This window comes from Burkholderia sp. PAMC 26561 (genome assembly GCF_001557535.2).
Taxonomy (GTDB): Bacteria; Pseudomonadota; Gammaproteobacteria; order Burkholderiales; family Burkholderiaceae; genus Caballeronia.
In genome coordinates this window covers 230,686-288,356 of record NZ_CP014308.1, presented here as the reverse complement: position 1 = coordinate 288,356, position 57,671 = coordinate 230,686, and the positions used below count along the sequence as shown (strand labels likewise).

48 protein-coding genes and 4 pseudogenes (2 of these 52 only partly in view) are annotated in these 57,671 nt (G+C 56.0%); 23 read left to right on the top strand and 29 right to left on the bottom strand.

Features of this window, described 5'->3' with window-relative positions:
- The 7 genes and pseudogenes from AXG89_RS24240 to AXG89_RS24215 form a co-directional block, all read left to right on the top strand.
- Positions 1–461, top strand: partial view of a DMT family transporter gene (locus AXG89_RS24240; RefSeq protein ID WP_236873547.1) — the 3' end only. The gene continues 628 nt to the left of window position 1, outside the view; only the last 461 of its 1,089 coding nucleotides appear in the window; its start codon lies beyond the left edge, outside the window; it ends in the stop codon at positions 459–461.
- A 658-nt stretch (positions 462–1,119) separates the two neighbouring features.
- Positions 1,120–1,347, top strand: a pseudogene (locus tag AXG89_RS24235) (hypothetical protein); the annotation flags it as partial.
- A 133-nt stretch (positions 1,348–1,480) separates the two neighbouring features.
- Positions 1,481–1,584, top strand: a pseudogene (gene tnpB / locus AXG89_RS43195) (IS66 family insertion sequence element accessory protein TnpB); the annotation flags it as partial.
- A gap of 521 nt (positions 1,585–2,105) precedes the next feature.
- Entirely contained in the window at positions 2,106–2,921 is an 816-nt protein-coding gene (locus tag AXG89_RS24230; protein ID WP_062173313.1) for a TlpA family protein disulfide reductase, read from the top strand.
- A 165-nt stretch (positions 2,922–3,086) separates the two neighbouring features.
- Positions 3,087–3,509, top strand: coding sequence for a DUF302 domain-containing protein (locus AXG89_RS24225; protein WP_062174075.1), 423 nt, complete (start codon positions 3,087–3,089; stop codon positions 3,507–3,509).
- 99 nt (positions 3,510–3,608) lie between these two features.
- The gene (locus AXG89_RS44770) at positions 3,609–3,899 is read left to right on the top strand and encodes a DUF4148 domain-containing protein (protein WP_082771591.1); all 291 of its coding nucleotides are present in this window, start codon (positions 3,609–3,611) and stop codon (positions 3,897–3,899) included.
- A gap of 125 nt (positions 3,900–4,024) precedes the next feature.
- Positions 4,025–4,669: a hypothetical protein gene (locus AXG89_RS24215; protein ID WP_062173311.1), complete on the top strand. Its 645-nt coding sequence runs from the start codon at positions 4,025–4,027 to the stop codon at positions 4,667–4,669.
- A 235-nt stretch (positions 4,670–4,904) separates the two neighbouring features.
- On the opposite strand, the gene AXG89_RS43190 is transcribed toward AXG89_RS24215, so the two are convergent.
- The 11 genes from AXG89_RS43190 to AXG89_RS24170 form a co-directional block, all read right to left on the bottom strand.
- Positions 4,905–5,258 carry a hypothetical protein gene (locus AXG89_RS43190; RefSeq protein ID WP_069638436.1) on the bottom strand — a complete coding sequence of 118 codons (354 nt, stop codon included), beginning with the start codon at positions 5,256–5,258 and terminating at the stop codon, positions 4,905–4,907.
- A complete protein-coding gene (locus AXG89_RS43185; RefSeq protein ID WP_236873546.1) occupies positions 5,255–5,428 on the bottom strand; it encodes a hypothetical protein in 174 nt (57 codons plus the stop codon). The genes AXG89_RS43190 and AXG89_RS43185 overlap by 4 nt, the downstream gene beginning before the upstream one ends.
- 15 nt (positions 5,429–5,443) lie before the next feature.
- Positions 5,444–5,602 carry an FAD-dependent oxidoreductase gene (locus AXG89_RS44055; protein ID WP_250645752.1) on the bottom strand — a complete coding sequence of 53 codons (159 nt, stop codon included), beginning with the start codon at positions 5,600–5,602 and terminating at the stop codon, positions 5,444–5,446.
- Positions 5,526–6,110 (bottom strand): FAD-dependent oxidoreductase, encoded by a 585-nt coding sequence (locus AXG89_RS44050; RefSeq protein WP_250645753.1) that lies wholly within the window; start codon positions 6,108–6,110, stop codon positions 5,526–5,528. The genes AXG89_RS44055 and AXG89_RS44050 overlap by 77 nt, the downstream gene beginning before the upstream one ends.
- Before the next feature lie 540 nt (positions 6,111–6,650).
- Positions 6,651–7,079: an ester cyclase gene (locus AXG89_RS24205; protein WP_062173309.1), complete on the bottom strand. Its 429-nt coding sequence runs from the start codon at positions 7,077–7,079 to the stop codon at positions 6,651–6,653.
- A 49-nt stretch (positions 7,080–7,128) separates the two neighbouring features.
- The gene (gene poxB, locus AXG89_RS24200) at positions 7,129–8,859 is read right to left on the bottom strand and encodes a ubiquinone-dependent pyruvate dehydrogenase (RefSeq protein WP_442861756.1); all 1,731 of its coding nucleotides are present in this window, start codon (positions 8,857–8,859) and stop codon (positions 7,129–7,131) included.
- Between the two features lie 2 nt (positions 8,860–8,861).
- Positions 8,862–10,193, bottom strand: coding sequence for an acetyl-CoA hydrolase/transferase family protein (locus AXG89_RS24195; protein WP_062173305.1), 1,332 nt, complete (start codon positions 10,191–10,193; stop codon positions 8,862–8,864).
- 50 nt (positions 10,194–10,243) lie between these two features.
- Entirely contained in the window at positions 10,244–10,771 is a 528-nt protein-coding gene (gene ripB, locus AXG89_RS24190; protein WP_062173303.1) for a (R)-specific enoyl-CoA hydratase RipB/Ich, read from the bottom strand.
- A gap of 28 nt (positions 10,772–10,799) precedes the next feature.
- Positions 10,800–11,633 carry an aldolase/citrate lyase family protein gene (locus AXG89_RS24185; protein WP_062174074.1) on the bottom strand — a complete coding sequence of 278 codons (834 nt, stop codon included), beginning with the start codon at positions 11,631–11,633 and terminating at the stop codon, positions 10,800–10,802.
- Positions 11,634–11,754: 121 nt separating this feature from the next.
- The gene (locus tag AXG89_RS24180; protein ID WP_062173301.1) at positions 11,755–12,684 is read right to left on the bottom strand and encodes a LysR substrate-binding domain-containing protein; all 930 of its coding nucleotides are present in this window, start codon (positions 12,682–12,684) and stop codon (positions 11,755–11,757) included.
- 349 nt (positions 12,685–13,033) lie between these two features.
- Positions 13,034–13,954, bottom strand: a complete 921-nt coding sequence (locus AXG89_RS24170; RefSeq protein WP_062173297.1) for a LysR family transcriptional regulator — start codon at positions 13,952–13,954, stop codon at positions 13,034–13,036.
- Between the two features lie 198 nt (positions 13,955–14,152).
- On the opposite strand from AXG89_RS24170, the gene AXG89_RS24165 reads away from it, so the two are divergent.
- Together AXG89_RS24165 and AXG89_RS24160 are read left to right on the top strand one after the other, a co-directional pair.
- Complete coding sequence (locus tag AXG89_RS24165; RefSeq protein WP_062173295.1) at positions 14,153–15,325, top strand: CaiB/BaiF CoA transferase family protein; 1,173 nt, start codon at positions 14,153–14,155, stop codon at positions 15,323–15,325.
- A gap of 424 nt (positions 15,326–15,749) precedes the next feature.
- Complete coding sequence (locus tag AXG89_RS24160; protein WP_236873543.1) at positions 15,750–17,117, top strand: MFS transporter; 1,368 nt, start codon at positions 15,750–15,752, stop codon at positions 17,115–17,117.
- Between the two features lie 520 nt (positions 17,118–17,637).
- Here the strand turns inward: AXG89_RS24160 and AXG89_RS24155 are convergent.
- The 7 genes from AXG89_RS24155 to AXG89_RS24130 form a co-directional block, all read right to left on the bottom strand.
- Entirely contained in the window at positions 17,638–18,678 is a 1,041-nt protein-coding gene (locus tag AXG89_RS24155) for an alpha/beta fold hydrolase (RefSeq protein WP_062173291.1), read from the bottom strand.
- 255 nt (positions 18,679–18,933) lie between these two features.
- On the bottom strand, positions 18,934–20,049 hold the full coding sequence (locus AXG89_RS24150; protein WP_062173289.1) for an NADH:flavin oxidoreductase: 1,116 nt from the start codon (positions 20,047–20,049) through the stop codon (positions 18,934–18,936).
- Between the two features lie 228 nt (positions 20,050–20,277).
- Positions 20,278–21,321, bottom strand: a complete 1,044-nt coding sequence (locus AXG89_RS24145; RefSeq protein WP_062173287.1) for an AraC family transcriptional regulator — start codon at positions 21,319–21,321, stop codon at positions 20,278–20,280.
- Complete coding sequence (locus AXG89_RS24140; protein WP_062173285.1) at positions 21,322–22,209, bottom strand: oxidoreductase; 888 nt, start codon at positions 22,207–22,209, stop codon at positions 21,322–21,324.
- Positions 22,210–22,415: 206 nt separating this feature from the next.
- Entirely contained in the window at positions 22,416–22,793 is a 378-nt protein-coding gene (locus AXG89_RS44375; protein WP_335671986.1) for a hypothetical protein, read from the bottom strand.
- Positions 22,790–23,434 carry a hypothetical protein gene (locus AXG89_RS44370; protein ID WP_335671985.1) on the bottom strand — a complete coding sequence of 215 codons (645 nt, stop codon included), beginning with the start codon at positions 23,432–23,434 and terminating at the stop codon, positions 22,790–22,792. The genes AXG89_RS44375 and AXG89_RS44370 overlap by 4 nt, the downstream gene beginning before the upstream one ends.
- 544 nt (positions 23,435–23,978) lie before the next feature.
- On the bottom strand, positions 23,979–24,779 hold the full coding sequence (locus AXG89_RS24130; protein WP_236873542.1) for a class I SAM-dependent methyltransferase: 801 nt from the start codon (positions 24,777–24,779) through the stop codon (positions 23,979–23,981).
- Between the two features lie 607 nt (positions 24,780–25,386).
- On the opposite strand from AXG89_RS24130, the gene AXG89_RS24125 reads away from it, so the two are divergent.
- From AXG89_RS24125 to AXG89_RS24115, 3 genes are all read left to right on the top strand, one after another.
- The gene (locus tag AXG89_RS24125; RefSeq protein WP_062173283.1) at positions 25,387–26,838 is read left to right on the top strand and encodes a catalase; all 1,452 of its coding nucleotides are present in this window, start codon (positions 25,387–25,389) and stop codon (positions 26,836–26,838) included.
- Positions 26,839–26,947: 109 nt separating this feature from the next.
- Positions 26,948–27,736 (top strand): SDR family NAD(P)-dependent oxidoreductase, encoded by a 789-nt coding sequence (locus AXG89_RS24120; RefSeq protein WP_205583093.1) that lies wholly within the window; start codon positions 26,948–26,950, stop codon positions 27,734–27,736.
- A 323-nt stretch (positions 27,737–28,059) separates the two neighbouring features.
- Positions 28,060–28,893: an oxidoreductase gene (locus tag AXG89_RS24115; RefSeq protein WP_062173279.1), complete on the top strand. Its 834-nt coding sequence runs from the start codon at positions 28,060–28,062 to the stop codon at positions 28,891–28,893.
- A gap of 156 nt (positions 28,894–29,049) precedes the next feature.
- On the opposite strand, the gene AXG89_RS24110 is transcribed toward AXG89_RS24115, so the two are convergent.
- Complete coding sequence (locus AXG89_RS24110) at positions 29,050–29,448, bottom strand: winged helix-turn-helix transcriptional regulator (protein WP_062173277.1); 399 nt, start codon at positions 29,446–29,448, stop codon at positions 29,050–29,052.
- A 98-nt stretch (positions 29,449–29,546) separates the two neighbouring features.
- Here AXG89_RS24110 and AXG89_RS24105 point away from each other — a divergent pair, with 98 nt between their 5' ends.
- From AXG89_RS24105 to AXG89_RS24095, 4 genes are all read left to right on the top strand, one after another.
- Positions 29,547–30,917: an amidohydrolase family protein gene (locus AXG89_RS24105; protein ID WP_062173275.1), complete on the top strand. Its 1,371-nt coding sequence runs from the start codon at positions 29,547–29,549 to the stop codon at positions 30,915–30,917.
- Between the two features lie 46 nt (positions 30,918–30,963).
- Complete coding sequence (locus tag AXG89_RS44185) at positions 30,964–31,092, top strand: hypothetical protein (RefSeq protein ID WP_257792713.1); 129 nt, start codon at positions 30,964–30,966, stop codon at positions 31,090–31,092.
- 412 nt (positions 31,093–31,504) lie between these two features.
- The gene (locus AXG89_RS24100; protein WP_062173273.1) at positions 31,505–32,143 is read left to right on the top strand and encodes an NAD(P)H-dependent oxidoreductase; all 639 of its coding nucleotides are present in this window, start codon (positions 31,505–31,507) and stop codon (positions 32,141–32,143) included.
- Between the two features lie 529 nt (positions 32,144–32,672).
- Positions 32,673–33,395, top strand: coding sequence for a chorismate mutase (locus AXG89_RS24095; RefSeq protein WP_062173271.1), 723 nt, complete (start codon positions 32,673–32,675; stop codon positions 33,393–33,395).
- Between the two features lie 666 nt (positions 33,396–34,061).
- Here the strand turns inward: AXG89_RS24095 and AXG89_RS24090 are convergent.
- The 4 genes from AXG89_RS24090 to AXG89_RS24075 form a co-directional block, all read right to left on the bottom strand.
- Positions 34,062–35,084 carry a quinone oxidoreductase family protein gene (locus tag AXG89_RS24090; protein ID WP_335671984.1) on the bottom strand — a complete coding sequence of 341 codons (1,023 nt, stop codon included), beginning with the start codon at positions 35,082–35,084 and terminating at the stop codon, positions 34,062–34,064.
- Between the two features lie 81 nt (positions 35,085–35,165).
- A complete protein-coding gene (locus tag AXG89_RS24085) occupies positions 35,166–35,768 on the bottom strand; it encodes a TetR/AcrR family transcriptional regulator (protein WP_062173268.1) in 603 nt (200 codons plus the stop codon).
- A 1,095-nt stretch (positions 35,769–36,863) separates the two neighbouring features.
- On the bottom strand, positions 36,864–38,552 hold the full coding sequence (locus tag AXG89_RS24080; protein WP_062173266.1) for a hypothetical protein: 1,689 nt from the start codon (positions 38,550–38,552) through the stop codon (positions 36,864–36,866).
- A gap of 1,038 nt (positions 38,553–39,590) precedes the next feature.
- Entirely contained in the window at positions 39,591–40,487 is an 897-nt protein-coding gene (locus tag AXG89_RS24075) for a LysR family transcriptional regulator (RefSeq protein WP_062173263.1), read from the bottom strand.
- A gap of 185 nt (positions 40,488–40,672) precedes the next feature.
- Here AXG89_RS24075 and AXG89_RS42315 point away from each other — a divergent pair, with 185 nt between their 5' ends.
- Entirely contained in the window at positions 40,673–41,068 is a 396-nt protein-coding gene (locus AXG89_RS42315; protein ID WP_062173261.1) for a hypothetical protein, read from the top strand.
- A 261-nt stretch (positions 41,069–41,329) separates the two neighbouring features.
- On the opposite strand, the pseudogene AXG89_RS24065 reads toward AXG89_RS42315, so the two are convergent.
- A pseudogene (locus AXG89_RS24065) lies at positions 41,330–41,626 on the bottom strand (carboxymuconolactone decarboxylase family protein).
- A 1,068-nt stretch (positions 41,627–42,694) separates the two neighbouring features.
- Between AXG89_RS24065 and AXG89_RS24060 the strand changes: the two are divergent.
- Together AXG89_RS24060 and AXG89_RS24055 are read left to right on the top strand one after the other, a co-directional pair.
- Positions 42,695–44,332: an alkaline phosphatase family protein gene (locus AXG89_RS24060; RefSeq protein WP_062173259.1), complete on the top strand. Its 1,638-nt coding sequence runs from the start codon at positions 42,695–42,697 to the stop codon at positions 44,330–44,332.
- 81 nt (positions 44,333–44,413) lie between these two features.
- Positions 44,414–46,099 carry a hypothetical protein gene (locus tag AXG89_RS24055; protein ID WP_062173256.1) on the top strand — a complete coding sequence of 562 codons (1,686 nt, stop codon included), beginning with the start codon at positions 44,414–44,416 and terminating at the stop codon, positions 46,097–46,099.
- 566 nt (positions 46,100–46,665) lie between these two features.
- Here AXG89_RS24055 and AXG89_RS24050 read toward each other — a convergent pair.
- From AXG89_RS24050 to AXG89_RS24035, 4 genes are all read right to left on the bottom strand, one after another.
- Positions 46,666–46,932 carry a DUF4148 domain-containing protein gene (locus AXG89_RS24050; protein WP_069638434.1) on the bottom strand — a complete coding sequence of 89 codons (267 nt, stop codon included), beginning with the start codon at positions 46,930–46,932 and terminating at the stop codon, positions 46,666–46,668.
- Between the two features lie 152 nt (positions 46,933–47,084).
- On the bottom strand, positions 47,085–48,515 hold the full coding sequence (locus AXG89_RS24045) for a heavy metal sensor histidine kinase (RefSeq protein ID WP_062173252.1): 1,431 nt from the start codon (positions 48,513–48,515) through the stop codon (positions 47,085–47,087).
- Positions 48,515–49,192 carry a heavy metal response regulator transcription factor gene (locus AXG89_RS24040; protein WP_062174070.1) on the bottom strand — a complete coding sequence of 226 codons (678 nt, stop codon included), beginning with the start codon at positions 49,190–49,192 and terminating at the stop codon, positions 48,515–48,517. The genes AXG89_RS24045 and AXG89_RS24040 overlap by 1 nt, the downstream gene beginning before the upstream one ends.
- Before the next feature lie 130 nt (positions 49,193–49,322).
- Positions 49,323–49,610 (bottom strand): DUF4148 domain-containing protein, encoded by a 288-nt coding sequence (locus tag AXG89_RS24035; RefSeq protein ID WP_062174068.1) that lies wholly within the window; start codon positions 49,608–49,610, stop codon positions 49,323–49,325.
- Positions 49,611–49,873: 263 nt separating this feature from the next.
- On the opposite strand from AXG89_RS24035, the gene AXG89_RS24030 reads away from it, so the two are divergent.
- The 4 genes and pseudogenes from AXG89_RS24030 to AXG89_RS44765 form a co-directional block, all read left to right on the top strand.
- Positions 49,874–53,083: an efflux RND transporter permease subunit gene (locus AXG89_RS24030; RefSeq protein WP_062173250.1), complete on the top strand. Its 3,210-nt coding sequence runs from the start codon at positions 49,874–49,876 to the stop codon at positions 53,081–53,083.
- A gap of 44 nt (positions 53,084–53,127) precedes the next feature.
- Entirely contained in the window at positions 53,128–54,318 is a 1,191-nt protein-coding gene (locus tag AXG89_RS24025) for an efflux RND transporter periplasmic adaptor subunit (protein WP_062173247.1), read from the top strand.
- Between the two features lie 11 nt (positions 54,319–54,329).
- Entirely contained in the window at positions 54,330–55,757 is a 1,428-nt protein-coding gene (locus AXG89_RS24020; RefSeq protein WP_062173245.1) for an efflux transporter outer membrane subunit, read from the top strand.
- A gap of 1 nt (position 55,758) precedes the next feature.
- A pseudogene (locus AXG89_RS44765) lies at positions 55,759–57,008 on the top strand (alkaline phosphatase family protein); the annotation flags it as partial.
- Between the two features lie 69 nt (positions 57,009–57,077).
- Here the strand turns inward: AXG89_RS44765 and AXG89_RS24010 are convergent.
- Positions 57,078–57,671, bottom strand: partial view of a sensor histidine kinase gene (locus tag AXG89_RS24010; RefSeq protein WP_062173240.1) — the 3' end only. It continues 810 nt past the right edge of the window; 594 of the gene's 1,404 nt are visible here — the last part of the coding sequence; its start codon lies beyond the right edge, outside the window; the stop codon is at positions 57,078–57,080.

Sequence of the window (57,671 nt, the reverse complement as noted above, 5' to 3'; positions counted from 1 at the left end):
ATATCGTCGCCGCAATAACTGCTGTAATCGGCATGACAGCTGGAACCATCATTCAGCGTGGGAGACTATCCAGTGACGGGGTACGCGTATCCGGAAGCATCCAAAATGTCGGCGGAGCAATGGTTGCTCTAGTTGGGATGTTTTTTGGTTCGTTTGGTCGATGGGATAACTTGCCCATTGTTTGGTTTAGTTTAATATGGTCTGTCGTAGGACTTTCGGTCGGCGCTGTATTGCTGCTGATTTGGATGGTTCGATCTCAAGGAGCCGCCAAGATGAGTACGTTGTTGCTGGCGGTACCTGCACTCGCCGCGGCCGAGGCTTGGTTCATATTCGGGGAAAAATTAACATTTGTTCAGATCATCGGTTTCGTTCTGGCCGTATCAGGCGTTGTCGTTGCTCGTGGAAAAGCCAAAGCCCTCCCGCAGCAACGAGTCCAAGTAAAAAAATTGGGCAACGCCTAAAAAGAAATTCTTAAGCAACACAAGCGAGGCACCAGCGATTCCCGAGGGTTGCTGGTCTTGGCGCTGTGGCTGACGGCACCTCTTGTGCACTTTGAGCGCCTCGTCCAGTGGCGCGGTCTAACAGCCAGGCGTTGAATGAATTAATCCTTGGAAGCAGCAAAGAATACTCATCGTTTTGGCGTGGCTGTTTTGGTGGCGGTTGCTATGGATACCAACATCAGGGGTAAACCTCCACCGACGACAGGACAATGACTTATGCTATTTTTGCGACTTCCTTGCAGTTCCAAACGCCGCGCGTACATCGCAGCTGTGCTAATCGTCTATTGGATGACCTTAGCTATGACCGCACAGGCTGAAATTTTGGCATAGCGTCCTCGCTCCATGCTTCGCTTTCAAAGCAAATACGACATACAGAAAACAGTGTCGCGGTTCAAGGTAGCCCGAGCCTCGCACGGAGTAACGCTATTCGCGGATGTTGATCAGGACTCCGCCGCGACGAACGTCGGATCGTTGTTGAGATCACGGCGGCTTGTTATGTTCTGGAGCCCGAAGGCTGGCATTAAGCGAGTGTGCAGCACCGTCTGTTCATAGCGACGCGGCATCTGCATGCTCCATGTGAGCGCACCGCGTCCGCCGCCGCGGCTTAAGGAACTACACACAAGAATTCCGGGAGATGGTGCTGGCGCAAGCTAACGACCCGGAACTTTCGATCGCTGATGTTGCTAAGGAACACGGTCTGAACAAGAACATGGTCGCGAGTGGTGACGCCAACGTTCGCCTGCGCCACCGAAGACGCGGTCGCCTGCGCCAGAATCATTTCTCCATTTCTCCCGCGCAGATCACGCCGTCGTTAACGCAGCACCCAACCATCAAGGTGGAGCGCTAAGCGGTTCGGGTCCGCTCGAAGACACTCCTGATTTCGACGTGCTGCGCGTCGCGTTGGCTTACTTGTGTGATGCGTCAATGACGCTGGTACCACCAACTGGACACGTGTGTGGCTGGTCGCGGGCGTCACCGACATGCGTGCGGGCTTCAACAGCCTCGCAGCGATGGTGCAAAGTGTTCTCGACGTGATCGGTTCAGTGGTCACCCGTTCGTCTTCCGCTTTTCCGGCAAGCGCGGGATACTCGTGACATAGTGAATCCTTTAATTAGAAGCCCACAACTTGAGCGGGTCTCTGCTTCCTGTCGAGCCTTGAAGCGAGGCGGCCGCCGTTCCTTAATGGCACGTACACTTTCCCTGACGGCTTCCGAATCGAGCGCGGCAACCGCTCAAGGCACTTGTAGCTCGCTCCAGATGGATGGTATTCCAAAGCACGATGGCTGCGGTCAGCAGATTGAGATCGCTGGCTCAGGGTCGCAAGCATCGGCAAGCGGACCCTGACTAACCGCTACATCAGCAAACCATCGCGAGCGCATCCCCATTGGAACACTCGACCTCGCAGCAACATCTTAGCAATGCTAAAACGTCAAGTCTCGCAAGGCTGGACGGCAATCGACAAGGCATCTTGAGACGATTGCGCATACCAATGCGACGATGCGGCATAAGCACGGCAATCCGTCCGTCGTACACTTTCGGCTTCGCACGGGCACTTATTGGCGTCTGCGCAGGCTCCTCAATCCATCATCTAACGGGCAGTACCAAATGAACTTTGGCTTTTTTACGCTACCCGTACCACCACTAATTTTGTTTTTTAGCGTCGTGATTTCTTTATTTGCTGGACGGTTTCTTGGAAGGGGCCGTGCCCACGTGGACAATGCCCTGTTCACCAGCGTCTTCATCGGATTGGTGGTCGCGCGGGCGTCGTTCGCCCTGCGCTACCTTCCCGCCTATAAAGAAGATCTACTCAAGATCCTCGACCTCCGCGATCGCGGATCCGATCCGATCCCGGGCCTGATCGCCGGGGCGTGCGTTGTGTCCTGGTTCCTTTTGCGCCGCCGTGCGGTGCGCATGCCGTTGTCAGCGGCAGTCGTAACCGGCGCTCTAGTCTGGAGCACCGCTACGGTAGCAATGGATTTTTCAAGGCTGCCCGAGAACATTCCGGCTGTCTCGCTTGTCGACGTCGACGGCTCTATTCGCCCACTAACCATAGGCGACGGCAAACCGACGATTGTGAATCTATGGGCAACGTGGTGCCGGCCTTGTCAGGCGGAGCTGCCAGTTCTGGCCGACGCGCAGGCGAGCAATTCGGGGCTCGACATCGTGTTCGTCAATCAGGGCGAAAAGCCCGAGGCAGTAACCGATTACCTCACGTCTCACAATATTCATATCTGCAACGCGCTGCTCGATCCCGGACTTGGAGTTGCAAGGGCGGTGTCGGCGAACGCCTATCCCACTACGCTTTTTTATGACGCGAAAGGCCGATTGTTATCGGTGCATCTGGGTCAGTTTTCGCGCGCGACGTTCACAGAGGCTGTTGAGCGGTTCTATCCTGGGATTGCAGCAAAGAGGGCTCAGTAACTTTAGGCGACGTTACAAAGCGCCGCTTGCTGCACGGACCAATAAGACGACGGAACCTTCGCTTAGGACGGGACAATGACTGATCACATCACGCGACTTTCTCGCAGTTACACACGGCGTGCATACTGCGGGGCTCTTTTTGTAGCTTTCTGTATGACATCTGCCATGACCGCACATGCTGGAACCGCTGGCGAACACCCGTCCTCCGTGCTTACCTTACAAAGCAAATACGACTTTCAGACGACCGTGTCGCGGCTCAAGGCTGCCCTAGCATCGCGAGGCGTAACGCTTTTCGCCGATATCGATCAAAGCGCCGCCGCGACCGGCGCCGGAATGTCGCTAAGACCTACGCGGGTTTTCCTTTTCGGAAACCCGAAGGCCGGAACGCCAGTCATGGCGGCTAATCCGCATGCTGCATTGGAACTGCCGTTGAAGGCGGTGGTCTGGGAAGACGCCGAACATGGCGTGCACGTGGATTATCAGGATGTCACTATCGCACTCGGCCGCGACTATACGATCGATCCGCAAGTGTATGCGGCCTTAAAGCAAACTCCGGCGTTGCTGCGTACGGTTGTCGGACAAGACTGACTGCATGTAATGAACGAAGGCCAAGGGTTGAATGAGACGCAGAGCATTAAGACGAGATGATCTCGCCTAATCCAGGGCTATATGCCGCCCGTATAGTGGATTCACTCTTTCGACCATTCACCTATTTCACGCCCACAGGTACGAGCGGAACTAATCGCGGCCGAAATGGCAGGACTCTCTCCGCTCAGCGATGTGCACTATCCTGATTCCAGGGCCAACACAGTGGCTAATGCCGCGACGAAAGAAAACTTGGATAGGCCGCCAAGCGTGGCTCATGAAACGGATTATGGCAAAAGCACGGGAAGCACATCCGAGTCGGGATCGAACAAGACCCGTTCATGTGACAATTCTCATCTATCTCCTGCGATCGAAGATTATCGCGGTGGTTAAGCGAACGGTCTCGCCAGGCCGATCGCTGTGCCATGCAGTTGGCTTTATTGCAAACGGTCCGGGTCAAGTGATACGGTGCGGGTCGCGAATAACATTGAAGCTACGTTACGGAAAGAGAACAATCCATGCAGTGTCTGAAAGGCGTTTTGATCGCCCTGAGCTTTCTTGGCATGACCACCGGCACACATGCGCAGTCGACAACGGAGCTTCCGTTTGAGACGCACGCAGCGTTTTTTTCTGCTGAGGTCGGCTTGCCGGTTGCGATCGATCCGCAAGTATTCGTTATCGACAACGACGCAGCGGCTGCGGTCGGCGCTCAAGGAATTTTCCATATCGTCGGACTTAGGAATGCGCGAGTGTCGGATTCGCCGGTGCTACCCGTTTACTCCGCTATCCGCAAACCCTTGCATATGAACTTGGGGCAGTGGCTTGGTGCGAGAGGAGCCGCAAGACTCACGCCGCTTTCAGATGGTCGCGAAACGGTGGCGGTACAGCTAGCGGGACTGGTGCCGGGCCCGCGCTATAGTTTGTTTGAAAATCATTTCGATCAACAGCCGATCGGTTTCAGCCCACTCGATGGCACCGGTATAAAGAACACGTTTAAGGCCGATTCCAGCGGTGCGGCTAGGGTGACGGTCACTGCTCCTAAAGTACTTACGCACGAGAATGCCATTCTGATTGTCTATCACTCGGATGGACTTGCGCATGGGAAACTGCGCGGCAGGATCGGCCGGGACGCGCATCATCAGTTGATCGCGCGCGTGCCTTGATTGCAGCGAACAAGATCTCGGACCCAATACCTTCTTCGCGTCTCAGGGGCGAGGGAATGTGCGCGACCGAACCAGTTCCCTCGAGCCTTCGAAGCCAAATCCCGAGTGGGCGAAGGAAACTCGCTTAGCTTTTAACGATTGGCTTTTCGGCAGCGATGAATGCTGTTTCGTAGTTTACATATTCCGTCTCGCTCACAATCCCATTGCCGTCCACGTCCATCGACGTCATGATCGTTTACGAAATTGCGCTGTCAGCATTTTTTAGGGCGCCGACGATGCCGTTCATAAACTGGTCATGCGACAAGAGACCGTCCGTGTTTGCACCAAGAGCTTGAAAAAGTTGATCTGCTTGAACTATCGTCTCACCAAATTGCTGTGCGACAGATTCAAAACTTGCTTTCATTATGAAGCCATCCGGTTTTCCGTCAGGGCCAAGCGTCGGATGCGAGATGATCGCGTCGCGTACGGCGGTGTACGGCAGTTTGCCCAGCATTGCCATTTGAACCGTCGTTACAATCTCGCCGGCTTGCGAACCTGCTATCGTAAAGCCGAAAATTTGATCTGAGTCCGCCGCTATGATCGCCTTCATGAACCCGTGCGTATCGCCTTCGTTGGCGCGCGCGGAATGCCCGCCACCGGCAATTTGACAACACGCACCGCCATGCCCAGGCTCGCGGCATCAGTTTCGTTGGGGCCGATCCGGCCAAGTTTCGGTTCCACGAACAGCGCGTAGGGGATGACGCGGCTGCGGGTCGTCACTGTGCCACCGGAGAGCTACGACTTTAGCACGCGGTAGTCATCGAACGACGCTTGAGTGAACATCGGTGTGCCAGCGACTTCGCCAATTGCCCACGTATTATCTGCTGACGTCGAGAGTCGCTCGTCCACGTTCACGAAGCCACGCGCCTCGAGTTCGACACCTGCCGCGTCCATCCCAATGCGCTGCGTGCGCGAAATGCGGCCCGTCGCAAAGAATCTCGGTACCACTGACACGAGTGCCATCGGCAAGGTCAACATTGACAATTGCCCCGAGCGGCCGCTGACGCGTCATTTGCACGGATACTCGCACATCGATGCCTTCCTCGCGAAACGCCGCTTCGATTTCGTCCGTGACGTCGGTGCCTTCTCGCATCGCAACGCGGGCCGCTTCTTGCAGTACAGTGACTTTGCTGCCCAGGCGCCGGAATGCTTGCGCCATTTCCAAGCCAATGTAGCCACCACCTACAACGATCAGATGTTCAGGCAAATGTTCGAGGGCAAGTGCTTCAACGTGCGTCATGGGTTGAGCGTCGCGCAGGCCTGGGACATTGGGAATCGCGACGTACGTGCCAGTATTGATAAAGACGTGCGTTCCTTCGACGACTCGCTCGCCACCTACCCCACAGCGACGCGCACGGTACGCGGCGCGATGGAACTGCCTGTACCGAGGATCAGATCGAATCCAGCGGCATCGAACGCTTTCTGGTTAGTGTTGACCATCCGTCAACGATGGCGCGAACGTGGCGATGCACTTCTTCATGTTGACTTTCTTGTCATCGGTGCCGTGCGTAGTGGCGTCAGCCGAGCGAACCGCGTGCATCAGGCGCGCACTCTGGATAAGCGCCTTTGCTGGGATACATGCAATGTTGATGGACGATCCGCCGATCATTCCTTCTTCGACGACGGCCAACCGTTCCTAATTTTGAAAGTTCCATGGCGAGCGATTTTCCGCCTTTCCCGTCACCTAAAAAAACATAATCAAATTTTCGAAAGTAGTTGCGGACATCGTGATCTCCTTAGTTGAATATCGCGGACGCCTTTTTGATATTTCCGTTAGCGTAAATGTCTAAGGCACTATAGACGGCGAATAGCGCGCTGCCGTTGTGCGGGACGCTCGATATTTTGCTTACTCCTCTCAAAATGACCATCGTGTCTTAAGCGAGCGCCTACGCTATGGTCCGACAATCAGGCACCCAATCTAAAAGCAAATTAGTAAGAAAGGTCAGGGCGTCCTGCCGATTTGTTGGAACACACTGAGCCAATCCTCGAGATGCCACGTCCGCATGATTTTGCCGTTTTTCACTTCGTGAAAGGCATGAACAGCGAACTTGATCGGTTTTGACGTCGCCGCCACGCCGATTATCGGACCGGTTTGCGTTCCAGAAACACTGGCACGAACGGCGACGCGGTCGTCGCTGACGAGAACATCGAGCAGATCAATCTTCATTTTGCGCAGCCCGAACGCCAGCCTTTTAAACGCCGGAATCAACTGGTCAGGGCCAAACTGGTCATCGGATATCGCAGGAATATATTGCCAATCGCGAGATACAACTGTGCGCAACAGTTCAATATCGTGCGCGGCGATCGCTCGGTAAAAATCGACGATAAGCCGTCGTTGCGGCGAGTGGGGCATTTCGTGCAGATGTTCCATATTAGCTCCTAGGCGCACGATAAATGAACATCAAACTTCGCTTGGGAAGTTAGCGAAAGTACGTGTTCGCCAGTTCGACAACTTCATCAGCTCGCCCGTTCAGCACCGCTCGAATCATGTACAAACTAAAGCCCTTTGCCTGAGCCCACTGTACCTTAGGGGGCAATGCGATCTCGTGTTTCGCTGTGACCACGTCGACGAGAACGGGACCGGGACGCGCCAGCGCCCGCTCCAACGCGTCCAGCAAATCTTCCGATTTTTCGACGCGGATACTGTAGATTCCCGCGCCTTCCGCGATCGCTGCGAAATTGGTGGCGCTTAGATCGGTGCCGGTATCAAGGTAGCCGCCCGCCTTCATCTCCATCGCGACGAAGCCTAATGAACTGTTGTTAAACACGACAACCTTGATCGGCAAGTTTAGCTGGCGGGCGCTCAGCAGATCACCAAGCAACATGGACAAACCACCATCGCCCGACAATGAGATCACTTGCCGCTCAGGTTGCGCCGCCTGCGCTCCCAGTGCCTGGGGCATAGCATTGGCCATCGAACCGTGATTAAACGATCCGATCAGCTTCCTTGACCCGTTCATTGTGAGATATCTTGCCGCCCAGAGCGTCGGTGTGCCGACATCAGCCGTAAAAATGGCGTCTTTATCCGCAATTTCATCTAACAGCCGGGTTAGGTATTGCGGATGGATCGGCCGTCCCGGGGGCGAAGGACGCGCGTATTCGTCTAGGTCTTTGCGCGCTACCGCATAGTGCTTCTTAGCGTTTTCGAGAAACCGACGATCGCTTTTCACTGTCAGCCGCGGCAAAAGTGCCTCGATAGTTTCACGGACACCGCCTACCAGCCCAAGTGCAAGAGGTGTCCGCTTTCCGAGCGCACTGCCGCGAATATCGATCTGGATGATCTTCGCTTTCGGCGGGTAGAAATTCCGGTAGGGGAAATCCGTACCCAGCATAACCAAGGTTTCGCAGGACATCATGGCGTGATAACCAGAACTGAAGCCGATGAAACCCGTCATACCAACGTCGAATGGATTGTCGTGCTCTACGTACTCCTTTCCGCGCAGTGCGTGCACGACGGGCGCGGCGAGTGTATCCGCAAAAGCAACAATTTCATCGTGTGCGTCCGCGCATCCGCTGCCGCAGAGCATGGTCACGGCGCTCGAATCATTTAGCAAATCCGCGAGACGGTTCAGATCGAATTCAGCTGGCACAATAGTGGGCGGATCTGCGTCAACCCAAGTCGGCATCGTAGAGGGTGCGTCGCCTAGGGCGACGTCTCCTGGCAAGACAATCACAGCCACGCCCCGCTCGGTGATCGCGGTGCGCATTGCACGTTCGAGTACACGTGGGAACTGGTCGGCGCTGGTTACCAGTTCGACGTAGTGACTGCATTCTTTAAAGAGTTCTGTAGGATGAGTCTCTTGAAAATAGCCAAGCCCAATCTCGGTGGATGGGATATGGGCGGCGATGGCGAGTACAGGAACGTGATTGCGGTGGCAGTCGAAAAGACCGTTGATAAGATGCAGATTCCCAGGGCCGCAACTTCCTGCGCATACCGCCAATCGCCCTGTCACCGCTGCTTCGGCTCCGGCGGCGAACGCAGCACTTTCTTCGTGCCGAGTGTGCATCCAGCTAATCGATTCGACTTTTTCGAGGCTGGCGGACAGGCCGTTCAGGCTGTCACCCGTAACGCCCCAGATTTTCGTAACACCTGCTGCCTCGAGTGTCTTCGTAAGGTAGTCAGCTAAATTATTGCTCACGGTGTGTCTCAATATCAAAGAAGGTGCAGTTCGCGGGCCTGCGCGTTCAGAGTTTCGCGAACGTCGGGATGAGCGAGCCGGATCAGCGCTTTGGCGCGTTCGGTCGAAGACAAGCCTTTCAGATTGGCTACGCCGTATTCGGTCACGACCAGATGCGTATCAGTGCGCGGCGTCGTGACAGGACCATTCAAGCGAGCAACAATCTTCGACACATGGCTCGCACCTACGGTTGAGTGAAACGCGATGATTGACTTGCCGCCCCGCGATGCATATGCGCCCCGAACAAAGTCGAGTTGACCGCCGGTGGCGCTGTACTGGTGCCCTTTGACATGTTCGGAATTACACGCTCCCGTCAGGTCCATCTCGATGGTCGAGTTCACCGAAACGACGTTGTCGTTTTGTGAAATCACATGCGGGTCGTTGACGTAATTGACAGGGTAGCTTTCCACAGTCGGGTTATCGTTCATAAAGTCATACATTGCCTTGTTGCCCATCGCGAACGTGAACACGGATTTACCGCGATTGAGCGTCTTGCGAGAATTGTCAACCGCGCCTCGCTGAATCAGGTCGACCAAGCCAGGCGTGAGCAACTCAGTATGGATGCCAAGATGCTTGTGGCTTGCAAGCGCGCTGCACACGGCGTTGGGCAGCGCGCCAATACCCATTTGGAGGCAGGCACCGTCGGTGATGAGCTCAGCAATAGCGGCGCTGATCACTTTGTCTTCCTGCGTCGGTGCTTTGGGGTTCAATTCGGGAATGGAATGATTGGATTCCACAATGGCGTCGACTTCGGAGATGTGGATCAGAGAGTCCCCGAACACACGCGGCATATTGGGATTGACCTCGACGATCAACCGACGCGCCGCGCGCGCGACGCCGCTGGTGTAGTCGTTGTTCGTGCCGAAAGTGAAATATCCGTTCGCGTCCATCGGTGAAACCATGACGAGCATCGTATCGATCGGAATATGGTCCGCAAAAAGTCGCGGAGATTGGCTAAATGTATTCGGCACGAAATAGACTACCTTCCGGTCGCCGTCCGCTACTCCGAGCTTGATCAATTCACGCTCTGGCGCACCCATAAACATGCAGTGCGGCTGAATGCGACCCATGAGTGAGTAGCGCAGCAGGCTCTTGCGCAAAAATTCTTCGGAGTGGAAATAATAGACTTTCAATGCGTCAATATCGCCCGCTGCCGCGCGTTCGCCCAGCGCTTCCAGCAGTGCTGGCGGCTGCGACATGGCCATGCCAAGGGCAATCGCCGAATCACTGCGCAGCGTCGAAATTGCCTGGGCTGGCGTTGCGAGTTTGCTCTTGTAAAGTTCTTCTACGTTCAGTTTGATATTCATGATGTTTCTCTGTGTTCGTGGTTGGCAATCGGCCCCTGAAGGTGCATCGATCAGTAGTTAGCATCCGCTTCGGGCGACTGGCCGCGTTTGTAGACCAACATGGTGCGTTCGAATGTCATCACGACCTTCCCTTCCTGGTTGATGCCTTTCGTCTCGACGGTGACGATGCCTTGCGTTGGGCGGCTCTTCGATTCGCGCTTTGATATAACCGTCGATTCGGCGTACAGCGTGTCGCCAGCGAAGACCGGATGCGTTGCACGGACCTTGTCCCAGCCCAGATTTGCAACGACCTTCGCGCTCACTGTACGTACGCTCATGCCCGTGACCAGCGCAAGGGTGAACGTGCTGTCAACGAGCAGCTTTTTCCATTCAGTCTTCGCCGCGTACGCTGCGTCGAAGTGGACTTGCTGTGTGTTCATCGTCAGCAGCGTGTTCCAGATGTTGTCGACGTCGGTAATGGTCCGTCCGGGCCGGTGTTCATAGGTATTTCCCGGCACGAAATCCTCGAAGTACAGGCCCGACGTTTCGCGGAAACGGTTGGCCTCGATCTGGCGATAAGCGGAAATATTGGCGGTCATGGTGATTCTCCTTAAGTGGGTGGGGTGTTTAGGCGGCGGCAAGTATTTCGCGCGCTTCTCGGGCAATAGCTTCGTCTACCATGCGACCGTCGACGACTGCCGCGCCCTGATCGTTCGCTTCTAGCACGCGCTTGGCCCACGCAATGCGATCCCCGGAAGGTGTGAACGCACGGGTGATAGACTCAATATGCGACGGATGGATCGCGGCCTTTCCTCGAAAGCCGTTAGTGACGGCGAACGTTAAATCGGCCTTGAGCAGGTCGACATCGTGGATGGCAAAACAGGGCGCATCAATCGCGCTAATCCCGGCTTGCGCGCATGCCGCCGCGATCCGGACACGAGCCACCTGCAGCGCGAGCGCTTCAGGCTGAGCGCGGACATCGGATGCGAAATCTGCTGCGCCGAACATCAATGCGGTCACGCTTGGTGCAGCCTGCGCAATCGCACTAACGGCAGACAAGCCTCGCGCCGATTCGATCAAAGGAACGAGCGCGGCAGAGCGGTTTGCTTCCGCTAAAAGAGCCGCGATCTGTACCACTTGCTCTTCCGATTCAATCTTTGGCAACAAGATGAATTGCGGCATGCGGGAGCTATCAAGTAGCGTGGCAAGATCATCCAGTCCAAACCGCGTTGCGGTTGAATTGATCCGAACGGCAAAGGCAGGAAATGATTCGTCGGCAGGCGCGTTGAGCAGCGCGCGCAGATTGTTTCGTGCCGTACGTTTGTCGGCGGGCGAAACAGAATCTTCAAGATCAAAGATCGATATGTCGGTGTGACTTTTTGCAGCGCTCAGCAGCCGGTCGGGCTGGGTTCCTGGCGTAAAAAGCCAACTGCGCTGGCGAACAACAGAATGATTCGGCATGACGTTGGGCACCTTGTTGAGTGATTCGATGCCCTGATTTTCTTCGTCATGCACTGCGCCGACAATGCGGCATTTTTGGTGTCAGCCTTCGGAAATGTAGAAGGCTGGCCAAGAGGACCATCTACTCACCAAGAGAAGCTGGCTTGTGCGCCTTCAAACCGTTGCCTTGTTTGGTCAAATGATCGAGAAGCTTTCGCGCAAACGTAGGAAGCGCATCACGTTCGCTGACGCATACACGCATCTCGCGCACCGCCCATTCGTCGCGCAGACGCAGCGTCCGGATGCTCATGGTGCGTTTGCAACGGCGAGCGGTGGATTCAGGCACAACAGAGACGCCCACCCCATTTTCGACCAGCCGACAAATAGTGTCGAAGCTTCGTAACTGAATTCTTTGGCGGATCCGCTTATGCAGCAGCCGAGCGTGACCCTCCAGGTAGATCTGGATAGATGCATCGGCGCCGTAGCCCACGAAATCGTGTTGGATCAGCTGTTCAAACGCGATATCCCGCATACCGTCGAACGCACTTGCTGATGCAGGAACTACTGCACAAAGCCGATCTGACGCGAACGGGAATGCCTGCAACCCGCTCATATTCGCGGTCGACGCGACGATTCCTATATCCGCCACGCCGTCCATTAACGCTTCGACGATTTCATGGCTCAGGCGCTCTTCGACCTCTATGTTGACATTTGGATTGTCGGCGAGGAACTGGCTCACTGGCGTGGGTAAGAACTCAATGAGCGCATTGGTGTTTGCCAGCAGCCGCACGGTACCTTTGAGTCCGTGCGCGAACTGACCAAGATCGTCGGTCAGGCGTTGCATCGATGCGAGCGTCACTCGCGCATGGCGCAGCAGCGTACGGCCGGCGTCGGTTGGTGTAACTCCCAGGCGCTCGCGCAAAAGAAGGGGCACGCCGACCGCCTCTTCCATCTGTTTGATTCGCCCGCTTGCTGAGCCTAGGGCGAGATTGGCGCGCGTAGCGCCATGCGTGATACTCCCCGCCTCGGCGACAGCGACGAACAAGCGTAAATCCGCGACATCGAAGCGCATCTAGAGCCTCCTGAACAGGGTTACATGCAGCGGCACGCGTCAGTGCCGCACGAGCGTCGTCAACTCGCAATGCAACACGTGCTTCTGTCTTGCAAATCCGCTCATTTTCCACGCAGTAACAACATGTAAGCGATGCGAGGGGCTCTCGACGCATCCCGCAAACGCCCCCTTGTCGAGCAGGCGTCGCGTGGTGGTTTCGAAAAGCGGCCAAGCGATTGCAATCTGCGCGAAATCACCAAGACGGATCCAATTAGATTTTACGTGCGATGCGGACCGCAACACGATCGGGGCTACGGTAATCTCGTGTGCCAGGATAGGCCTACCCGGACCTTGACCACCGCAGTTCCCGTCAGTGCGCATGTGTAGCCGGCGTACGTGAACCGTCAGCACCGCTACATAAGACTTCGATCAACTTATCCCGAAAGACGTTCTTCTCATTAGGATGTCGCTGCACGCATACGCGAAGGTCTCGTTTAGACCAAGGCTCGATCAAGTCCACCACGGCAAGCTGCCCTTGGTCTGATGGTTCGATAGCCGAGCGCGGCACGATGCCAATGCCGGCCCCGGAGGAGACCAGACGCGCGATCGCCCGATAGCCTGAAACCTGCACCCGGACGTCGAGGCGGCCGCCAAGCGCCGTGGCATGACTCATTAGGAACGTGTGCAGTGCAGCGCCTGACTGCAGACTAATAAACGGTTGTCCGAGGCACTCCGCGAAACTCGCCGTTGTGTTCAGCTCGAGCGAATGGTCGATCGGCGTAAGTAGGACGAGCTGATCCTCGCGATAAGGAAGAAAGTCCAGATTCGGATACCCCGTCTCAAGCGCTACTACACCAAGGTCGGCGCGGCCGGCCGCGACGGCTACAACGATATCGTGGCTCAGACGCTCCTCCATTGTTATCCGCACGCTCGGATGCAGCGCGAAGAACCGGGCAAGGTCGTGCGGCAGATGGGAACTGATCGCATTGTTGTTGGCAAAAACCGTCACGTGGCCAGTCAGGCCCTGCGCAAAGGGAAGTAGGTCAGCCCGCATTTGCTCAAGTTGCGCCAGACACCGCCGCGCATGCTCCATCAAAACATGGCCGGCGCCCGTTAGGCTCACTCCGCGGGCCTGACGCGTAAGCAACGGCACACCCACCGCATTTTCCAGATTTCTTATCCGCAAGCTCACTGATGACGGTGCAAGGTGACACCGTTCGGCTCCGCGCGAAACGTTGCCTTCTTCAGCGACCGCGAGAAAGACCTTTAAATCTGTCAGATCGTAGGGCATACCGTTCGGCCACGTCGAATTTTGCAAAGTGTATCGCAACTGAGGCCTTCAAATAAAAGGCACTTGAATGGCGCTTTTTTATTGTTGCATCGCGTCATTTCGTCATTCGCGAACGCAACGTTCGAAAAAGCTCGCTGTATCCGGAACCTTAATTTATCGATACTCGATTCAGTACATCGACAGACTCTGGAGACAACAATGCGCGTCATCGAAAACGAAGCTCTGCTGGCTAAGCCATTTGCGGGCTTGGTCGTAGTGTCGATTGAACAGGCGCTGGCTGCACCCCTCTGCACAGGGCGGCTTGCAGAGATGGGCGCACGCGTGATTAAAATCGAGCGTGCCGAAGGCGATTTTGCGCGTGGTTACGACCAAGCTGCGAAAGGAACCTCGTCTTACTTTGTCTGGACGAACCGTGGCAAAGAGTCGCTCGTGATGGATTTTAAACAGCCCGACGACGCGGAGCTTTTGCACCGTATCTTGACCAACGCAGACGTGTTTGTGCAAAACCTCGCGCCCGGGGCACTCTCACGCGCTGGCTTTGACAGCGCCTCGCTCCGTAAGCGGTATCCACGCCTTATTACCTGCGACATTACCGGCTACGGCAACGATAACGACGCCAGCGGCCAAAAGGCATATGACCTGCTGGTCCAGTGCGAGAGCGGCCTCGCAAGTATCAGTGGCTCCCCGGAGGCTTGCGGCCGTATCGGCGTGTCCATCTGCGACATCGGTGCGGGCATGAACGCCGCCATCGCCGTGCTTTCCGCACTTGCGCTACGCGAGCGTACCGGCCGCGGCTCGGGCGTATCGGTGTCCCTGTTTGATGGTGCGGCAGACTGGATGACGATTCCCTATCTGCATGAAGTTTATGGCGATGGGGCGCCGACCCGCCAGGGACTAAAGCATCCATCGATCGCACCGTACGGGTCGTTTTCCACCCGCGACGGGCATGACATCGTTATCAGCATTCAGAACGAGCGGGAGTGGCAGCGCTTTTGCGAAGCATTCCTGCAGCAGCCCGAGACTGCGTTGGATCGGCGCTTTGCATCGAATACCGAAAGGGTTCGAAACCGCGATGCGCTGGACCGCTTAATTGCAGATACCTTCGCGAGCCTTGACTTGAGCGAAACACTGGAGCGCCTGTCGTCGTCCAACACTGCATATGGTCAGGTACGTTCGGTCCGGGGAATGTCCGAACACCCTGCACTTCGCACCTGGCCTATGTCCGTTGACGACTCGGAAATTCAAATGATTGCCCCGCCCGTGCGTGCGCCATGGGATGAGCAACGGTTCGCCCGCGCGCCGGCCATCGGGGAGCATAGCGAGGCCCTCCGCGCCGAATTCGCAGTGCTAAAAACCAAAGCAATGTCATGAGTTAATTCGATCACTTGCACGGACGGATCGGCAGATCAGTTGCCGATGGCGACTTACTGTCGTCGCACCGTGCGCGCTTGATGGTCGCCGCACTCGGTCATCCTCAGTCGGATTTCAAGGGCGGCATACCACTACGACCGCCACTTTGGCGCTGGCTTTGTTTGCTCGACAGGCGAACGCCGCTGGCCCTCAGTCGCGACGTACACCCAGGTCGCAGCGGCTTCCTGGCACCCGTCGCACGTTAAGGACGGCCGCTTACCCATTTCTCGACCTAGGCGTTCAACCCGCCCACTCCAGCAAGAGAACACGATCAACGCCGCGTCAGACGGCGACCAGCTTGTGCAATGGGTCAGATTGCGCAGCCGCGCGCTTTCGTAGCGTGCGGAGGCGAAATTCTGAGCGACATCGCACCAAGCGATACACGATGGTTACGTTGAATATCAGGAGACAAAACATGAACCCAAGCCAATCTGCGCTGCTTGACGACACGATTGAGAGCTTATCTGCCTCAAAGCGCGTACAACGACGCGCGGCAATCGCCAGTGTCATCGGTACGACCATCGAATGGTACGACTTTTTTATTTACGGTACTGCTGCAGCGCTCGTATTTCCTTCTCTGTTTTTCTCATACGGCGGATCCGATGGCCTGATGGAGTCATTCGCTACAATTTTTGTAGGCTTTTTATCACGTCCATTAGGAGGCGCGCTCTTCGGCCATCTGGGTGATCGAGTCGGCCGTAAATCCACTCTTGTCGCCACCCTTACGCTGATGGGCGTCGCCACGGTGCTAGTCGGTTGTTTGCCGACAGAAAAAGTGGTCGGACCTGCTGCAGGATGGCTGTTGATTGGGCTTCGCTTCCTGCAAGGCATCGGGGTCGGAGGCGAATGGGGGGGTGCCGTTCTGCTTTCGATGGAATCACATCATGGAAAGCGGCGGAGTTTCATGGCATCGTTGCCGAACGTCGGCGTTCCGCTCGGCCTCGTGATCTCAGTCCTTGTCTGGAGCGCCTGCAGTCATCTGGCCGGTTCAGCGCTGCTGGAAAACGGCTGGCGGCTCCCCTTCATTGCGAGTGCGGTGCTGCTGATGTTCGGACTGCTTATTCGCGTCGGCGTTCCCGAAACGCGCGACTTCATCGAAGCCAACAGGTCGGCCGATCGCACGAAGAGTCCGCTCGGGGAAGCAATTCGCACCGAGTGGCGCGCCATTCTCCTCTCGGCGCTCATCCGTCCGGGTGAGCAGGCCGCTTTTTACACGCTCACTACGTTTGCGGTGCTGTACGGATCAAAGCATCTGGCGCTCGGTCGGGACCTTATGCTGAACGCCGTATTAATCGCCGCCCTGGTCGCTTGCTTCGCGTTACCGTTCTTCGGTTATGTCGCCGACCGCATTGGCCGTCGGCGGACTTACATGTCAGCCGCGATCTGCATGATGTTGTTCGCATTTCCCTACTTCGCATTACTCAACACGCGGCTGCCGCTCGCAGTGATTGGAGGCACCGTCTTCGTAATGGTCATCCACGCGGCACTATACGGCTCGCAGGCCGCCTACATAGCTGAGTCATTCCCCGCTCATATTCGTTACAGCGGAGCATCGCTGGGATATCAAGGAGCATCTATTATCGCGGGAGGCCCGGCGCCGTTGGTCTCTCTGTGGTTGTTCCAGACGTTCCACTCGGGATACGCCGTTGCGGCTTATCTTGCCGCTATGTCCCTTGTCAGCATTTGCGCATCCTTCTTCCTTGGGCGGCCGAAACCCGCTGCCGTTCCGGATGGACTGCGCACGAATGTGTAGGTAAGCTTACGAGTCAGCAGCACTTGACGGAATCGTTTCTCGTTCTCCCTAGCGATCGACCAGATCGCTTTTCCAAGAAATCAATACAGACCCTATCTTGGAAGACGTGGTTCGCATCGGCAACAAAGGGACAACGCTTGCATGCCGCCAATGGCATTCAAAGGTCCCACGCCTGCGCCATAGCAAAACGCAACAGAGTCGTGAGCACCAATCCGCGTCCAAAGTGACCAATTCAAAAGCAAGGGATATTCACATGGTCCTCGATAGATGAGCCGCTAGCCCGCATTCACTAGATAGGTGTAAGCCTTGGACAAAAATCTGTTTTTATATAATGTTTTTTGTTCTGTAGTTAGGTCTGCGGCATTCGCCACGTTGGCCGTATGGGGGGCATCTAGAGGTTCCATGCTTGCGACTGTCGCTAGCGGCGCTGTCTTTTTCCTGTTCTGGATGTCTCTTCCTTGCCGGCAATGATCCAAATTAGGCCGCCATCCGAAATCGCGCGCATGGCTTCGGCTACGACTCATACGCTTGCCGGGAGCTTCCTCGTCAAGAAGTAGTCGATCATTGCGGCGATCTCGGGGCTGTGCGTTTCGAGTGCGAAGTGTCCTGTGTCAAGAAAATGCACCTCGGCATCGGGAATGTCCCGCTTATAAGCCGTCGCGCCTGGCGGAATGAACGAGGGATCATTTTTCCCCCAAACCGCAAGGAGCGGCGGCCGATGGGTTCGAAAGTATTTCTGGAAGCTTGGATAGAGGGCGACGTTACTACGATAGTCAAGTATCAAATCGAGCTGGATCTCCTCTGCGCCCGGACGCCCCATGTAGGCGATGTCTAAGGTGTAACCGTCGGGTGACATCAACGACGGGTCGGCTCCGCGCAGGTATTGAAAATTCTTGATCGTGTCAGCTGAAAGCGAGCCGCGGCAAGCCTCTCGATTTGCGGGCGTCGGGGCGCGCCAATAGGTTTGCCAGTCGCCCCATGTGTCGCTCAGGCCTTCGATGTAAGCATTTCCATTTTGACTGATTATCGCTGTCACGCGCTCCGGATGCGCCATCGCAAGCCTGAAGCCGGTCGGCGCGCCGTAATCGAACGCGTAGATCGCGTATTTTTTTAGCCCCAGTGCAACTGTAAATCCGTCGATAACCTTTGCCAAATTATCGAATGTGTAATTGAACTCGCCGCGCGGCGGTGCTTTGGTGTTGCCAAAGCCAGGGAGGTCTGGAGCAATTAGCCGATATCGCTTCGACAGTTCGAGCATCAGGTCACGGAACAGGTGACTTGCTGTTGGGAACCCGTGCAGAAGTAAAATAACGGGCGCGTCCTTCGGACCGGCTTCTCGATAAAATACCTCGACATCCCCAACTGTCTGGGTACCGTATGTTGTCTTGCTGCTTCCATTTGACGTCCTGCGGTCTTGCTTCCCGGCGCCAGTTGAGCCAGATTCATCTGCGGTGGATAAAACCGGCGCAATAGCGCCAATCAAGCCAATTCCAACTGCGACAAGCGTCCTTCGAAGAGAAAGATTGGGAAGAATCTCGTTCTGCATGTGGGTTTTTTTCATAGCTACCTCTTTATGTAAAGACGTAATGAGCCATACACAGGAACCGAAGGATCTCGTGCGGCGAAATGCGGAGGATATTTGACGGCTCACGATGTCGCACCCAAGATGACCCGTTCTATATATCTATGGGCGGATCATCTGGGCGGTGGGCTGTCATGCTGAACTTCAACTAATTGGGCGCCCTTTCCTTCAATGATCAATCGAAGGAAAGGGCCGTAACTTCTCCGACTTGTGAAAGGTGCGGATCATGCAACATCAGCTCAGTGTGTCTAGCGCCGCCGCGGAGAATGGACGGAGCTCACTAGACCGCTCTTCCCGAATCTTTGCTAGCCACTGCGGGTCATTTGCTAATGCGCGGCCGACTGCGACCAGGTCGAACTCCTTATGCAGCAGTCTTTCGCTCAGCGCCTCTAGACTCGCGAGGTTTGAACGATGCGAGTGACTATCGCCGGTTTTGGAATTGAACAACGTATCGAGGAAGTCGGGACCATCGAGACCGACTGAACCGACGGTAATAGTCGGAAGCCCGCTGAGCTTTTTTATCCATCCCGCGAGGTTAAGATCCGATCCCGCAAACTCAGGTTCCCAGAATCGGCGGGTCGATGCGTGCAACAGGTCAACACCCGCGTCCGCCAAGGGTCCGAGCCATTCTTCCAACTCGACAGCTGTAGCCGCCAATCTGCTGTCGTAGTCTTGAACCCGCCATTGCGATAGACGAAAGGAAATGACGAACTCGGAACCGACCTCCCTTCGAATAGCTTTAATGATTTCTGCCGCCAGCCGCCCTCGATTTTTGACACTCGCGCCGTATTGATCTTCGCGGCGGTTAGTCTTTTCCCAAAAAAATTGATCGATCAGGTAACCGTGTGCGCCATGGACCTCGACGGCGTCGAAACCAATGTCTTTGGCCGTTCTCGCAGCCTTCGAAAATGCCAAGACTGTGTCTTGCAAGTCTTCATCGTTCATTGGCTTGCCTGCGCCGCTTACAGCAGAAGGACCTTCGCTGATTGCGTCGGGATGCGGACCGGCACCCGCTTCGCGCATCAGTCCAAGATGCCATAGCTGTGGTGCGATCTTTCCTCCCGCCTCATGAACCTGCCTGACCACTTCGCGCCAACCTTCGATGCTCGCCGAATCGTGCAGATTTGGGATACTGGAATGATTTGACGCCGCGGGACGGTCTATCGTCGTACCCTCTGTAATAATTAATCCAACGCCGCCTTCCGCGCGCCGGCGATAGTACGCCGCGACGTCGGCGCCCGGAATCCCACCAGGACTTTTTCGACGCGTCATTGGTGCCATAACCACCCTATTGTTGGTTGTCAGGCTTTTAAGTTTAAAGGGTTGGAATAATGGCGAAAATGGTTTCATAATATTCGGTTCGCTGACGCAAACGGCAAATTGAATTAGGAGAGGATTGGGGGCGTCCAGGAGTTTATGTCCATTCGTTTCTTGAATCAAATAAATACACATTTTGTTTTTTGAACGAGATGTCCCAACGATGGAACGGTTCCCGTCACAACTGCGATAATTTGAGTCCACTTGGCGAAACAAAAGTCGTTTAGGACGAGCATTCACTACCATCCGTTCTCGGTAGTCTTATAGAGAAATCGTGGACGGGGCGCTAGTTTTCAGCGCACGCCAGCGGTTAGGCGTGACTCCCTCCCATTGATTGAATATGCGAGAAAACGAATTCAGCTCTTCGAAGCCTAGGAACCAGGCTATCTCGCCCAGATCAAGATTGGTATTTTCCAGCAACCGATGGGCAACGCGCTGCCTGATCCCATCAAGCCGTTCTTGATAGTGGGTCCCATTTTGAGTGAGTCGCCGTTGCAGCGTTCGCGGGCTGATCGAGAGTTCAGCAGCAAGCGTTTCAACACTCGGACGTTGTCCGCGCATTCCGCGAAGAAGCGCCGCGTCCACCTGACCATCGAACGTTTGATTTTTAGAAACGGATGCGAGCTCCGCGTCTAGGCCCGGTACAAGTTCGTGAACCATGCGTTCATCGTGCGTAATAAAAGGTGTCCTCATATCAGCCGATGAGAAGATGAGCGCATCTATAGGCGCATCGAAACGTATGTCGCATTTGAAATGCCGTGCGAGTTGCGCTTGACGCTTGGTCCGGCGAGCCAGCTCGATCCGCTTAGGAGCGATTGCACCACCTGAAGCCCTCCCTGCCAACTTGACGGTGGACGCAAAAATGGCGTCGACAAGCAAATCCGGCGCGAAAGCGTCTGCAAGAAGCCAATGAAACGTAACGGCAGCTTCGCCACCTGTCACGTCGACCCGGACGTCCTCCGGACACGTGAGACGTTTGTAGCGCGAGAGCTTCTTGAACGCGTCTGCCAGGTCCTTTGAATGAAGCGCGCACGTTGACGCTAGATCAAGTTTGCCATCAAACGCATGGCTACCGATACGGATGCCGATTTCTTCGTCTCCGGCAACCTCACCAATGGCTGACCATACAGCAAAAAACAGCCGTGTATCAAGGTGCAGCGTGCCTATCGACGTTGTCGGCCGCGGCACGCCGGCCCTTTCGAGCACACGAACAACATTGACCCCAATGGCGTCCAGGCGCGTTAGAAGCGCTACGCTTATAGGCACGGTTTCGGATTGAACGCGCACATTGGGTGTCGGTGTCATTTAGGCCGCCTTCTCTTCAGTCGAGCCAATTTTTTTAAGCAACGATACGAGCGACTCGATATCCGCGTCGTCAGCGTCGGTCGAGAGACTTAGGTCGTTCCACTGCGCGTCTCCTGCGGCTTGAGCCTTATTCACCATGCTTGCGATCATGACTGCATCCGTTCCTAACAACAGTCGCAAAGGCGGCTCGTCAATACCCGCGATCTTCAAGATCGCAAGCGCGGCCTTTTTCGGGTCCCCTATCGGCTTGACCAGTTCACGGAAGGCTAGAAAGGCACCGATGGACTCCCGATACGCCTCTCCTGGTTGCACAACCGACATTGACGAGCCGGCCCAATCTGTACGGAAGCCACCAGGCTCCACGATCGTGACTTTGATCCCAAGCGGTTTGACCTCTTTCGCCAACACTTCAGAGAAACCCTCTACCGCCCACTTTGCTGACTGGTAAGCCGAAAGACCCGGTGAGCCGGCACGACCGCCGATAGATGAGATCTGCAGGATATGACCCGCCTGCTGTGCCCGCATGACGGGAATCGCAGCGCGCGTGACATTTGCCACGCCGAAGAAGTTCGTCTCAATCTGAGCGCGGAAGTCGTCTTCATCACCCTCTTCGATCGACGCGACATTGCCGTATCCGGCGTTATTGACCAACACATCGAGCCGACCGAAAGCATCCACGGCTTCCTTTACCGCTGCCCGAGCCGAAACCGAATCGGTAACATCCAACGACACAGCACGCACGCTGTCGCCGTATTTTTCGACAAGTTCCGCAAGATCTGACGGCTTTCGCGCGGTGGCAACGAGCCGATGACCTGCGGCGAGAACCGCTTCTGCCAATGCACGGCCGAGGCCACGTGAACTTCCAGTAATGAGCCAAACTGAAGACATGCGATAACTCCTTTGAGTTGAACCCTGCAGCCGAGGTGGATGCGATGAACAGATCTTAGGAGTGTTATGAAGAGACCTCTAATCTAATCGCGCCAACTTGTCATCAGATCATTCTTCGCTCGAACGGCGGACGGTCAACATCCTCTATGGCTAACATCACGAACCAGGACAACGCAATTGTCTGAACAACGCAGTGCATTTTGCTTTTAGTAACTGCGCGCGTCGCGCGCCAGCTGTGCTGATGTCTTTTCCCTTAAAATCTGACTCGGTGATGCAGGGCTAGACATCAACCTGCCACGAGTCAAGAGCTTCAGTGTCATCACCATCAGAGCACCGACAATCAGGTTTGCAGCGACAAAGAGCACTTCTGCGAGCCATTCAATCACGCCGGTAGAACCTCGCTCGACCAGTCGCATTGCAAGCGTAGGCAACGCCGCAACGCCAAAACTGAAAGACCAATAAGACGCCGTGAACGCTCGGCCGCGAATCCACGGAAGCAGACGCACAAGCAGCAGCGCTTGGTAAAGCCCGTAACCCATCAGCATGTGCGCGAATATGTCAGGAACGCCACTGGTTAAACTCATGTAAGCGACACCCCAACCGCGGCCGGGGCGATCTGAATACCGAGGGTAGGTCGAAGAGCGTCGGGCAAAGAGTCGTAAGCCATAGCGCGGTGAAGCACGAGGGATTCGATTGCGATCCAGAAAAACAAGCCAACGCCGAAAAACAGCATTCCTACTTGGGGTAGCCCAAAAGCGGCCGCAGCAGTCGCCGTAACGAAATTCGGGGCGACGGTCGGCAGATAGATCGCTGGCGTTATGAGCGCTGCCCGACGGCTTCCTTGCCACAATTTCCCATGTAAATAAATTCCAAGTACCACCTGCGCCACCACTGCCATTGCGAAGATGACGGCGGCGATCGTCCGCCCATATGGCAGTAGTGCCATTGACGCCAGCAAACTCGAGACCGGCACCAACGCGGCGAATGAAGACTGCACCGGATTGAGGAGCTCGGAGCGAGCCTCGCGCGTATGGCGTAGCCACTTGTAACTGTAGCGTGCCAATGCAAACAACCAAAGCGCAATACCAATCGCGCTCAGTGCCACCGCAAAGTCAGCGGGTAATCGCCAGACACGGACAGCGACGTCCCAGGCGTTTGCGCTTGCCAGTACGCCTACCACTATGCCGAAGAAAGCCACCGGCATTTGGACGCGATCTTCGCTCATCTCTCAGCTCCAACAGTATTTGTTTTCATCACCTGATCCGCCGGAGTGGACCGCGAAGACATTAAAGCAGGTAAGTCGTTAAGTTTCTCCCCGCCGTGCCCAGGCGCTGAACGGCCGGTCTATATTGACCTTGAAAATAATATATTCGTTGGCCAGCCTGGGTAGACAAACAGTGCTCGGGTCGATACTTGACAAGGCTCAGCATCATGTTTCTTCTTAAAAGCGCGGCGGTCCACAGCAGCGCCGATACGAGCAATTATCCGTGCATCCCGCCCCGAGCGAGTAGTGCAATCGTCTCCATTTACAATGTCATCGTCTCAAAGCCGATCTAACGTTTAATCAGTAAGCGACGGTGCATCGGCTATGTCCGATGCACCGCTCGGCCGCGCGAGTCGAACAGTTACCTGCTCGCCCCAACAGGTTTTGTTCACAGGCATGCCAAGTCCCAAGATACCGGTACCGACTTCTCAAGCGAGGATGGCATGGCATGACATAGACACACGTGCCAAGGCGGGCGACGGCCCGTCCGGCCCGAGCATGCGAGCTACATTGGCACGAGACCACGAACCGCATTGGCTTTCGCGTCACAAACGATCTGGCCGACCTCGTTGGTTCGCATGAGAGTGCGAACGCGCCATCTTAGTAATTCGGCCCTGCTGGAAGCCATCGCGGCCACTGTCTCAGCAAGACCCCCAATCAGCATGCTAGTGCTCCAAAACTCATCGAAGTTGCCGAAGATCCGTTGCACCGAGATCACCCGGGTCTCTACGGACTCGAGGCCAGAGGCGGCCCAAACCCTTTGCAGCGCCTTTAGCCCCGAGACCTCGGCTTGAGGGGGCATCGGTAACTTCACGCTCATACGGGCGAGTTCAGAGCGAATGGGCTCAAACGGGAGCCCGCCACCGGCAATGTCCCATGCGTAAGCAGCAACTAGGCCGCCAGGCCTGACCACACGAGTCATTTCAGCAACCCCTCCAGCGGGGTTCGGGACGAAGAAAATCACAAGAGCCATTACAGCGGCATCGAAGCGGTCATCATCAAATGGCAGCGCCATCGCGTCGGCCTGCTGGAAGACTGCACTACCAACAGCCTTCCGTTTGCGGGCGAAATCTAGTTGGTCTTCAGACTGGTCAATTGCCTGAGTTTCGTGTGGCATACAGCGACTGATCAACGATTCGGTGAAGGCACCGTTACCGCATCCAACATCTATCCACCTCTTCCCATGCGGCAGGGCAAGCCAGTCTAGAAACTCATTGGCGACCAACTGACTCCAGATTCCCATGCCCCGCTCGTATGCGGCTCCGTCGTCAAAACGAATGGGCTGCTCCCCTTTTGACATCGTCATTCAAACCTCCTGATGAAAAGTTGCGTGCGTACCTTACGAAGAATCCGGAAGGTTGGCGTTTGCGTGCTCGTTCCTCTTTTTCCGAGCCTGGCGCCAAGCTGGTGAAAAAGTGTAGCAAAGCGATCGGGATCTCCCAGCGCCGGAGCGTCCTTGCGTTTCGGCAGACCAACGGGTACCAAAAAGCTCGGCCATGTAGCGATGCTAGATTGGCGCGATCGGATTGGTTATCCGTGTGAAATCCTCTTAAAGTCCTTCTAACGCTTCCGGTTCTACTTATCTTAGATGTCTTGACGTGCTTTCGACCGATTCATTTTTAAGCGTTGGTAGTCGTCGTCAATACGGACGTTGAACAAATTGTTTCAGGTCTGGCTAAGCGCAACTTTAAGCCTCAGGCGACGGTTCGTGTGGGGCGATGGCAGGAGTCCACGTATGGTTGGCAGCATTCGCCGTCCGTTGAGCGTTGCGATACTTCGATCTTGATCCGATACTGGATTTCGATCATCTAGTCGTACGTCGCGTGGCCCGCGCCGTTGGAAGCAGCTGCATTTTCTTAAATTGACAGTTTGCGTCGACTCCTGGTCGACGCCACGCCCCTACAGGATCTATTGTGAACAAATTAACTACCGCATTTGGCGCACCAGTTGCGGACAATCAAAACATACGCACCGCGGGGCCGCGCGGTCCGGCGTTATTGGAAGACGTATGGTTTCTGGAAAAGCTCGCGCATTTCGATCGCGAGGTCATTCCCGAACGTCGTATGCATGCAAAAGGATCCGGTGCGTTTGGAACCTTTACCGTGACGCATGACATCACTCAGTACACCAAAGCAAACATTTTTTCTGAAATCGGAAAGACGACCGAGATGTTCACGCGCTTCTCAACCGTTGCAGGTGAACGGGGCGCGGCCGACGCCGAACGCGACATTCGTGGGTTTTCCATGAAGTTCTACACAGAACAAGGCAACTGGGATCTTGTCGGAAACAACACGCCTGTTTTTTTCCTGCGCGATCCGCTGAAGTTCCCCGATCTGAACCACGCAATCAAGCGCGACCCCCGAACCGGTCTGCGAAGCGCCCAAAATAACTGGGATTTCTGGACACAACTTCCTGAAGCGCTCCATCAAGTTACGATAGTCATGAGTGACCGCGGACTTCCCAAAACGTTCCGACACATGCACGGGTTTGGCAGCCACACTTACAGTTTCATCAATGCAGCGAACCGACGCTTTTGGGTGAAATTTCACTTCCGCACGCAGCAAGGCATTTGGAACTTGACGGATGCGCAAGCCGAGAGCGCTGCCGGTAGTGATCGTGAAACGCACCATCGTGACCTGTACGAATCGATCGAACGCAAGGACTTCCCGAGGTGGACGTTGTCGGTCCAGATCATGCCGGAAGACGAAGCGGCTACCTATAATATTAATCCGTTCGATTTGACGAAGGTCTGGCCAAAAAGCGACTATCCGTTGATCGAAGTTGGCTTCATGGAGTTAAACCGCAATCCCGAGAACCATTTCGCTGACGTGGAACAAGCCGCCTTTGCGCCGGCCAATGTGGTTCCAGGCATCAGCTTCTCGCCCGACAAAATGCTGCAGGGGCGTCTTTTCGCATACGGGGACGCTCAACGCTATCGCTTAAGCGTCAATTACCATCAAATCCCAGTGAACGCGCCGCGCGGGGCCCGATACGTTCATAGTTACCATCGCGACGGCTTGATGCGAGTCGATGCGAATATGGGGGGCGCTACGCCGTACGAGCCGAACACTCGAGGCGAATGGCAGGAACAACCCGATTTCCGTGAACCCCCCTTGTCACTTGAGGGAGCGGCTGACCACTGGAATCACCGCGTTGATGACGACTATTACTCCCAGCCCGGCAATTTGTTCCGCAGCATGAGCGCGGAACAACAACAGGCGCTGTTTGACAACACCGCGCGCGCGATGAAAGGCGTGTCGGTACCTGTCAAGGAACTCCATATCAAGCACTGTAAAAGAGCCGACGCGCGATACGGCGAGGGCGTAGCCAGCGCGATCGAAGCGCTGGAAAGCAGGTTGCCCTGAGAAGCTCGCTGCATCTGCGAATACGCTGTATCCCGGCTTGCCGCAACTGAGACATTCGCAATCGAGGCGATTGCGAATGTCTCCCTATCAATCTTTTTTGAGAAATTCGATGACACTTACAACACCATCCACCGTCCTGATCACCGGTGCCTCAAGCGGCATTGGTGCAACCTACGCCGAGCGCTTTGCCAAACGAGGACACAATCTCGTGTTAGTCGCACGCGATCTGGACCGCCTCGAACAGGCAGCCGCGCGCCTACGCAGCGAGCATGGCGTATCGGTCGACGTGCTAAAGGCCGATCTGACTGAGCGCGAAGACCTCGCTCACGTGGAACGCCGCCTTCAAGACGACGATTCGATCGATATTCTTATCAACAACGCGGGTGCTACAGCACCGGGCGGATTTCAAGCGACCACTGTCGATCAGCAAGAGTTTCTGATCCAACTTCACATTACGGCTGTGATGCGCTTGAGCTCGGCGGTGGTAAAGCGATTCGTGGCAAACGGAGCCGGCACTATTGTAAATATCTCTTCAGTGCTCGCGCTCGCACCCGAGTATCCGCTTGGCGTGTATTCGGCGACGAAGGCTTTCGTGCTGACCTATTCCCAGTCGTTGCATGCCGAGTTGGGTTCGCGTGGCGTGTATGTGCAAGCGGTGATGCCCGCAGCCACACGGACTGAAATCTGGGAACGCGCCGGACACAATATTGCTGCGGTTCAGGGGCTCATGGAAGTTGCCGACCTCGTCGACGCTGCCCTGGTCGGGTTCGACCGTCGCGAGTTGATCACAATTCCGCCCTTGCCCGACGCTCAGCAGTGGCTTGACTTTGATGCGGCGCGACAGGCGATGTTGCCTAACTTCGGTCAGGAACACGCAGCCGAGCGTTATCAAAAATGAAGCGCCTTGCAACCCGTCAAACGTACGAACGCTGACATCTTAATGCGCGATGGGCGTGTTGTCTTATAGCGTTCTTGTTTAATCGGCACGTTTGGGAGCACGGGTGCATAGACAAATGCACTCCCCAAGACGATGCCAAAAGAAGATGTCGACGAGTCATGGGTGCGGCGTCGCGGCACACCCTCTCCGGTAAATCCAATTCGACCATCTTGCACGAGGGACTCCCGTCTCAAACGACATCGAGGGTCGATTGGATGCGCTTTTCGCAACTCTTAACAAGGGAGCGTGCGTCGCATCAATACTCACAATAGTTAGGAGTTTTCATGTCCCGTCCAGTCTGGTTGATTACTGGTTGTTCAAGTGGTTTGGGTTACGCTTTAGCCAGCGCAGCGCTCCGCCATGGCAACCGAGTTGTGCTTACTGCTCGTAACACGGTAGCGCTTGAGGGACTACTCAGCGCATATCCTGAAACCGCACTTGTCGCGTCCCTAGATGTTACAAAAGGCAATGATATAGAGCGCGTAGTTCGAGAAGCTGAGGCCCGGTTTGGTGCGATTGATGTCTTGGTGAACAACGCGGGAGTTGGCTATCTGGCGGCTGTTGAAGAAGGAAGCGAAGACGATATCAGATGGCAATTCGATACCAACTTTTTCGGGGCTGCGAACCTGATTCGAGCTGTGTTGCCGGGTATGCGCCGTCATCGTCAAGGTACCATCATCAACATCTCGTCAATGGCGGGTGTGGTCAGCTATGCCGGCATGGGCTATTACGCTGCAAGCAAGTTTGCCTTAGAAGGGCTTACGGAAGCGCTGTGGCAAGAGGTAGAACCACTTGGCATTCGCGTCATGCTTGTTGAACCTGGCGGCTTCAGAACCGGGATTGTACAGCGCAACCGGATGAGCGAGCAGATCGAGGCATATGCTGATACTGCGGGAGCCTTCCGCCAATTTGTTTCGAGCGCCGGCGAGAGCGTCTATCCGGGCGATCCGGAAAAAGCAGCGAAAGTCATCATTGACATGGTTGCGGCCGACAACAAACCGCACCGTTTGATTCTTGGTAGCGACGCCTATCCTGCCATTGTCGCTAGTCTTGACGCACAGCAATCGGAATATGCCGAGTATGAAGCGGTAAGCCGTAGCACCGACTTCAACGGATAGGATCCGGCGAGAGGTCCCGTTTTGTCAGATCAGCCCGACTTCCCTCAGGGGAAGAGTGCGGGTATGCCCAGATCTACCAGCGTGTACCCCAAAATGTTCTAGGCGTTGATCCGCGGGTTCGCACGCCAGGTCGGTGTTGACAATGAATGCCTCGAGCTAGGCAGACTGTCGGCTGTCCCGCTGCTCGAACGTCGAGATCCGCTCGTCATGCGCATTTTGGGCGGCTCGCACCGCGCCCCCGTACGCTGCAGTCCACGCAAGCAAACTGCTGACTGGCTCGTTCAGCGTACGCCCGAGTTCGGTGAACGAGTATTCAACGCCAAGGGGAGCGGTATCGATTACGTGCCGTTTAACGAGTCCATTTCGCTCCAGGCGCCGCAAACACTGGATCAGACTTTTTTGTGAAATGCCCGAGATATCGCGACGTATCGCATTGAAACGCCGGCGCCCTTGGTGATCGCAAAGTGAGCCGAACACCAGAATTGTCCACTTATCACCAAGAAGATCGAGTAAAACCCGATCCTCGCGAAGCGTTATATCGAACAATTTGGACATACGTGCGGTTTCCTCAAGGTGACTTAGTGTCGTCAAGGTGCGTATTTTACACTAGGTTACCAGCTGATACCATTCAACGTTCATCCTAAGGAATTCTCATGACTACGAAGACACAGCAACGCATTCTGTTTAAAGGAGCCACCGTGCTCACAATGGACCGGAAACTCGGCGATTTTACTCGCGGCGATGTTTTGGTAGAGGGCGACAAAATCGCCGCGGTCGGCGTTGATCTGCAGGTCGGCGAAGCACAGGTGATCGAGGCTAGCGATGCGATTGTGCTGCCGGGATTCGTGGATGCCCATCGCCACGCTTGGCAGGGCACCCTTCGCCGCTTGATGCCTAACGTGGATACCCTGGGCGACTATATCGACGCGACCCACTTTACGCTGGGCAAGTTCTATCGCCCCGAGGACATGTACATAGGTAACCTTCTGACAGCGTTGAGCTGTTTGGATAGTGGAACGACCACCGTCGTTGACGCCTCTCATAATGCGCGTAGCCCTGAACACACGGACGCCTGCATCGACGCGCTTCAGGAAGCAGGCTTGCGCGCACTCCATATGCCTGGTCGCCCGCTCGCGGGGAGCTGGGCTGAACACTGGCCACACGACCTCGAGCGTCTCAAAGCCGAACGCTTCGCGTCGGATGATCAATTGCTCACGCTCGGCATCTTTTGCCAGCCCGATCCGACAATATGGGCCTTGGCCAGCCGCGTGGGTCTGCGCACCCTTTCGGAATTCCTCGATCCGATGGCACCAATGCTTGATCAAATGGTGGGTTTGCTTAACCCAAGCAACATATTCAACCATTGCACCAGCCTTCCCGATTCAGCATGGCAGGTCTTTGCTGATGCAGGGGTAAGTATCACCGTCGACCCGCGCTCAGACGCGCAATATGCATTGGCAGGCGGGGTTTTCGCTTATCAGGCCGCCATTGACCATGGTCTTCGCCCGGGAATCGGTACCGATCTGGAAACGGCCTACGGCGGCGACATGTTTTCCGAAATGCGCGTGGCTTTTTCGTTGCAGCGTGCAATTGCGCAGAGCCGCCGCTATCAAAACGACGCCGCCGCGCCGTCACCCGTTACCGTCAGATCCATTCTCGAGGCGGCGACTATCGATGGCGCACGTTGTGCTGGATTGGACCATCGCATAGGAAGCCTGACACCAGGTAAGCAAGCTGACCTTATCCTTATTCGCACTGACAATATTAGTCTGTTCCCCTCCAACAACGCGTTCGGTACTGTCGTGCATGCAGCCGATCGCTCACATGTTGACGCCGTCATGGTCGCCGGACATTTTCGGAAGTTCGAGGGCAAACTCGTGGACGTTGATCAAGGCAAAGTGCGCCGTGCCGCTGAGGCGTCACTCTCTCACCTGTTTGAAGCCGCCGGCTACAACCCGGACGTGCTCGAAGAGAAATTTCCTCAATTAGCCGGAGAGAAGCCGCAGGCGTGGACAGGAAAATAATGTTCAGCGAGGCGGCAGTAGGGAAGCGCCGGGTAGGACTACTTAAATGCATATAATTTCGACATCTTTGCGCGGCGGGTTTGTCACCAACACGGCCACGGTGGGTGGCCGTGACCCTGACCCGTTGCACAACATGGTCGTGCTCGATGTTGCGTATCCCGGCGATAAAGCTTAAACATGCTGGCCATAGCCAGAGACAATCACGATTGCGTGTCGCTGTGGGCCTTGCGTTAGAACTCCCCCTCGAGTAATTTGGCGCACTACAAGGACCACATAATTGATGTCTATGGACGCAACGTGATGCTCCTGCCGCGCGCCCCGAGTGAGTAACCAACTGAGCGCGCGATGCGGCGGGTAGCGGGTAGATCCGTCCGACGTCGACCTTAGGTTCTCTCCTTGATCCACTCAAACAACCGCGTTGTGTGGGCATTGTGTCCGACCCGTGTACGCATGTGACCGCCGACATTCGGGCAGGAAACCAATCGCCCTTTTTGCAGCCCGCAATTTAACCTGCGGGCGCATGAAGGGTATCACCGCGGGAGCGTCGCTGACGCTGTCTGCTTGCAAATCTCCCTCAGGGAAAAGTAATGACGACCGTAGATGAAAGACTAACGTGGCGCTATGCGACCAAAAAGTTCGATGCAAAGAAAAGCGTGCCTGTCGAAAAACTCGAACGTATCATTGAAGCTGTGCGGCTGGCACCTACCTCAAGCGGGCTCCAACCGTTTGAATTGATTGTAGTCAGCAACGCCGATATCCGCGCAAAGATTCGAACCGTGGCCTGGGACCAAGCTCAAGTGACCGACTGTTCCCACCTTCTGATATTCGCTGCATGGGACGACATCACGCCTGATCGAGTCGATATGATGTTCGACCTGACGAACGAAGTCCGAGGTTTGAAAAACGAGGGTTGGGAAAATTACCGCCAGATGTTGCTTGGCATCGTCGCCAATCGAGGAGCGGAGGCTAACCATCAGGCCGCCGCACGACAGGCTTACATCGCCTTAGGAGTTGCCTTGATTACTGCGGCTTTCGAAGAGGTTGACGCTACCCCGATGGAAGGATTCGACCCAGCAGCAGTCGATGAGATCCTCAATTTGAAATCAAAGAAGTTGCGTAGCGTCGTCATGCTACCGTTAGGTTATCGGGCGGCCGAAGGTGATTGGCTCGTGAACCTGAAAAAAGTCCGGCGTAGTCGCGATAGCTTCGTCACTGAAATAAAATGAACCGGACGTTACCCCCGACTGCGCAGGTTCGAAGATATTAAGCTAGGCTCGTGTGGTCTCGGATTGCCAGTGAAGAAAAGGGAGCTAATCGCGATGCTCGCTGATAGCCTGACGACACCGGCGAGTCTACTAGTTTGGTGAAGTCTGCGTTGATGGTGTTCCGATCGAGGATGATTACCGGCCATAAGGCGAATGACCTTTGACGCTAACAGGCCACGCGGAGTCAAAACCTACCTCTGCGCCGACCCTCATACTCTTGATCGGCGACATGAAGGATTCTTTTTTCCCACTATTTCCGCGAGCAATCCCGAAACACCGAGGGTTCAGATGTTCAAAAGACGTGACGGCACTTCCGTTAGCCCCTCAATGCTCAACGTTTTGAAGCGCAACTTCCGTGGAACGGTAGTACTACGTGATAAGGCGAGCTCAGTGCACACGACCTTCGGGAGCAATTCCCAAACTGGTCGAAGTCAATACGCAACACGCCCCGGTAACTTCTTCTCACACAACCACGACATCGAACTCACCATTGAGTTCGACGCAATCAACGCGCAACGTCCTGGAAAAATTGACGGCGTCGCTACCCGAGTACCAGTCGCGAGAGCAGAGCGGCGGGATTCGCTGCATCTTCGTTGGGAAGTATCGCAATAAACACGGATTACTAAAGATGAAAAACAGACTTGGACAAATCGCGAAATTGGATAATCTAGTAGTTGCAGCTACATTGCTGAGCGCAAGCGGTCTTGCTAACGCGAACCCGGCGCCAAACAAAGAATTTTACCCGCTCATTGAGCTGACTGTTACTCGCTTGGACGTCGCCCGTGACGTCGCGCTGACGAAATGGGACACTCGAAAGTCGGTAGAAGATCTGGAGAGAGAGAAGCAAGTAATCTCGACTGCTGCTTTAGAGAGTTCAGCCGTAGGTGTGCCCGAAGGCTTTGCTCGGGACTTTTTCTCGGATCAAATCGAGGCCAACAAGCTCGTGCAATACGGCCTGATGGCACAGTGGCATCGCGACGGTAAAGCACCTACTTCACCTCGCGCTAGTTTGAAGGACCAGATCAGACCCAAGCTTGACAAGCTTCAGACCGCCTTCATCCAGCAATTAGCTTCGACCGAAGCTTTGCGCTCCAAACCGGAATGCGCCGCGCAGTTGTACGCTGCGACTAGCGGCTACGGCTCTGAGCGACGATTGTCAGCGTTATATTCTATTGCACTAGATCGGGCACTTGCCCGAGTTTGCGTCTCATGAGGGCTGGTTAGAATTAGTCGCCGAGCAAACGAGTTTCGTGGCCATCGGCGCGGTTCCTAATTTCCAGCTGCGCGGCCAGCAAGTTCATCTGGCTGGCCCTGCGTAACATTACGGTCGACTGGAGTCGCACCCTTCTTTGGTAAATCGAATCCGGCCACCTTGCGAGCGGGGCTCCGGTCCCAAACGACGTCGAAGGTCGATCATTGATGCGTCCGGTGGATTATCGGTCGTTCAAGTGGTTTGGGTTACGCTTTAGCTAGCGCAGTTCTCTACCACGGCGACCGTTTTGTGCTTACTCCCCGTAACACGGTAGCGCTTGAGGGACTAATCAGTGCATATCCTGAAACCGCACTTAACATAGGCTAGTGTGTGTTCGCACTGACGGTACAGAAAAACGGAGCTAACCGCGATACTTGTTGATAGTCCGACGACACGGGTCAACTAGTTGCGTGGAGTCTGGGTTGATGGCGTTCCGGTCAAGGAGACTATCGCATGTCCGTCCGTCCGTCGAACCATGCGTGTGGCTGGTTTGCATGACGTGACAGTAACGCCGACACAAATCTAACCGTTGCCACAGACGATGCCACTACGGCATCGCTATGGGCTTTGCCGTAGCAAACCAACTCTGTGACTTCAGCTGCATCGCAAAGCAAAAATTGACGTTCGTTATGGACGCAACAACAACTTCCCCGTCGTGCGCCGCGACTGAATATCTTCGTGAGCGCGCGGCGCGTCGTGCAAGGGGTAGGTCTGCCCTACGTTCACCTTAAGGTTTCCCGCCTTGATCCAGTCAAACAATTGCGTTGTGTGAGCAACGAGCGCGGACCGCGTACGCACGTGATCGCCGACAGTTGGGTAGGAAACCAATACGCTCCGGGGAAGCGTGCGCAGGTCAATGGGAGGAAGGGCCTTGATCGTGTGCCCGTAGTAAGCCAGCACTCCGTGATGGCGCAGGGAGGCGAGCGAAGCGTAGAAGGTATCCGCGCCGACTCCGTCGTACACTACTGCGACGCCCTCTCCTCTGGTTAAATCAAGCACCTCCTTTGAGAAATCACCATAGTCGGCCACGATGACTTGATCGGCGCCCGCGTCCTCAGCGGCTTTTACTTTGTCTGCGCTGGAGACCCGACCGATGACTTGCCCGCCCCGCAATTTAATCATCTGAGAAAGCATCATTCCAACGCCGCCAGCTGCAGAGTGTACTAATGCGGTGTCGCCAGGCTGAATCGCGTAGGTCTCAGTCACAAAATGGTGCGCGGTCAGCCCTTGCATGAGAAGTCCCGCAGCGGTCTCATCCGAGACGCCCTCGGGGACATGGACTAGTGAATGCGCGGGTGCGATCAATTGTTCGGCATAGCTTCCCCAAACAAAAAACCACGCTACACGGTCTCCTACTTTAAAGTCGACAACATCGGCTCCGACTTCAGCCACCCGCCCCACTCCTTCCACGCCAGGAGTAAAGGGTAGTGGGACCAATTTAAAAAGACCCTCACGAGTTCCGATGTCCATGTAATTGACGCCGGCGGCCACTACATCTATTCGCACTTCACCACTACCAGGGGCCGAGCTTTTCCGTTCGGAGAATTGCAGTACTTCGGCGGCACCATATCGCTCCATTACTATCGCTTTCAACGTTAATCCTTTACAGTTATTCTGGACAGAATGATCCAGAATAGGAGAAAAAAACACCCAATCCGAGCTTCGGAGGGTGAGTGACGAAAAGAATACGTGAGACGCTTACTTCGTAAATTTATCGCGATGAACGGAAAACTAAGGTACTCGGACGCTTTTCTCAAATCCCGCCATAGCGAAATCGACTAATTGTCGAAGTTGCGACGTGGAAGCACCCGCACGCCCGTTGACCTTCATCCCAACCAGTGTCGCCCCGATGAATGCTGCCGCGCCCTGTTCATCAATGTCTGTGCTCAACTCTCCATTGGTCTTGGCTTCGGCAAATATATTGACAAGTGCTGCGCCAAGCACCATGGCACTTGCACCGTTGATATGTGAAACCTCTTTATCCTGGGTTCCGAGCTCACATATAGCATTGACACCCATGCATCCACGACTATGATGAGCAGGTGATTTGTCAGCGTAGTGGTACAACGCGGACCTGAGGCCCGCTAAAGGCGACGACGCACCACCGCCTCGCAAGTGATGACAAAACTCGGCGATACTATCGGCGTTATAACGCTGCAATGCTTCCAAAAACAAAGCACGCTTATCGCCAAATGTGTCATACATACTTTGTCGCCCAATCTTCATATGCCGCAGAAGGTCGTCGGTCGAGGCTCCTGAATAGCCTTTAGCGCAAAACACGGCAATCGCAAGACGAAGAACTGCTTCACGGTCGAATTCTTTTTTGCGTGGCATCTGGTGATCATACGTATTTTGGATTAATTGGTCAAGATACGACGATCAATTTTCTAAAGCCCGCTTGCGTGGTCGATCTAGAGAATTAAGGGTACGTGCATGATTGAAACTAACGTATAAAACCGAGCTCAAGTTGAAAAATCAGCAGCGACCAATCGCTGGCGATGATCATTGCGGCAAGGCGGCCGTCCCCCACACATCCTTCGCCGGTCTGCTAAGGGTCAATTTACCAGGGGACTCTTCGCAACGTTTACAGGCTTAGTCGATCCGGGCAAACGTCAAAACAATTGCCGCTCAGATTTACTATTCCGCAAGGCAGCTAATCAGCGTCTGACGTTCTGGATAGTCGGGCTCCGGGGCCCGCCAGTGATCCAACATCTGCTCTGCTTCTGCAGTGCATTCTCCGTCAAGCGCGTGATACGGCCTCCTTCAAGAGAGGAACGGCAAGGGGCAGCGAGCCTAGCAGGATGACGGCTCCTACGTGGTTGAGCGGCGATTGTCAGCGTTACATTTCATCGCCCTGGATCGCGCACTTGCCCAGGTTTCCGATTCATGAAGGTTCGTAGCAATTAATCCGTGCAACGGTTCGGTACAGGGCACGCAATCGACAAATTTCGTGGGATCTTAAATTCTAGCATTGGTCGCACGTAGCGTTTAATCGCTCGATGCACTAATTGGAAGTCGTTGGGATGCCTTAAGTTGTTGAATCATGGCCGGCGCTATACGATGTATGTTTCGATCTCCACCTCCCTATATGCAAATGAGGTCGCCCCGTACGGATAGACAGTCAGCTCCCTTGGACATGAGAACGCCTACGGTTTAGACGTTGACATGCGATCAAAGCGCGCCAAGCCTTTTCAGGTTCACATCACGCACCTCCCTGCCGGGCGTGAACGGACCTGCCAAAGGCGTTGCGAACGGTGTGGCACGGTGTCGCCTCGGCATCGGACAGACTTTTGTCGCTCGAGTGTCAAGGTCGGCACCGTAAAAAACAATTCTGCAACTGACCGATGGCCGTGTAATTACCGCTGGAGCCGAAAGATCGAAGGGAGTAGTGTTCAACCAGCAGCAAGATCAGAGTTCACGACCTTACTGCTAATGTGCGGTCACAATAAATGTCTCCCAAGGGCCCACGGAGGTACGATTAGCAACGAGCGGGGCCGTGCCAGCGCTTTCCGCCGTGACATACGCACCACTCGCTGTTTCGCGCAAAGCAATATTTCCATCCGCTTCAGGCACCTCCGTGAAGGTCTCTCGTAATCCAATTGATGCAGTGCTAGCACTTAAAGGACTTGATCCATTGCTGCCAGTGGTAACGTAAAGATTGTTAGACAACGATTTAAGGGCGATGTTGGTATTGCCAGCATCGACCACCATGTATAGTTCCCACGGACCGACTGTGGTACGGTTCGCGATCAAGGGGCTTGCGCCAGCGTTATCCGCAGTGACATCGTTCCCATTTGCCATTGCTTGGAACGACACGGTAGTGCCAGGGATCAACTTTTGGACTTGAACGACAGGCTGTGTGGGCCGCGTGTATGTTAGTGCGAGTTGCCCTTGCAGCATTTTTTGACCATCATCAGTGAGGCGCATGTAATAGTCTGCCGAACAATGAGTCCCGTCGATATCAAGCGTAGGTAACCCGCCCGTGCTCATCGAAGCGTCCTCAGCGGTTGGCATTATTTGATTTCCCTCGTTATACTCATCGTACATACTGACGTACACGCTTTTTACTCCAGTGGAAACTGCGTTCGCGAATTGCTCCCACATGAAATCTCCATGCACACGCTGTGGAGGTGACCCAGCGTTATCGCCTGGAAGCACTGCCGCTTGGAAATCGAATCCGTGGGCGTTTGCATAAGCCAAATCATCCTGCCAAAGAGGTTTCACTGCATCCGAATCACTAATATTGCCAATCGATCCAATCATCCACGGCTGAATCATATTTGCTGCGTTGTAGACGGGAAGCCAAGCAGGATCATCAGTGCGCCAACCGCGCGATGTACCCAAAATCACATAAAGCCCCTGATTTTTCAGCCAAGTAATAAGGCTAAGCATCTGCTTAGGAGTTGTGCTGCTGGTAGAAGTTGCGATCCAAAGCTGCACGACTGGCTTTCCATTTTGTTTGGCATAGAATGGAGAAGCCGTCATCTGCAACTGGCCATTTATCACATTGGTCCAGTCGTTTGGGATTTCGGTAGCGTAGTTAGTCCATCCCGTTATATCGTAATCAATGTAAAATTTAACCCCGTACTTAGGGGCAGTAGCAAGCACATTTCCAGCATTGATCGTGGCTGCAGTAGCTCCGGTCGGATTAAAGCGCTGGATCGCAACGGTGGGCTTACCATACTCCCCCAGCCATTTCATATGGATGTCCACCACGTCACGATTATAGGAACTGAATAAAGTCGCCGGCAGGCCGTTACCAAGCGTACCGAAGCCACTCTGATATTGCATTGGAGTGCTTCCGTAAAGCGTTTGGTAGGGACGCATGTCTGGCCATGCTTTAATTGCAATATTTGCTGATGCAGGCGCAGGCAGCTTGTTGTTGGTCGACCAATGCTCCCACGCCAGACCATCCGGGGGTGTTCCCTCTCCAGCCGAAAACCATCCCTGATAACCTACCGTAACTTTTCCGACGATGTCGCCCGTCCCACTTTGCGCTTGCGCGGAAAACGGCAAAACAGCGATAGTCACTGCGAACACAGCGGCTATGCTTTGGAATATCCCGGTTAGTCGTCTGCCCAATTTCTTGCCGGTGTCCTTGCGAATCACGAATGCCATACTATCTATTTCCTTGGTTAGTAAATTTTTTGATCCGACAACTAAGTTACCGTAATGTTCGTCCAAGTTGATAAGAGAAAAGTTCAGCGCTCTCGCGCCGTGAAAATCGCTGCCTCGGTTCTGCTTTTTCTTACCAATTTATGCCTACAGTAGGTTGTATGGTTAGGAGATGAACAACGCCGTGGTCATTTCGTTGTTGACCGGTTTGGCATGCATGCCGGCGGTGTTCACCAGATATCCTCGCCTGTAGTCGAGGCTTTTCGTTTGCTTCGTTCAATGCCACAATCATCAGCCCACAAGGATGCTGGCGAAAATTAACATAACAAACTAATTAATCATACGAAAAAAAATCGATCACTCGAAAGATATGCTGGGGACGTTACTGTCGGCGATGGAGCGAGAGTGCAAAAGTCTGCAATCGTTATTACCGTGGCATTCGTCGTTGCATCCTATTTGGCGTCGAGCGGTCAGTGCGGATATTCCGGCGGCATCGATTGCGAGCGTTTTCGGGGGTTGGTCATTGGAGCTTGGCATCCTGGCATGTGGTCCAAAAGATTGGATAAAGCAGCGTCTTTTTTGTCACCAACACATTAGAAAGTGATGCTCGAAAACATACCGAATTCCTATTACCGAGATTGGTGCATGTCATCACGCTCGACGGGGGACTCTTCCGCCGCTACCTGCCGAACGTACATCATGGCGCATTCGCATCGCCGGAGGCGCGTTCTAACGTCTGATGACATGTACTCGGGAATGTGTTTACCGCGCTACCCAGCCTGGATAGTGGAACGTGCTAATTCCCGGAATCGCCGCTATTGGAACAACTCCCTCGTATTTGGCCAGATCCGGTTTCCGACTCTCAACGCCGTAAACTTCGGCGCTGTGGGACATGCCTGACGCGCCCCTTGCGCACAGCGCAGGCCACGATGCGGCACCGACGTTCGTGTGCTGTTTTATTTTGTGGCAATCGCTTAAGCGCCTAACGGAGGCGAAACGGCCATGTGCTAAAGGGCCAAAAGATGCTTAAATCGTTGCACCCTAGGCTATCGTTATCTCGCGCATCAGGTCTACAAAAGCACGAAGTCCCGCGGGCAGGTTGCGATGCCCAGAGAAGTAAAGGCTCAACCCTGGGAAGTCGGGCGACCAGTCTTCGAGGACGCGTATCAGTCGTCCTAGGCGGAGATCTTCGCGGATACTCCACATTCCCAAACAAGCAAGTCCCGCCCCTTCGAGCGCCGCCTTGTGGATCAAAGCCTCACGATTAAGTGTCAAGTAGCCCGGTGGCGTGATCTTCACCGCCTGACTGTTACGGGCGAATTCCCATTGGAACAATTTGCCGCTGGACATACGCACGCGAACGCATCTGTGCGCCATCAAGTCGTCGGGAACGATCGGCTTATCGCATTTCGCGAAATATTCCGGGCTCCCCACAATCGCCATGCTAAGCGATGACGTCAAGGCGACCGCGACCATATCTTTGGGGACATTGTCGGCGAATCGGATGCCTGCATCGAAGCCGCTGCCGACAATGTCAGATAAGTTGGCTTCAACGACGATTTCAACCTCCATTCTTGGGAAGCGTCGCAAGAACTCTAAAACCAAAGGTGCCAGGATCAGTGAGGCGGCTCCTTCGAAGCAGTTGATGCGGAGCAACCCGGAAGGAGTGTCCCGGTGGGCGTTGGTGGATTCCATCGCGTCAGCGATTTGGCGTAATGCCGGCCTGATCTGCGCCAGAAATGTCTCCCCCGCCTGCGTCAAAGCAACGCTCCTGGTGGTACGGTGAAATAGACGCACCGCCATGCGGGCCTCCATGTCCGATACCGTATGACTGAGCGCTGAAGCGGAAATGCCTAGATCGTCGGCCGCCTTGCGAAAGCTCAGGTGGCTTGCCACGGCCATCACGGCGTTAAGTTCGAAGAGACCATTTCGTTTCATATACCCATCCGTTGGCGCGATCGAATTAATGCGAATTGTGCACTGCTTCATCTTCAATTATGCAGATAGTAATCACAATCGCGCAACTCTACACTTCCTACATCGGCACACCACGGCGTTTCCCGGTTCGTTCGGCGGCCTAGGCACGACATCTCTTTCCAATCCCCGACGCAATGGAGAATTTCATGACGCGATCCACCTTTCTTCTTATCAACGCCGCAATTGGCCTGCTTTTCGGTTTGGGTCTTTTGTTTTTTCCGCAGTACTTCATGAGCACCTTTGGACCCGCCCTAAGTCCAACAGCAACGCTTCTAGCGCGCGACATCGGCGCTTTCCTGCTTGGATTCGGGCTGTTGAACGGCTTCTCATCCAAGGCTGATTACTCGCGTTCTCTTGGCGCGGTTCTGGCCGCAAACCTCGCGGTGCAGTGCGTCACGTTTGTCCTGGATTTGCGGAGCGTGCTGGGTGGGGTCGTTGATCAGCATGGTTGGGGACCTGTGATGCAACACGCCGTACTGGGTTTCGGCTTCGCTTTCTATTGGCTACAAGCTCGACGTCTTGCTTCGATGCAATCGGTATGAGAGCGTGCGGGTGTCTGGTCTTCGGTCGGCTTGGGAAACGGCACGACCTCAACTCGCTTCACCACACTCCCATCGTCGTTATCTAACTTAAGAACGATCGTGCATCGCACGACGGCTCCCTGTCTCATAGTCAGGGGAACCGATACCCTTTCGCGCACGTGTCTCCCAGTCTTTTTGCCGGCTTCCAACAACACATACGGCAAGAGAATGGGGCAAGAGTCCTCTGCTCCCGTCTAGCACCAACAGACAACAACGCGACTACTACGCAATGGCGTCCATCACTCGGGCCGAATAGACCATCGTGGCGCCAGCGTTAATTGCGATAGCGAAACCAAGCTCTTCGGCGACCTCTTCTCGCGTCGCGCCCAGCTTCGCTGCCTCGGCACTGTGCACCGCAGTACAACCGTCGCATCGGAGCATAACCGCAACTGCGATCGCAATTTATTCGCGCGTGTTCGCATCCAGATGGTTGGTCTTCGTTCCCGCATTCGACAACGTCTGATACCCTTTCACCGAGTCTGGTACAAGTGTCGCGATTTCGTTGATGCGGCCAAACAACTGCTCCCGATACTGCTACCAATCCAACATGACTTTACCCCTTTAAATTGGCTGGCGATGCGCCTGCTAGTGAGACAATTATCTACACCGCAATGACATCGCACCATGCGCGGTCGTCTCGAAAAAAAACTTAACCGTCTCAATCATCTTGATCGGGAACACGCGCGAGCAAGCGCTCGACCCAACGCAATTTGGTACAGTGGTTCCAGCTTGTGATTCGACGCGCATAGTCCAACGTTAGCAAAACCTGCTGACCGCAGTGAGCATAGCGGCATGTGAGGCACTTGCAGCACCAACAACTGCGCGACGCATACCGGTTAGCGTGAGCAATACGGGCCGACGGGTCTCAATAAGATCACCAAGCTGCACGATAAACACAAGCCCAACGCAATACCCGGGGTGGACTGAGCGAAACCACCGAATTACCTGCCCAAGATGGCAACTCAACGTCGGTGCCATGATGGACATCAATGGTTAAGCAAAGTAGCTGCTGGCGGCGATCAGCCCGAACCCTAGGGCCCTGAGCCCGGCCATGGAACCGCGCATTGCTCGGCTATCAGGATCCGGGGCGCTCTCAAGTCAAAAGAATCGACCGCTCGCCATCACCCGTCATGCGATGGTATGAGAATACGGGAATGCGCAGCCCCGGTTTTTTTGACGTGACGGATTCCTACTGACTTGAGACTTCGCTGAAGCTTAGTTATAAGGAAAGCTCCTGCGATTATTGCCGATATAACACTATGCAATATTGGAGGGCGCTTGCTAAAACCGCTTGCCGGAGCTTTATCTTTCTTATCTTGACCCGGTAAAACGAGACAAAAAAGTCAAGGCGCGCGAACCGCCTTCGCTGCAAGCGAGAGGTATTTATTAGCGCCGGCTTTCATCAAATTACATTTCCATGTCCAATTTTGACAAACCCAATACTCAATCGTAAACATCAGGAATACAAACGAACGTGTAACTAATCCTTCATGAGCGGCTGATACCGTTGCGCCACCCTCGAAAGTTACGGTAAGGACTTTTTGAGGACTCAAGCAGGCCCAATATCGCATCTCATGGAGACAAGCAATGCGTCAAGCCGCACAGAAATGGAATACCCGAACCGTATTCGTTGCAGTACTCATGGCAATGGCGAGCCTGAACGCCAGTGCTCGCGACGACAACGCGCCCAAACGCGTGTTGTTGATCAGCGTCGATGGGATGCATGAACAGGACGTCGCACGCTGCATTGGGGCGAACACTTGTCCTAACCTGGCTTTGCTTGCCAAGTCAGGCGTGACCTATACGAACGCACATACGCCCGGCTTGTCGGATTCGTTCCCGGGGCTTGCCGCACTCACAACCGGTGGATCGCCCAAGACGGCCGGACTCTTCTATGACGTCTCCTACGATCGCACGCTCTATGCGCCGGGCGACCCGACGTGCTCTGGCAAGCAAGGGTGGAACGTGATATTTGACGAAACGACAGGTATCGATGCCGAGAACGGCGGCGCTTTGATTCACCTCGACGGAGGCGGAGCGTTTAATCCGCAAGCAATCCCGCACGCTATGGTGAAGGGCGTGTGTACGCCCGTCTACCCGCATGACTACATCAAGACAAACACCGTATTCGAAGTCATCAAAGAACATAAACAAAATGCGCGGACGGCATGGGCCGACAAACACGCGTGGGGCTACGATTGGCTCAACGGCCCGTCAGGGCTGGGCGTAGACGATCTTGCGCGGACTGAAATCAACTCTATCGACCCAGCAACAAAAACAAACTACACAGATGTCTACTCGCATACGTCAAAGTTCGACGACTTGCACGTGAATGCACTGATCAACCAGATCAACGGCAAGGATTCAACCGGCAAAACTCGCGAAAAAGTACCAACGCTCTTCGGCACCAATTTCCAGACGCTGAGCGTCGCCCAAAAAGCGACTGTTTCAAGCGGCGGCGGTTACCTCGACGCGAGCTTCACGCCGGGTCCGCAAGTCGCCGCCGCGATTGCCTACGTTGACGATTCGCTCGGGCGCGTTGTCAGCGAACTCAAGCAGCGAAACCTGTTTTCATCAACGATGATCATCGTGACGGCCAAGCACGGTCAGTCGCCGACCGATCACACGAAGCTCATCAAGAATGGTGACACGGTTACCGCGCTGCTCGAAGCCAACGGTTACCTCGATGCCAACGGCAACTTCGGCCAGAATGCCACTAAGACAGGCAATCTCAACGACGGCAGCGGTCTTTCCGGGACCGGATTAGTGCAAAGCGATGACGTTAGCCTGATCTGGTTGCGTGATCGCAGCCAGACGGACGCCGCCGTCAAGACGCTGCGCGCGAACCTCGATTGCAATGCGCCCGGCATCTGCGCTGATGGACCGCAAGCCTATATTCTTTCTGGCGAGCGGATGGAAAATGCGTTCGGCGATCCAGCACGCGGCCGCACGCCGGATATCATCGTGCAACCCAATCCGGGCGTGATCTATACGTCGAGCAAAACCAAGGACGAAGAGCACGGCGGCAATGCACCCGACGACGGTCACCTTGGTCTCGTCGTGTCTTATGCGGGACTGCGTCACGCAAGTACCGTCGCCGCGCCCGTCACCACCACTCAGGTCGCACCGACGATCCTTCAGTCCCTCGGGCTCGACCCGGACCTCCTGCAATCCGTCGCCCGCGAAGGCACCCGCGTTCTGCCGGGTTTTGACATCGACCGCTAAACCATCAATACCTCGTACCGTGAGTAGTTCGGCCGTACGAGGGCCGCTGTTTCTTTCAAAGTTTGTCAACGAGGTACAAACATGTCACTTAAAAACGGCTGGCCGGTCCTTCGCAGGTCGGTCCAGTTTACCTTTGCCCTCTCGATCGTCAGCGGCGCTGCATCCAGCGCTTTCGCCAATAACCGTGATTCTGATGACGAGCACGCCAGCAAATTTTTCCCCGGCAATCTCGTCGTGAGCCGCAGCGTCTATCCCAACCAGTCTGCGATTGTAACGCCAGGCACGGTGCTCCCGCCCGGTTGTCAGCAGACACGCGCAGGATGCAGCGCACCGAGCGGAGCCACCAGCGACGGCACCTATCCGTATGTCTGGAACAACGTCCTCTACGACTCAAATTTCGGTATTTCATCGAGGATATTTCTCGACCAGTTGACGCCCACCGGTTTCCCGATCAGTAGCCTGGAGGTGCCCTACACAACCGATCCGGCGGCAAAAGGCGATCATCTAGCAACGAGTTTCAGTTCGAAGTCAGAGGTCGGCCTGCACCTCACGCCAGACGGCCGGACGCTCACGTTCATGGGTTATGTTGCACCGATCAACCAGATCGATGTCTCGAACTCCAATACACCCGGAGCAGTCGATCCGACCAATCCTGACGGCCAGGCGTTTTATCGCGCGGTCGCAACCGTCGATCGCGACGGACGTTTCACTTTCACCGAAACAAATGCCTACAGCGGCAACAACGGCCGCTCGGCTGTCCTGATTGAAGAGGGCGACAAGCGATTCTTCTTCACGACCGGCAACGCAGGCAACGGCAGTAACCCGCAACCCTCAGGCGTGGTCTTGGGCGCAGGTGCGCAGTTTATAGCTCAATCCACCCTACCCGAAGCTCAACAGACTCCCTCGACGCCCACGCCACTTGCCAGCTTCTCGGTAACGAAACTAGGCGTCTCGGCTGACAAGATAGGCAAAGACGATAACTTCCGTGGCCTCACGGTATTCAACAACGTCGTCTACATGACGAAGGGCAGCGGCAGCAATGGCGTCAACACGGTGTATTTCGTGGACACGACCGGTAACGCATGTCCGAACGGCACAGGCATTCCCGCCCCTCATGCGAAGCTCCCGGTCGATCCACTTGCCTATGCCCCGGCTACGCTCCAAAGTGACGGGCTGCCCTCGAACATGTGCATCCTTGCCGGCTTCCCCTCCACCTCAAACAAGGTGACACCGGCCGCCATGTTCCCGTTCGGTTTGTGGTTCGCCGATTCCAATACGCTTTATGTCGCCGATGAGGGAGATGGCTACACCGGTGGCGGTGACCTATTCACGCACGCCGCGGCTCAAAAGAGTGCAGGGTTGCAAAAATGGGTATTCAATCCAGCGAGCCGCATATGGACTTTAGCCTATACCTTGGTCGACGGCCTTGGGCTGGGAAAACCGTATTCAGTACACGGCTATCCGATGGGTAGTAATGCCGCAACGGGATTACCCTGGACGCCTGCGACCGACGGACTACGCAACATCGTCGGTCATGTTGGCCGCGACGGCATCGTCACGGTATGGGCGACGACCTCCACCGTCAGTGGTAATGGCGACACCGGTGCTGATCCGAATCGTCTGGTTGCGGTGCAAGACGTACTGAAGGACAAAAGCGCAGCGGAGCATTTGCGATTCGTGACGTTGCGCTCGGCTGGCTTTGGTGAGGTGCTGCGTGGAGTGGCGTTGACACCGGGCACGGAGCTGGGCGACAACGAACACCGCTAGGCTTTTCAGGGCCGGCGAGTAGGTTTCTTACCTACTCGCCTGCCCGGTAGAACTGCCTATGAGTAACAGCCGCGCATGGACTGGCCGAGTGCCGAAGCGTGCATACTTCGCAACCTTTGCTGATTTGACGTGAACTACTTTCAAGAGCGGAAACGGCACAACGGCAAGAGTATTTACGGCCGAAGATGCTAACATCGGATCTCTTTCGGATCTCGGTTAGACTTTGCGTGAAGGGGCTTTTAATCTCTCCCACTTCAAATCCGCAAAGCAAGGACCTTGAGTGGCCTCGCTGACTTCACGTCATTGTGTTCACCGTTCCATTCCATCGCTCGATCAACGGACGCGTAGGCTGACCTGCCCTGCTTTCGCAACGGCACCAAGCTCTCCATATGCTTCGGCTACTGTCCTGGGAGCAAGAAGCCCGCCGGCCCGACGCTCCGGTTCGTTCACATCGCTCAGAGCAGCGGCCACATATGCTGCGGCGAATGCGCGATGACGGCTCAATCGGTCAATCGGTTCGTCAATTGATTGCTGTGCGCGTTTGAACGTGCCCATGGTAGCCGGACTCACTGTACGCCTGCAGACGCGTGCGCAGCGGCCGTGCGATATGCGCTATGGGACGAAGCGTTGAGCGCCCACACTTTCGCTTCGGCCGCCTGAATATCGCGTGGATAGTCCGAATCGTGGGTACTCGCCCGGTATCCCACCTGCTCAAGTTGAATCACTTGCTCTAGGACTTGCCTGCGGGTCAATGGAGCATTGGACGATTGCACAAACGATGTCACGGAAATAAGCGCGACAAAGGCTACAACGGCGCAGACGAGCAGTTTCATGACGGGTGTCCTCAATGTCGATGGCAACGAAAACAAAGCGATTGGTCTTCATTGTCGACCCCAGACACTGGCGCGACGCTGACGGCGTCATCACGAAATCGTTATCTTTGGCGGCCGCCGCACAGGACGCGTCGACCTTGTGCGCGAGGTGGCTAGGTCCGGCCTTTTGTGAGAGGAAAGGTAAGGACGAAGCGAGTCGCGTCGCACTCGCTTTCAGCGTGTGCACGACCGCCGTGCAGCTCCATAATGGTCCGAACGATCGCGAGTCCCAATCCGGTTGATCCGCCTGTTGAGTGACTGCCGGCACGGGACGGGTCCGCACGATAAAACCGATCGAACACGCGCTCGATTAAAGCCGGATCGAGCGGAACGCCTTGATTGGTCACCGAGACGCGCATCATGCCATCCAGGGCCTTGGCATCGAGCGTGATCTTGCCCGCTCGTGGCGTATAGCGGACTGCGTTCGCGAGCAAATTGCTGACCGCGCGTCGGAACAATTCTACATCTGCGCAGAGCCGCCCGCCGCCGCTTACCTGCAAATGTACGCCGGCTTCATCGGCAATGCCTTCGAAATATTCCGCGATTCGCAGCAGTTCATCACCGATACTAAATTCCAGCGTGTGCTTCGCGAAATTTGGATGTTCTGCACGCGCAAGAAACAGCACGTTCTCGATCATGCGTGAAAGCCGGTCGCTCTCCTCCAGATTGGACGCAAGTACCGCCTGATAATCTTCGCACGAGCGCGGCCTCGCCAGCGCGACTTCCGTCGCGCCGCGCAGATTTGCCAGCGGCGTTCGCATATCGTGCGCGAGGTCCGCGGTGAACCCGGACAACCGGTTAAAGCCCTGCTCGAATCCCGCGAACATGGTATTCAGTGAAACGACCAGTGTCTGGAGCTCCTGCGGCACGTTACCTACCTTGATGCGCGAAGCAAGATTGTCGACAGTAAAGTTCTCGGCACTACGGGCAATCGCTCGGAGCGGACTCAGCGCACGCCGTACCAGCAGATAGCTCATCAGGAACGCGATCAGGACGCCAGCAGTCCCTGCATAACGCAGCCGGTCCCGGTACTGGTCCAGCAATAGCCATCGGTCATGCATGTTGCGCGTCACGATGATCGTAACGTCCGATCCATCGGCCAGCCGCCCCATCGCAGCGATGCGCCGGAAAGGTGTCTTGTCGGTAGCCGAACGCTCGACGATCGCCGCGGCTGTGATCTGCCGCGACGCCGCAATGACGTCGGGAGGCCATGACAGCCGGTCCGCCGTTTCGAGACGATTATGCTGCAGCAGCACTTGTCCCTCTGCGTCAAGCACTTCCACCGACAAAGCCTCGTTGCCGAGAACCTGGCTCTCGATCCGCTCGTCGTGCATACGTAGATCGCGGGTATCGGCGAGCTCTTCCACCAGCCGGCGGGTATGACGGGTTGCGAGCACGATATCCAGATCGTCCTGAGTCCGCACTTCGTGCGCAAGCGCCAGGTAGACGTAGCTGCCGACCAGTGCGAAAACGGCAAGCGTGGTGCCGGCAAATACCAGCGCGAGCGTCGCTGTCAGCGAGCGGGACCGAGCGCGCCTCAGCATTAGTCGTCTTCTCGCGTGTCGATCACGTAGCCGACACCGCGCACGGTGCTGATCAATTTTACTTCGAACTCTTCGTCGATCTTCGCGCGCAGGCGGCGGATCGCCACTTCCACGACGTTTGTGTCGCTGTCAAAATTCATGTCCCATACGTAAGAAGCGATCTGAGTGCGGCTCATCACCTCGCCTTTCTTGCGTGCGAGCAATTGCAGCAATGCAAATTCACGGGGCGTCAGCTCGATGCGCTTGCCCGCCCGACGCACCTTGCGACGCGTGACATCGATCTCCAGATCGGCGACGGTGATCAGGTCGCTTTCCCGCGGTGGTCCGCGCCGCGCCAGCGTGCGCACACGCGCGAGCAACTCCACAAACGCGAATGGCTTGACGAGGTAATCGTCACCGCCCAGCTCGAGTCCGCGAACGCGATCGCTGACGTCGTCGCGTGCGGTCAGGAAAAGTACTGGCGTAGCCTTCAAGGTCCGCAGGTTCTTGAGGACAGCCCATCCGTCCATAGTCGGCAACATCACGTCAAGGACGATGACGTCGTAATTTTCTTCTCTCGCAAGGATCAGGCCTTCGGCGCCGTCCGCTGCTGTGTCTATGGAATAACCCGCTTCCTCGAGGCCCTTCTTGATATAAGCGAGTGCCTTCTGCTCATCTTCAACGACCAGGATCCTCATGTTTTTGCCTCGGCGCCGCGTTGATTGACTTGCATCGATATTACGCCAGTCACTTCGCATCGCGATTACAAAACTGTTATCTGCGATTCGTGGCGGCCGGGACGTCGGATTCGGCGGGCATAGACACGCATCAGTTTGAGTCGGGCTGCGCATTGACAGTGCTGCCGCTTCCAGTCGTACCGTTGACCGCACCTCCGTACCCCGTGTTCGCTTGATCGTTCAGCCTGGCCTCGGCAGCCTGGATATCGTCCGGATAATGCAGGCCTTTCTGTGCAGGGTGATATCCGGCATTTTCGATCTGCACGAGTTCGGCCTTGACCTGGGCTTGGGTTATCGGGTCGTTGTTGCTCTGTGCAAATGTCAGGGCCGGAGCGGTAAGGACAGCAGCCATCAGGAATGCCTGGATTGCGCGTTTCATAGTTGACACCTCTTGAACGTTGATCATGACTTCTCGTTGTGAGACAGCCTGAATGCATTGTGCGAGGACGAGGGTGACAGCAAGCCGACCATTCCATTACAAGATTGATAACTGTGGGAGCCGCTTGCAAACGGCAATTCGGAGGCGTTTTCAACATGACGTATTTGTAATTAACTCGACGGTATCCGGTAAGTGCGGGTCGGCGAGACTCGCTCATCAAGAAGCCCGACCGTGTTCTTACGGCTCACCGTTCAGGAAACCCTATGTGGATCGTCAGACTCGCCCTCAACCGGCCTTATACGTTCATCGTCCTTGCGATCCTTCTCTTTATCCTGGGGCCGCTTGCAATTGTCAGAACACCGGTTGATATCTTCCCAAGCATCAATATCCCGGTGGTCAGCATTGTCTGGTCGTATAACGGCTTCTCCGCCGAGGACATGGCGCACCGGATCACGTCGAACTATGAACGCGCCCTGACCTCGGACGTCGAAGATATCGAACACATTGAATCGCAGTCGCTCAATGGCGTCTCAGTGGTAAAGGTATTCTTCCACCCCGGCGCCGACATTAATCGCGCGATTGCTCAAGCAGCATCGAACTCAGCCTCGATCCTGCGCGTGCTGCCGCCCGGAACCCTGCCACCGAATATCATCACGTACAACGCTTCAACGGTGCCGATCCTGCAGCTGGGTCTTTCGAGCAAGTCGCTGCCTGAGCAAACCCTGTATGACCTCGGCAACAGCTTTATTCGCACGCAACTCGCGACAGTTCAAGGTGCGGCTGTGCCCTTGCCCTTCGGCGGCAAGGTACGGCAGATCATGGTCGACATCAACTCGCGCGCGTTGCAGGCGAAAGGTCTTTCACCACTCGATGTGGTCAACGCCGTCAATACGCAGAACCTGATCCTGCCGGGCGGCACGGCGAAGATCGGCACGCGCGAGTACAACGTGCAAATGAACGGCAGCACGACGAGCGTCGCGGCGCTAAACAACCTGCCGATCAAGACGGTCAATGGCGGCGTGGTGTATGTACGCGACGTCGCGCAGGTTCGCGACGGCTACGCGCCGCAAACGAACATCGTGCGCAGCAACGGTTCGCGTGCGGCCCTGCTCGAAGTCGAGAAGACCGGCAGTACGTCGACGCTGACCATCATCAGCCAGATCAAGTCGATGCTGCCGAACATCACCGCCGGGCTGCCCAAGTCGCTCGTGGTCACGCCGCTCGGCGATCAGTCTGTCTTCGTGAAATCGGCCATAACAGGCGTCGTGCGCGAAGCGCTGATCGCGGCATGCCTGACCGCGCTGATGATCCTCCTGTTCCTCGGCAGTTGGCGCGCTACGCTGATCATCGCTGTGACCATTCCGTTGGCCGTCCTGACGTCGCTCATTGGTCTCTCCGTGCTGGGCGAGACCATCAATATTATGACGCTCGGCGGCCTCGCGCTCGCGGTCGGGATCCTGGTGGATGACGCAACGGTCGCCATCGAAAACATCACGCACCACCTGGAGAATGGCGCGCCTTTGCACGATGCCATCCTGAACGGTTCGGGCGAAATTGCCGTGCCGACCTTCGTGTCGACGCTGTCGATCTGTATCGTGTTCGTACCGATGTTCCTGCTGAGCGGCGTTGCGCGATATCTGTTCGTGCCGATGGCCGAAGCAGTCGTGTTTGCAATGATCGCGTCTTACTTCTTCTCCCGCACGCTGATTCCCACGCTCGCAATGTACCTGATGAAAGCGCGGTCCCGCGACAACGCCGCGCCCCCCGGCCGCTTCGGCGTGCTGATCCGCTTCCAGGCCGCGTTCGAGCGTCGTTTTGAACAGTTTCGCGGCGGTTACAAGCGCATGCTTGGCCGCGCTATTGAACGTTGGCGCATGTTTTTGCCGATCTTCATGCTCGTGTGCGTTGGTTCACTGGCATTGATTCCGTTCACCGGACAGGACTTCTTCCCGACAGTCGATGCCGGCGAAATTCGCCTCCATATGCGCGCGCCGACTGGCACGCGGATCGAACAGACCGCTCGCATCGCGGACGAAGTCGAAGCGAAAATCAACACGGTGATCCCGAAGTCCGAACAGGCCGCGCTGCTCGACAACATCGGCGTGCCGGTGAGCGGGATCAACCTGACCTATGCGTCTTCCGGCCCGATCGGTTCGGAAGATGCGGACATCATGGTGTCGCTCAAGCCCGGCCACAAGCCGACAGCCGGCTATGTGACGACGCTGCGTAACACCCTCACGAACGCGTTTCCAAGTGTCACATTCGCGTTCCTGCCCGCTGATATCGTCAGCCAGATCCTAAACTTCGGCTTGCCGGCGCCCATCGACATCCAGATCGTCGGAGCCAAACTCGACCAGAATCGCGTGGTCGCGAACGATTTGCTAGCGAAGCTGCGCGGCGTGCGCGGTCTTGTCGATGCCCGCATCCAGCAGCCAGGCGACGAACCGGCAATCAACCTGGATGTCGATCGCACCAAGGCATTGCAGGCCGGCCTGACACAGCACGACGTTGCGCAGAACCTGCTGATTGCGCTCTCGGGCAGCTCGCAAACAACGCCGAATTTCTGGCTCGATCCAAAAAACGGCGTGAGCTATCCGTTGATGGCCGAAGTCCCGCAATACGATATCCATTCGCTTCAGACACTTGCCAACCTGCCGTTGACCAAGGTTGCCAACTCGAGCGCGCCGCAGAACATCTTGGGATCGCTCGCCACGATGTCGCGGGTATCGCAGGAAGCGGTGGTCTCGCATTACAACGTGCAGCCCGTGCTCGACATCTATGCATCCGCACAAGGGCGCGATCTTGCCGGGGTAGCGGCGGACGTCACCACGCTCGTCGATCAGGCAAAGGTAAAACTGCCCGCGGGATCATCGATCGTGATTCGTGGTCAGGTGCAGTCGATGCACGACTCGTTCACGGGCCTCGGCATGGGACTCGCCTTCGCCGTCGTGCTCGTTTATCTGCTGATGGTCGTCAACTTCCAGTCATGGCTCGACCCGCTGATCATCATCAGCGGCCTGCCTGCGTCGCTTGCAGGCATAGCGTGGATGCTGTTTGCCAGCCACACGACGCTCAGCGTGCCGGCGTTGACGGGAACGATTTTGTGTATCGGTATTGCTACCGCGAACAGCATCCTGGTCATCAACACCGCTCGCGAGATGCTTCAAGGTGGCGCGCCACCTTTAAAGGCTGCACTGGAAGCAGGTTTCAGCCGTTTCCGGCCAGTGCTCATGACAGCACTTGCCATGCTCATAGGCATGTTGCCGATGGCGCTCGGACTCGGCGACGGTGGCGAACAGAACGCGCCTTTGGGTCGTGCTGTCATTGGCGGCCTCGCAATCGGCACGGTCTCGACGCTGCTATTCGTGCCAGTGGTCTTCGGCATGGTTCACGCGTGGCGCGAACGGCGTGAAAAGAAACGCAAGGATGGCCCGGTGGAAGCAAACGGCCCGGAACCTCGCCCTACTCACTAGTCAATCCGCAATATTGCGCATCAACCTGCAAACAAGGCATTTCAATGAATCCGCATTCCGATCCACCCAAGTCTGATGTCGCCCCGGCCGATCGGGCCCGGCGCCGGTATGTCTTGCCCATTGCACTGATCGGGGCCGCTACCGCGCTGCTGATCCTGGGTATCGTGCCCCGGCTGCACGCGAGCACGGCGCTAACCGCTCAAACCAATGCACAGAGCGCCTTGGTCGTATCGGTGATCAAACCTAGCGTTGCGCCCGCGCAGCAAGAGCTGCTGCTGCCCGGGTCCGTCACGCCGTTTGCCGACGCTGCGATCTACGCGCGCACGAGTGGTTACGTTCAACACTGGACGCGCGACATTGGTGCCAAGGTCTCTGCAGGTGAGACGCTGGCGGTCATCCAGACACCGGAACTCGATGCGCAACTCGCGCAAGCGCGTGCGGATCAGGCCACCGCGCAGGCGAACTTCGCTTACGCCGACGCCACCGCGGAACGCTGGCAGCAGATGCTGACCACGCAGTCGGTATCGCAGCAGGACGCGGAGACCAAGAGCAGCGACCGTGACGCCAAGCGCGCGATGCTGCAATCTGCGATTGCCAACGTGAAACGGCTGTCGGAACTGGTCTCGTACGAGAAGGTGACCGCGCCGTTCAGTGGCGTCATCACCGCGCGCAACGTGGATGTAGGCGCGCTTGTGAGCGCGGGCAGCACGCCGGGACTGGGAAGCAACACGGGTGAGCTTTTTCATGTGCAGCAGACCGACACATTGCGCGTTTTCGTCGATGTCCCGCAAAACGATGCACCGTATGTCACGTCCGGCACAGCGGTTTATCTGAGCGTACAGCAATTCCCGGGAAAACGCTTTGCGGCAAAAGTTGCGCGCGATACGGGTTCTATCGATCCGGTCAGCCGCACGCTGCGTGTGGAAGTCGACGTCGATAATCGCGACGGCGCGCTGATGCCGGGCGCCTATGCGCAGGTTCATCTCGGGCTCGCAAATCCGCATCCGGCACTCGACCTGCCCGTCAGCGCGCTGCTCTTCAGGCCCGATGGCGTGACTGTCGCCGTCGTGGATGCTGCCGGCAAGACGGCGCTCAAAGCGGTCGGCGTTGGACGCGATTTCGGCACGAGCATTGAGGTCACCACTGGCTTGAATGCTACGGATCGCGTAATCGACAATCCCGGCGATGCAATCAGCGCCGGGCAGTCCGTGCGCATTGCGCCGAACGCGTCGTGAGGATCAGGACCATGTCACTCTCACGACTTTCGTGCCGGCTGAGCTGCGGGGCGCTTCTCGCATTGACCGGGTGTTCAACAATACCCTCCTACACCAGACCGGATGTCATCGTGCCGCCCCATTTTGCCAACGCGCCAGCCTGGACGGTGGCAGCGCCGGGCGACACAGCGTCGCGCGGGCCATGGTGGACTGTTTTCCACGACCCGGATCTCGACAAACTCGAGTTGCGCGTGAACGTGTCGAACCAGAGTGTGAAAAAGGCCGTGGCGCAACTGGAGCAGGCCCGTGCACTCGTCTCGTACCAGCGCGCGGGATTATTCCCCAGCATCTCGGCGAACGTGTCGCAGCAGCGCTACCGGACCTCGCAGAATCTCGAGGGCAGGTCGCTTGCAGGCAAGACCATTCCAGACTACTCGACCGGACTCACGGCTAGCTGGGAGCCCGACCTTTTTGGCCGCATCAAGGATGCCGCGGTGAACGCGCAGGCAAGCGCCGATGCAAGCGCCGCCGACCTCGAAGCCGTGCGCTTGTCGGTGGCGAGCGACATCGCCACTGACTATTTTGATCTTCGTGCGCTCGACACGCAGAAAAAGCTGCTCGACGATACCGTCACCGCGTACGCCGCCGCATTCAACCTGCTGGGGCAGCAATTGAGCGATGGCGCAATCGACGCGTCCGCTGTCGCGCAGGCGCAGACCCAGCTCGAAAGCACGCGTACCCTGGCCACGGACATCGTCGTTCAGCGTAGCCAGCTCGAACATGCAATTGCCACGCTGATCGCGGTACCCGCATCGACGTTCTCGATCGCGCCGGTCGGGCGGACGTTCACACTACCGCAGATACCAGTCGGACTGCCATCGCAATTGCTTCTTCGCCGCCCCGATATTGCCGCCGCCGAGCGTCGGGTCGCCGCGGCGAATGCGCAGATTGGCGAAGCGCATGCAGCATTTTTCCCTGACCTGGTGTTGTCGGCGAGCGCGGGTCTTGAGAGCTCTTTCTTCGCGCCGTGGCTCACTGCGCCGAGTCTCTTCTGGGCACTCGGCCCCCAACTGGCCGGCACGCTATTCGATGGCGGCCGCCGTAATGCAACGCTCGCCGAGGTGAACGGGCAATACGAGGGCGCAGTAGCCGATTACCGGCAGTCGGTGCTGTCATCGTTTCAGCAGGTCGAAGACAGCCTCTCCGCGCTGAACGCGCTCAAGGACGAAGCAGCCAGTCAGCAACGCGCCACGTCCGCCGCCACGCTTGCACTGAAGCTCACGAAAAACCGCTTTCAGGCGGGCGCCGTCAGCTATCTGGACGTCGTCACAGCGCAAACCATCGCGCTGAATAACGAGCGCGCACGTGAACAGATCGACGCACGCCGGCTCGATGCCAGCGTGGCCCTGATTCATGCTCTGGGAGGTACGTGGCAAACCGGCGTCGGCAGTAGTCACTGACCCGGGGCTTGCTGCGCTTACAACCGGTGGTTCGCCGAAGACCGCCGGGCTCTTCTATGACGTCTCCTACGATCGGACGCTCTATGCGCCGGGCGACCCGACGTGCTCTCGCAAGCAAGGGTGGAATTTGTCTTCGACGAAACCACTGGAATTGATGCCGAAAATGGCGGTGCTCTAGTTCATTTCGACGGAGGCGGAACTTTCAATCCGCAAGCCCTCCGCACGCCATGGTCAAGGGTGTGTGTACACCCGTGTACCCGCACGACTACATTAAGACGAACACCGTTTTCGGAGTCATCAAGCAACACAAACGCGACGCGAGAACTGCATGAGCAGTAAACACGCATGGGGTTACGACTGGCTTAACGGTCCATCAGGGCTGGGCGTAGACGACCTCGCGCGCACTGAGATTAATTCCATCGACCCTGCAACAAAAACAAACTACACCGATGTCTACTCACATACGGCAAAGTTTGACGACTTGCACGTGAATGCACCAAATGCACCGATCAATCAGATCAACGGCAAGGATTCGACTGGCACAACTCGCGAGAAAGTACCCACGTTGTTCGGCGCCAATTTCCAGATTTTCATCAACGATGATCATTGTGACGGCCAAGCACGGTCAGTCGCCGACCGATCACACGAAGCTCATTAAAAACGGTGACACCGTTACCGCGCTGCTAGAGGCGAATGGTTACCTCGATGCCAACGGGAACTTCGGCCAAAACGTCACCAAAACAGGAAACCTCAACGACGGCACGGCCTTTCCGCAACCGGATTCGTGTAAAGCGATGATGTCAGTCTTATTTGGTTGCGCGATCGTCGCCAGACCGATGCCGCCGTCAAAACGCTCTAGGCAAATTTGGGTTGCAACGTGCCCGGCATCTGCGCCGACGGACCGCAAACTTACATATTTCGGGCGAGCGCATGGAAAATACGTTCGGGGACCCTGCACGCCGTCGCACGCCGGATATCATAGTGCAGCCGAATCCGGGGGTAATCTACACATCGAGCAAAACCAAAGACGAAGAGCACGGCGGCAACGCACCCGATGATGGCCATCTTGGTCTTGTCGTGTCTTATGCGGGACTTCGCCGTGCAGGTACCGTCGCCTCGCCCGTCACGACCACTCGGGTCGCACCAACAATTCTTCAGTCGCTCGGCCTCGACCCGGACCAAGACTTTCTTCTAGCTGAAGTAGACAGAATCCTGATTTACGCCAATGAGGTCTCGCAACCAGGCAACTAAGCGGGCTGCGCTCAGAATAGAGACGAAAGCTGTTTCGGCCACATTCCGCAAAAGCGTGACGGTCTGAATTTATGCGACGAGCTCCCGGCTCATCGGGCGTTTATACGCTGCTTCAACCGGTTCAGCGGGTTGGTCCATTCTCGGAAAAGTCAATGTGACGCGAAGGCCGCCGCGCTCACTCCAGACTGCGTCTCCTAGCGCAAGTGATGCGCCTATCCGGGTCGCGATCGTCTGCACAATTGACAACCCAAGCCCAGACCCGCTTTGCCCCGAGCCAAGCACACGATAAAATCGGTCGAACACCCGCGCGCGTTCTTCCTCGGGAATGCCCGGACCGTTGTCTTCGACAACGATCGACGTACGACCGTCCTTCGTATGCACCGACAAGTCCACGCGCCCGCCCGCCGGCGTATAGCGGATTGCGTTATCGACGAGGTTCTTTAGCACCGTGCCCAGGTCTGCTTCATTGGCGGGGACCCAAACGTCTGAATCTCCGGTCACGCCAATATCGATCTGGCGCGCCTGCGCAAGTGGAATCAGGTCTTCGAGCACGCGGCGAAATGCCGGCGCGACCGGGCTGAGATTCGCCTCAATGCCGTCGCCCTCCTGCGCGTGCGCGAGCGTCAGCAACTGCTCGACGAGCGCGCGCGTGCGCGTGAGGCC

What these genes read in the sequence shown, in the direction of transcription:
- AXG89_RS24035 (WP_062174068.1), bottom strand. Translation starts at nt 49,610, where the DNA reads ATGAAACGCGCAATCCAGGCATTCCTGATGGCTGCTGTCCTTACCGCT.
- AXG89_RS24040 (WP_062174070.1), bottom strand. Translation starts at nt 49,192, where the DNA reads ATGAGGATCCTGGTCGTTGAAGATGAGCAGAAGGCACTCGCTTATATC.
- AXG89_RS24120 (WP_205583093.1), top strand. Translation starts at nt 26,948, where the DNA reads ATGACACTTACAACACCATCCACCGTCCTGATCACCGGTGCCTCAAGC.
- AXG89_RS24085 (WP_062173268.1), bottom strand. Translation starts at nt 35,768, where the DNA reads ATGCCACGCAAAAAAGAATTCGACCGTGAAGCAGTTCTTCGTCTTGCG.
- AXG89_RS24080 (WP_062173266.1), bottom strand. Translation starts at nt 38,552, where the DNA reads ATGGCATTCGTGATTCGCAAGGACACCGGCAAGAAATTGGGCAGACGA.
- AXG89_RS24075 (WP_062173263.1), bottom strand. Translation starts at nt 40,487, where the DNA reads ATGAAACGAAATGGTCTCTTCGAACTTAACGCCGTGATGGCCGTGGCA.
- AXG89_RS24045 (WP_062173252.1), bottom strand. Translation starts at nt 48,515, where the DNA reads ATGCTGAGGCGCGCTCGGTCCCGCTCGCTGACAGCGACGCTCGCGCTG.
- AXG89_RS24205 (WP_062173309.1), bottom strand. Translation starts at nt 7,079, where the DNA reads ATGGAACATCTGCACGAAATGCCCCACTCGCCGCAACGACGGCTTATC.
- AXG89_RS24230 (WP_062173313.1), top strand. Translation starts at nt 2,106, where the DNA reads ATGAACTTTGGCTTTTTTACGCTACCCGTACCACCACTAATTTTGTTT.
- AXG89_RS24180 (WP_062173301.1), bottom strand. Translation starts at nt 12,684, where the DNA reads ATGCGCTTCGATGTCGCGGATTTACGCTTGTTCGTCGCTGTCGCCGAG.
- AXG89_RS24155 (WP_062173291.1), bottom strand. Translation starts at nt 18,678, where the DNA reads ATGAAAAAAACCCACATGCAGAACGAGATTCTTCCCAATCTTTCTCTT.
- AXG89_RS44055 (WP_250645752.1), bottom strand. Translation starts at nt 5,602, where the DNA reads ATGGACGCGGCAGGTGTCGAACTCGAGGCGCGTGGCTTCGTGAACGTG.
- AXG89_RS24055 (WP_062173256.1), top strand. Translation starts at nt 44,414, where the DNA reads ATGTCACTTAAAAACGGCTGGCCGGTCCTTCGCAGGTCGGTCCAGTTT.
- AXG89_RS24050 (WP_069638434.1), bottom strand. Translation starts at nt 46,932, where the DNA reads ATGAAACTGCTCGTCTGCGCCGTTGTAGCCTTTGTCGCGCTTATTTCC.
- AXG89_RS24100 (WP_062173273.1), top strand. Translation starts at nt 31,505, where the DNA reads ATGACGACCGTAGATGAAAGACTAACGTGGCGCTATGCGACCAAAAAG.
- AXG89_RS24150 (WP_062173289.1), bottom strand. Translation starts at nt 20,049, where the DNA reads ATGAAACCATTTTCGCCATTATTCCAACCCTTTAAACTTAAAAGCCTG.
- AXG89_RS24165 (WP_062173295.1), top strand. Translation starts at nt 14,153, where the DNA reads ATGCGCGTCATCGAAAACGAAGCTCTGCTGGCTAAGCCATTTGCGGGC.
- AXG89_RS24140 (WP_062173285.1), bottom strand. Translation starts at nt 22,209, where the DNA reads ATGTCTTCAGTTTGGCTCATTACTGGAAGTTCACGTGGCCTCGGCCGT.
- AXG89_RS24160 (WP_236873543.1), top strand. Translation starts at nt 15,750, where the DNA reads ATGGTTACGTTGAATATCAGGAGACAAAACATGAACCCAAGCCAATCT.
- AXG89_RS44375 (WP_335671986.1), bottom strand. Translation starts at nt 22,793, where the DNA reads ATGAGTTTAACCAGTGGCGTTCCTGACATATTCGCGCACATGCTGATG.
- AXG89_RS24130 (WP_236873542.1), bottom strand. Translation starts at nt 24,779, where the DNA reads ATGACGATGTCAAAAGGGGAGCAGCCCATTCGTTTTGACGACGGAGCC.
- AXG89_RS24185 (WP_062174074.1), bottom strand. Translation starts at nt 11,633, where the DNA reads ATGCCGAATCATTCTGTTGTTCGCCAGCGCAGTTGGCTTTTTACGCCA.
- AXG89_RS24025 (WP_062173247.1), top strand. Translation starts at nt 53,128, where the DNA reads ATGAATCCGCATTCCGATCCACCCAAGTCTGATGTCGCCCCGGCCGAT.
- AXG89_RS42315 (WP_062173261.1), top strand. Translation starts at nt 40,673, where the DNA reads ATGACGCGATCCACCTTTCTTCTTATCAACGCCGCAATTGGCCTGCTT.
- AXG89_RS44185 (WP_257792713.1), top strand. Translation starts at nt 30,964, where the DNA reads ATGCATATAATTTCGACATCTTTGCGCGGCGGGTTTGTCACCAACACG.
- AXG89_RS24145 (WP_062173287.1), bottom strand. Translation starts at nt 21,321, where the DNA reads ATGACACCGACACCCAATGTGCGCGTTCAATCCGAAACCGTGCCTATA.
- AXG89_RS24110 (WP_062173277.1), bottom strand. Translation starts at nt 29,448, where the DNA reads ATGTCCAAATTGTTCGATATAACGCTTCGCGAGGATCGGGTTTTACTC.
- AXG89_RS24105 (WP_062173275.1), top strand. Translation starts at nt 29,547, where the DNA reads ATGACTACGAAGACACAGCAACGCATTCTGTTTAAAGGAGCCACCGTG.
- AXG89_RS24225 (WP_062174075.1), top strand. Translation starts at nt 3,087, where the DNA reads ATGACCGCACATGCTGGAACCGCTGGCGAACACCCGTCCTCCGTGCTT.
- AXG89_RS24115 (WP_062173279.1), top strand. Translation starts at nt 28,060, where the DNA reads ATGTCCCGTCCAGTCTGGTTGATTACTGGTTGTTCAAGTGGTTTGGGT.
- ripB (WP_062173303.1), bottom strand. Translation starts at nt 10,771, where the DNA reads ATGACCGCCAATATTTCCGCTTATCGCCAGATCGAGGCCAACCGTTTC.
- AXG89_RS24030 (WP_062173250.1), top strand. Translation starts at nt 49,874, where the DNA reads ATGTGGATCGTCAGACTCGCCCTCAACCGGCCTTATACGTTCATCGTC.
- AXG89_RS24170 (WP_062173297.1), bottom strand. Translation starts at nt 13,954, where the DNA reads ATGCCCTACGATCTGACAGATTTAAAGGTCTTTCTCGCGGTCGCTGAA.
- AXG89_RS24195 (WP_062173305.1), bottom strand. Translation starts at nt 10,193, where the DNA reads ATGAATATCAAACTGAACGTAGAAGAACTTTACAAGAGCAAACTCGCA.
- AXG89_RS24215 (WP_062173311.1), top strand. Translation starts at nt 4,025, where the DNA reads ATGCAGTGTCTGAAAGGCGTTTTGATCGCCCTGAGCTTTCTTGGCATG.
- AXG89_RS43190 (WP_069638436.1), bottom strand. Translation starts at nt 5,258, where the DNA reads ATGAAGGCGATCATAGCGGCGGACTCAGATCAAATTTTCGGCTTTACG.
- AXG89_RS24020 (WP_062173245.1), top strand. Translation starts at nt 54,330, where the DNA reads ATGTCACTCTCACGACTTTCGTGCCGGCTGAGCTGCGGGGCGCTTCTC.
- AXG89_RS44370 (WP_335671985.1), bottom strand. Translation starts at nt 23,434, where the DNA reads ATGAGCGAAGATCGCGTCCAAATGCCGGTGGCTTTCTTCGGCATAGTG.
- AXG89_RS24060 (WP_062173259.1), top strand. Translation starts at nt 42,695, where the DNA reads ATGCGTCAAGCCGCACAGAAATGGAATACCCGAACCGTATTCGTTGCA.